General features: G+C 55.1%; 57 protein-coding genes and 1 other RNA gene (2 of these 58 running past the window's edge). 34 read left to right on the plus strand and 24 right to left on the minus strand.

Features of this window, described 5'->3' with window-relative positions; translation table 11 throughout:
- On the minus strand, positions 1–1,462 hold the 5' portion of the coding sequence (locus tag MY052_RS03860) for an ATP-binding protein (protein ID WP_248538233.1). It extends 176 nt beyond the left edge of the window; 1,462 of the gene's 1,638 nt are visible here — the first part of the coding sequence; the start codon lies at positions 1,460–1,462; its stop codon lies beyond the left edge, outside the window.
- A gap of 348 nt (positions 1,463–1,810) precedes the next feature.
- Between MY052_RS03860 and MY052_RS03865 the strand changes: the two genes are divergently transcribed.
- Genes MY052_RS03865 through citG form a run of 8 tightly spaced genes read left to right on the plus strand, consistent with a single transcriptional unit; the run spans position 1,811 to position 9,114 of the window.
- Entirely contained in the window at positions 1,811–3,172 is a 1,362-nt protein-coding gene (locus tag MY052_RS03865; protein WP_035892049.1) for a 2-hydroxycarboxylate transporter family protein, read from the plus strand.
- Positions 3,173–3,185: 13 nt separating this feature from the next.
- Complete coding sequence (locus tag MY052_RS03870; protein ID WP_248538234.1) at positions 3,186–4,049, plus strand: fumarylacetoacetate hydrolase family protein; 864 nt, start codon at positions 3,186–3,188, stop codon at positions 4,047–4,049.
- Positions 4,050–4,062: 13 nt separating this feature from the next.
- On the plus strand, positions 4,063–5,082 hold the full coding sequence (gene citC / locus MY052_RS03875; RefSeq protein ID WP_248538235.1) for a [citrate (pro-3S)-lyase] ligase: 1,020 nt from the start codon (positions 4,063–4,065) through the stop codon (positions 5,080–5,082).
- Positions 5,083–5,098: 16 nt separating this feature from the next.
- Positions 5,099–5,389 (plus strand): citrate lyase acyl carrier protein, encoded by a 291-nt coding sequence (gene citD / locus MY052_RS03880; RefSeq protein ID WP_035892045.1) that lies wholly within the window; start codon positions 5,099–5,101, stop codon positions 5,387–5,389.
- A complete protein-coding gene (gene citE / locus MY052_RS03885; RefSeq protein ID WP_035892044.1) occupies positions 5,389–6,264 on the plus strand; it encodes a citrate (pro-3S)-lyase subunit beta in 876 nt (291 codons plus the stop codon). Before citD ends, citE begins: the two co-directional genes overlap by 1 nt.
- Positions 6,265–6,274: 10 nt before the next feature.
- The gene (gene citF, locus MY052_RS03890) at positions 6,275–7,792 is read left to right on the plus strand and encodes a citrate lyase subunit alpha (protein ID WP_035892043.1); all 1,518 of its coding nucleotides are present in this window, start codon (positions 6,275–6,277) and stop codon (positions 7,790–7,792) included.
- A 4-nt stretch (positions 7,793–7,796) separates the two neighbouring features.
- Positions 7,797–8,336 (plus strand): citrate lyase holo-[acyl-carrier protein] synthase, encoded by a 540-nt coding sequence (citX, locus tag MY052_RS03895; protein WP_035892042.1) that lies wholly within the window; start codon positions 7,797–7,799, stop codon positions 8,334–8,336.
- Complete coding sequence (gene citG / locus MY052_RS03900; RefSeq protein ID WP_123652539.1) at positions 8,314–9,114, plus strand: triphosphoribosyl-dephospho-CoA synthase CitG; 801 nt, start codon at positions 8,314–8,316, stop codon at positions 9,112–9,114. Before citX ends, citG begins: the two co-directional genes overlap by 23 nt.
- 86 nt (positions 9,115–9,200) lie before the next feature.
- Here citG and MY052_RS03905 read toward each other — a convergent pair whose 3' ends face one another.
- From MY052_RS03905 to mutY, 4 genes are all read right to left on the minus strand, one after another.
- Positions 9,201–10,457: a nucleoside permease gene (locus tag MY052_RS03905; RefSeq protein ID WP_123652540.1), complete on the minus strand. Its 1,257-nt coding sequence runs from the start codon at positions 10,455–10,457 to the stop codon at positions 9,201–9,203.
- Positions 10,458–10,697: 240 nt separating this feature from the next.
- Positions 10,698–11,777 carry a membrane-bound lytic murein transglycosylase MltC gene (gene mltC, locus MY052_RS03910; RefSeq protein ID WP_248538236.1) on the minus strand — a complete coding sequence of 360 codons (1,080 nt, stop codon included), beginning with the start codon at positions 11,775–11,777 and terminating at the stop codon, positions 10,698–10,700.
- A 47-nt stretch (positions 11,778–11,824) separates the two neighbouring features.
- The gene (locus MY052_RS03915; protein ID WP_035892037.1) at positions 11,825–12,100 is read right to left on the minus strand and encodes an oxidative damage protection protein; all 276 of its coding nucleotides are present in this window, start codon (positions 12,098–12,100) and stop codon (positions 11,825–11,827) included.
- Between the two features lie 26 nt (positions 12,101–12,126).
- Positions 12,127–13,179 carry an A/G-specific adenine glycosylase gene (mutY, locus tag MY052_RS03920; RefSeq protein ID WP_035892036.1) on the minus strand — a complete coding sequence of 351 codons (1,053 nt, stop codon included), beginning with the start codon at positions 13,177–13,179 and terminating at the stop codon, positions 12,127–12,129.
- A 156-nt stretch (positions 13,180–13,335) separates the two neighbouring features.
- On the opposite strand from mutY, the gene trmB reads away from it, so the two are divergent.
- From trmB to MY052_RS03935, 3 genes are read left to right on the plus strand one after another with little or no spacing between them, the layout of a single operon-like run.
- On the plus strand, positions 13,336–14,055 hold the full coding sequence (gene trmB, locus MY052_RS03925; protein ID WP_248538237.1) for a tRNA (guanosine(46)-N7)-methyltransferase TrmB: 720 nt from the start codon (positions 13,336–13,338) through the stop codon (positions 14,053–14,055).
- A gap of 1 nt (position 14,056) precedes the next feature.
- Positions 14,057–14,383: a YggL family protein gene (locus tag MY052_RS03930; RefSeq protein WP_035892034.1), complete on the plus strand. Its 327-nt coding sequence runs from the start codon at positions 14,057–14,059 to the stop codon at positions 14,381–14,383.
- Between the two features lie 52 nt (positions 14,384–14,435).
- Positions 14,436–15,155, plus strand: a complete 720-nt coding sequence (locus tag MY052_RS03935) for a YggN family protein (protein ID WP_035892033.1) — start codon at positions 14,436–14,438, stop codon at positions 15,153–15,155.
- Positions 15,156–15,296: 141 nt separating this feature from the next.
- Here the strand turns inward: MY052_RS03935 and hemW are convergent, their stop codons facing one another.
- Genes hemW through MY052_RS03960 form a run of 5 tightly spaced genes read right to left on the minus strand, consistent with a single transcriptional unit; the run spans position 15,297 to position 18,604 of the window.
- On the minus strand, positions 15,297–16,433 hold the full coding sequence (gene hemW, locus MY052_RS03940; protein WP_248538238.1) for a radical SAM family heme chaperone HemW: 1,137 nt from the start codon (positions 16,431–16,433) through the stop codon (positions 15,297–15,299).
- Complete coding sequence (locus MY052_RS03945; RefSeq protein ID WP_248538239.1) at positions 16,426–17,019, minus strand: XTP/dITP diphosphatase; 594 nt, start codon at positions 17,017–17,019, stop codon at positions 16,426–16,428. The genes hemW and MY052_RS03945 overlap by 8 nt, the downstream gene beginning before the upstream one ends.
- 8 nt (positions 17,020–17,027) lie before the next feature.
- Positions 17,028–17,318 carry a DUF167 family protein YggU gene (gene yggU / locus MY052_RS03950; RefSeq protein ID WP_035892030.1) on the minus strand — a complete coding sequence of 97 codons (291 nt, stop codon included), beginning with the start codon at positions 17,316–17,318 and terminating at the stop codon, positions 17,028–17,030.
- Positions 17,315–17,881 (minus strand): YggT family protein, encoded by a 567-nt coding sequence (locus tag MY052_RS03955; RefSeq protein ID WP_035892029.1) that lies wholly within the window; start codon positions 17,879–17,881, stop codon positions 17,315–17,317. The genes yggU and MY052_RS03955 overlap by 4 nt, the downstream gene beginning before the upstream one ends.
- A gap of 18 nt (positions 17,882–17,899) precedes the next feature.
- A complete protein-coding gene (locus MY052_RS03960) occupies positions 17,900–18,604 on the minus strand; it encodes a YggS family pyridoxal phosphate-dependent enzyme (protein WP_123652548.1) in 705 nt (234 codons plus the stop codon).
- Between the two features lie 16 nt (positions 18,605–18,620).
- On the opposite strand from MY052_RS03960, the gene MY052_RS03965 reads away from it, so the two are divergent.
- Positions 18,621–19,601, plus strand: coding sequence for a type IV pilus twitching motility protein PilT (locus MY052_RS03965; protein WP_248538240.1), 981 nt, complete (start codon positions 18,621–18,623; stop codon positions 19,599–19,601).
- 523 nt (positions 19,602–20,124) lie between these two features.
- Positions 20,125–20,778 carry a LuxR C-terminal-related transcriptional regulator gene (locus tag MY052_RS03970; protein ID WP_035892026.1) on the plus strand — a complete coding sequence of 218 codons (654 nt, stop codon included), beginning with the start codon at positions 20,125–20,127 and terminating at the stop codon, positions 20,776–20,778.
- Positions 20,779–20,879: 101 nt separating this feature from the next.
- Here the strand turns inward: MY052_RS03970 and ruvX are convergent, their stop codons facing one another.
- The 8 genes from ruvX to metK form a co-directional block, all read right to left on the minus strand.
- Positions 20,880–21,299, minus strand: a complete 420-nt coding sequence (gene ruvX / locus MY052_RS03975) for a Holliday junction resolvase RuvX (protein ID WP_035892025.1) — start codon at positions 21,297–21,299, stop codon at positions 20,880–20,882.
- On the minus strand, positions 21,299–21,862 hold the full coding sequence (locus tag MY052_RS03980; protein ID WP_248538241.1) for a YqgE/AlgH family protein: 564 nt from the start codon (positions 21,860–21,862) through the stop codon (positions 21,299–21,301). The genes ruvX and MY052_RS03980 overlap by 1 nt, the downstream gene beginning before the upstream one ends.
- Positions 21,863–22,007: 145 nt before the next feature.
- Positions 22,008–22,955, minus strand: a complete 948-nt coding sequence (gene gshB / locus MY052_RS03985; protein ID WP_035892023.1) for a glutathione synthase — start codon at positions 22,953–22,955, stop codon at positions 22,008–22,010.
- 12 nt (positions 22,956–22,967) lie between these two features.
- The gene (gene rsmE / locus MY052_RS03990) at positions 22,968–23,699 is read right to left on the minus strand and encodes a 16S rRNA (uracil(1498)-N(3))-methyltransferase (RefSeq protein WP_123652550.1); all 732 of its coding nucleotides are present in this window, start codon (positions 23,697–23,699) and stop codon (positions 22,968–22,970) included.
- 78 nt (positions 23,700–23,777) lie between these two features.
- Positions 23,778–24,485, minus strand: a complete 708-nt coding sequence (gene endA, locus MY052_RS03995) for a deoxyribonuclease I (protein WP_064542663.1) — start codon at positions 24,483–24,485, stop codon at positions 23,778–23,780.
- Between the two features lie 94 nt (positions 24,486–24,579).
- Positions 24,580–25,080: a SprT family zinc-dependent metalloprotease gene (locus MY052_RS04000; RefSeq protein WP_072011338.1), complete on the minus strand. Its 501-nt coding sequence runs from the start codon at positions 25,078–25,080 to the stop codon at positions 24,580–24,582.
- 77 nt (positions 25,081–25,157) lie between these two features.
- Positions 25,158–26,552 carry a sugar porter family MFS transporter gene (locus tag MY052_RS04005; RefSeq protein ID WP_035892019.1) on the minus strand — a complete coding sequence of 465 codons (1,395 nt, stop codon included), beginning with the start codon at positions 26,550–26,552 and terminating at the stop codon, positions 25,158–25,160.
- Positions 26,553–26,941: 389 nt separating this feature from the next.
- Positions 26,942–28,096, minus strand: a complete 1,155-nt coding sequence (metK, locus tag MY052_RS04010) for a methionine adenosyltransferase (protein WP_035892018.1) — start codon at positions 28,094–28,096, stop codon at positions 26,942–26,944.
- A gap of 462 nt (positions 28,097–28,558) precedes the next feature.
- Here metK and MY052_RS24240 point away from each other — a divergent pair, with 462 nt between their 5' ends.
- From MY052_RS24240 to speB, 4 genes are all read left to right on the plus strand, one after another.
- Positions 28,559–28,648, plus strand: coding sequence for a hypothetical protein (locus tag MY052_RS24240; protein ID WP_420828637.1), 90 nt, complete (start codon positions 28,559–28,561; stop codon positions 28,646–28,648).
- A 96-nt stretch (positions 28,649–28,744) separates the two neighbouring features.
- Complete coding sequence (gene yqgB, locus MY052_RS04015) at positions 28,745–28,876, plus strand: acid stress response protein YqgB (protein WP_147281523.1); 132 nt, start codon at positions 28,745–28,747, stop codon at positions 28,874–28,876.
- An 8-nt stretch (positions 28,877–28,884) separates the two neighbouring features.
- The gene (gene speA, locus MY052_RS04020; protein ID WP_072011337.1) at positions 28,885–30,861 is read left to right on the plus strand and encodes a biosynthetic arginine decarboxylase; all 1,977 of its coding nucleotides are present in this window, start codon (positions 28,885–28,887) and stop codon (positions 30,859–30,861) included.
- 216 nt (positions 30,862–31,077) lie between these two features.
- A complete protein-coding gene (speB, locus tag MY052_RS04025) occupies positions 31,078–31,998 on the plus strand; it encodes an agmatinase (RefSeq protein ID WP_123652553.1) in 921 nt (306 codons plus the stop codon).
- A gap of 103 nt (positions 31,999–32,101) precedes the next feature.
- On the opposite strand, the gene MY052_RS04030 is transcribed toward speB, so the two are convergent.
- Both MY052_RS04030 and loiP read right to left on the minus strand, forming a co-directional pair.
- On the minus strand, positions 32,102–33,370 hold the full coding sequence (locus tag MY052_RS04030) for an OprD family porin (RefSeq protein ID WP_248538242.1): 1,269 nt from the start codon (positions 33,368–33,370) through the stop codon (positions 32,102–32,104).
- 388 nt (positions 33,371–33,758) lie between these two features.
- Entirely contained in the window at positions 33,759–34,517 is a 759-nt protein-coding gene (gene loiP / locus MY052_RS04035) for a metalloprotease LoiP (RefSeq protein ID WP_035891997.1), read from the minus strand.
- Between the two features lie 268 nt (positions 34,518–34,785).
- Between loiP and tkt the strand changes: the two genes are divergently transcribed.
- The 7 genes from tkt (at position 34,786) to MY052_RS04070 (ending at position 43,279) form a co-directional block, all read left to right on the plus strand.
- Positions 34,786–36,777: a transketolase gene (tkt, locus tag MY052_RS04040; RefSeq protein WP_115073718.1), complete on the plus strand. Its 1,992-nt coding sequence runs from the start codon at positions 34,786–34,788 to the stop codon at positions 36,775–36,777.
- 295 nt (positions 36,778–37,072) lie between these two features.
- Positions 37,073–38,101 carry an erythrose-4-phosphate dehydrogenase gene (epd, locus tag MY052_RS04045; protein ID WP_035896257.1) on the plus strand — a complete coding sequence of 343 codons (1,029 nt, stop codon included), beginning with the start codon at positions 37,073–37,075 and terminating at the stop codon, positions 38,099–38,101.
- 39 nt (positions 38,102–38,140) lie between these two features.
- The gene (gene pgk, locus MY052_RS04050) at positions 38,141–39,304 is read left to right on the plus strand and encodes a phosphoglycerate kinase (protein WP_035896256.1); all 1,164 of its coding nucleotides are present in this window, start codon (positions 38,141–38,143) and stop codon (positions 39,302–39,304) included.
- A gap of 92 nt (positions 39,305–39,396) precedes the next feature.
- Positions 39,397–40,476 (plus strand): class II fructose-bisphosphate aldolase, encoded by a 1,080-nt coding sequence (fbaA, locus tag MY052_RS04055; protein WP_123650687.1) that lies wholly within the window; start codon positions 39,397–39,399, stop codon positions 40,474–40,476.
- A gap of 188 nt (positions 40,477–40,664) precedes the next feature.
- A complete protein-coding gene (locus MY052_RS04060; protein WP_035896254.1) occupies positions 40,665–41,522 on the plus strand; it encodes a small-conductance mechanosensitive channel MscS in 858 nt (285 codons plus the stop codon).
- 271 nt (positions 41,523–41,793) lie between these two features.
- Positions 41,794–42,429: an arginine exporter ArgO gene (gene argO, locus MY052_RS04065; RefSeq protein WP_035896253.1), complete on the plus strand. Its 636-nt coding sequence runs from the start codon at positions 41,794–41,796 to the stop codon at positions 42,427–42,429.
- 85 nt (positions 42,430–42,514) lie between these two features.
- Positions 42,515–43,279, plus strand: a complete 765-nt coding sequence (locus MY052_RS04070) for an oxidative stress defense protein (protein ID WP_035896252.1) — start codon at positions 42,515–42,517, stop codon at positions 43,277–43,279.
- Between the two features lie 60 nt (positions 43,280–43,339).
- Here MY052_RS04070 and argP read toward each other — a convergent pair whose 3' ends face one another.
- Complete coding sequence (gene argP / locus MY052_RS04075) at positions 43,340–44,233, minus strand: DNA-binding transcriptional regulator ArgP (protein WP_035896251.1); 894 nt, start codon at positions 44,231–44,233, stop codon at positions 43,340–43,342.
- 213 nt (positions 44,234–44,446) lie between these two features.
- Between argP and rpiA the strand changes: the two genes are divergently transcribed.
- The 3 genes from rpiA (at position 44,447) to MY052_RS24245 (ending at position 46,888) form a co-directional block, all read left to right on the plus strand.
- Positions 44,447–45,106, plus strand: coding sequence for a ribose-5-phosphate isomerase RpiA (gene rpiA / locus MY052_RS04080; protein WP_035896250.1), 660 nt, complete (start codon positions 44,447–44,449; stop codon positions 45,104–45,106).
- A 264-nt stretch (positions 45,107–45,370) separates the two neighbouring features.
- Positions 45,371–46,603: a phosphoglycerate dehydrogenase gene (gene serA / locus MY052_RS04085; protein ID WP_035896249.1), complete on the plus strand. Its 1,233-nt coding sequence runs from the start codon at positions 45,371–45,373 to the stop codon at positions 46,601–46,603.
- A 228-nt stretch (positions 46,604–46,831) separates the two neighbouring features.
- Positions 46,832–46,888, plus strand: coding sequence for a type I toxin-antitoxin system Ibs family toxin (locus MY052_RS24245; RefSeq protein WP_227675170.1), 57 nt, complete (start codon positions 46,832–46,834; stop codon positions 46,886–46,888).
- Positions 46,889–46,979: 91 nt separating this feature from the next.
- Here the strand turns inward: MY052_RS24245 and MY052_RS04090 are convergent, their stop codons facing one another.
- From MY052_RS04090 to zapA, 3 genes are all read right to left on the minus strand, one after another.
- Positions 46,980–47,576, minus strand: coding sequence for a 5-formyltetrahydrofolate cyclo-ligase (locus MY052_RS04090; protein WP_248538243.1), 597 nt, complete (start codon positions 47,574–47,576; stop codon positions 46,980–46,982).
- Between the two features lie 19 nt (positions 47,577–47,595).
- A non-coding RNA gene (ssrS, locus tag MY052_RS04095) (6S RNA) lies at positions 47,596–47,779 on the minus strand.
- 41 nt (positions 47,780–47,820) lie between these two features.
- Positions 47,821–48,150 (minus strand): cell division protein ZapA, encoded by a 330-nt coding sequence (gene zapA, locus MY052_RS04100; protein ID WP_035896247.1) that lies wholly within the window; start codon positions 48,148–48,150, stop codon positions 47,821–47,823.
- A gap of 158 nt (positions 48,151–48,308) precedes the next feature.
- Here zapA and MY052_RS04105 point away from each other — a divergent pair, with 158 nt between their 5' ends.
- From MY052_RS04105 to gcvP, 7 genes are all read left to right on the plus strand, one after another.
- Positions 48,309–48,887 (plus strand): YecA/YgfB family protein, encoded by a 579-nt coding sequence (locus MY052_RS04105; protein ID WP_123650682.1) that lies wholly within the window; start codon positions 48,309–48,311, stop codon positions 48,885–48,887.
- Positions 48,888–48,956: 69 nt separating this feature from the next.
- Positions 48,957–50,273, plus strand: coding sequence for a Xaa-Pro aminopeptidase (pepP, locus tag MY052_RS04110; protein ID WP_248538244.1), 1,317 nt, complete (start codon positions 48,957–48,959; stop codon positions 50,271–50,273).
- The gene (gene ubiH, locus MY052_RS04115; protein WP_248538245.1) at positions 50,270–51,448 is read left to right on the plus strand and encodes a 2-octaprenyl-6-methoxyphenyl hydroxylase; all 1,179 of its coding nucleotides are present in this window, start codon (positions 50,270–50,272) and stop codon (positions 51,446–51,448) included. The genes pepP and ubiH overlap by 4 nt, the downstream gene beginning before the upstream one ends.
- Positions 51,449–51,469: 21 nt before the next feature.
- Entirely contained in the window at positions 51,470–52,672 is a 1,203-nt protein-coding gene (ubiI, locus tag MY052_RS04120) for an FAD-dependent 2-octaprenylphenol hydroxylase (RefSeq protein WP_035896243.1), read from the plus strand.
- A 392-nt stretch (positions 52,673–53,064) separates the two neighbouring features.
- A complete protein-coding gene (gcvT, locus tag MY052_RS04125; RefSeq protein ID WP_035896242.1) occupies positions 53,065–54,159 on the plus strand; it encodes a glycine cleavage system aminomethyltransferase GcvT in 1,095 nt (364 codons plus the stop codon).
- 26 nt (positions 54,160–54,185) lie between these two features.
- A complete protein-coding gene (gene gcvH / locus MY052_RS04130; protein ID WP_064542751.1) occupies positions 54,186–54,575 on the plus strand; it encodes a glycine cleavage system protein GcvH in 390 nt (129 codons plus the stop codon).
- A gap of 124 nt (positions 54,576–54,699) precedes the next feature.
- Positions 54,700–57,254, plus strand: partial view of an aminomethyl-transferring glycine dehydrogenase gene (gene gcvP / locus MY052_RS04135; RefSeq protein ID WP_248538246.1) — the 5' portion only. It continues 319 nt past the right edge of the window; only the first 2,555 of its 2,874 coding nucleotides appear in the window; its start codon is at positions 54,700–54,702; the stop codon falls past the right edge of the window.

The following is a 57,254-nucleotide window of genomic DNA, read 5'->3' on the forward strand; positions in this document are numbered from 1 at the left end:
GCGTTTTGGTGGTGATCCCGCGTTCAAATATCCGCTCGCGGATCTCCGGTTTAATGCCGATCCCCTGATCGGCGACCTCGATAATTAACTCTCGATCGTTCAGTTTGATCATCACCTCTACGGGTTCATGCGGAAGCGGGGCGCGCTGCGTGGCTTCGATGGCGTTATCCAGCAGATTACCAATAATGGAAATCACCTCGGACTCCGCCAGCGGGACAAACGGCCTGTCCATCAGGCAACCGGGGTCAAAGCGTAGCGCGACGCCTTTTTCGCGGGCGCGAGCGGCTTTCCCCAGCAGCAGGCCGCACAGCGTCGGTGAGCTAAAGCGTGAGGAGATAAAGTCCAGCAACTCTTGCGCGTGCTCTGACTGGGCCTGGATAAAGCGAATGGCCTCGTCGTAGCGCTCCATATGCAATAGCCCGGAGAGGGTGGTCATCCGGTTGAGCTGCTCATGGCGCATGATGCGCAGGTTATCAACGTAGCGTTTTACCTGGCTTAGCTGGGCGCTGAGAGAGTCAATCTCGTTGCGATCGCGGAAGGTGATTACCCAACCCTGAAGCGAGTTTTCCATCATGATCCTTACCCGGCTGGCGATGACCGTCAGATCGTTAAAATGGCAAATCTCATCGTGGGTGTCCTGCTTTAGCATGGTGTCGCGGTTGAAGAACGGCATCGGGGCGATGACATCGCTAATCAGCTGTCCGCGCAGATGACGCGCCGGAAGGCTGAGGCCAAGCAGCTTTCTGGCCGCCTGGTTAATCACTTCAATGCGCAGGTTATCGTCAATGGCGATAACGCCTTCGTAGATAGACTCCATCATGGCCTTTTGCTGGCGCACCAGCAGCCCTATCTCACGGGGCTCGAGGGAGAAAATCTGCTTTTTAATACTGCGGGTGAAGAACCACGAGAAGATGAACAGCGCCAGCAGCAGCAGGACAGCGGCAATCAGGATATTCACCACCTTGTTGACGGTTATGCTGTCGAGGTAGCTGGTGAGATAGCCGACGGAGACAATCCCTATCACCTTACCCTTATCATCAAAAATAGGCGCTTTGCTGCGCAGCGAAATGCCCAACCCGCCCTGGCGAATAGTGGTGGTGCTTTTACCCCGTAACACTTCTTCGTTATCGCCGCCGACAAGCGTGGTACCCACCCGATCGTTAAATACCGAATGAAATAGGTGCCGGCCTTCATTATCACCAATGACAATAAAACTGGCGTCGCTTCGTGCGGCTAATCGCCGCATAAAATCATGGATTGCAGGAATGTTTTTATCGGCAACCTGTTTCCGTAGACTTGGGATGATGGCAATTTCTTCCGCCTGTATTTTGGCGCGACCACTCATCTCTTGATAGAGCTGTCTACCCATATCGATATAATAATAGCTACCCAGCAGCGCAAACAGCACCGAGAAAAAGGCAACCAGCGAAATAAACAGTTTTATCTGGAATGATACTTTCATTACTCTCACGCAGGGCCGCAACGAATTCCGCCAATATATCATCTTTTTTGACGATGCCAGCGTGTTTGCCGGAAACTTGTGATCCCTTGCACAGCCGCGCCCTGACAGGGAATTTTCTGAAAAGCGGGTTTAATTAAGGTTAAATTAATAAATGTTATTTATTTGTGCAATTTAGAAAAGAAACCATAAAAACCACGCTTATAAATAAGGCATTAATCACATTAAATAAAAGAAACCATTAAAACCATAGGTGCCATTAAAACTTCGGTTTTAATATGCTTTCACTCACATAAAGTAAGCCTTTAAGCCCTTAGGCTACACACACAAAATAACCAAAAGGGCTTCATTATGAGCACAACTGATGATTCATTCTCTGTTACCCACGATCCGATAGAAATTCAGCGTCCGGCGCTTAAAGAACGCTGGTGGCATATTATGGATACCTGGAAAGTTGGCATTATTCCGCTGCCGCTGTTTCTGCTGGCTGGGGTACTCATCGCCATTGATTGCTTAGGTGGCAAGCTGCCGAGCGATATCGTGGTGATGGTGGCGACACTGGCGTTTTTTGGTTTTGCCTGTGGCGAGTTTGGTAAGCGCCTGCCGATTGTTGGCAAGCTGGGCGCGGCGGCGATTTGCGCCACCTTCATTCCTTCGGCGATGGTGTATTACGGCCTGCTGCCGGACGTTGTCGTGGAGTCGACCACCAAATTCTATAAATCGACCAACATTCTCTATCTCTATATCTGCTGCATTATCGTTGGCAGCATCATGAGCATGAACCGTACGGTGCTGATTCAGGGCTTCCTGCGCATCTTCTTCCCGATGCTGTGCGGCGAAATCGTCGGCATGATTGTCGGTATGGGCGTTGGCATGGCGCTGGGCCTCGAGCCGTTCCAGATCTTCTTCTTTATCATTCTGCCGATTATGGCGGGTGGCGTAGGTGAGGGGGCGATTCCGTTATCTATCGGTTACGCCACGCTGCTGCATATGGATCAGGGCGTAGCGCTTGGTCGCGTACTGCCGATGGTCATGCTTGGCGGCCTGACTGCCATCATTATTTCCGGCTGCCTCAACCAACTGGGCAAACGCTATCCACACCTGACCGGCGAAGGCCAGCTGATGCCAAACCGCGCCAACGCGGATACGCAATCTTCGCAGCCAACGGTATCGGGTAAAACCGACGTTACCACCATTGCCTCCGGCGCGCTGCTGGCAGTCCTGCTCTATATGCTGGGGATGCTGGGTCACAAACTGATTGGCCTGCCAGCGCCGGTCGGCATGCTGTTTATGGCGGTGCTGGTGAAGCTGTGCAATGCCGCCTCTCCGCGTCTGCTGGAAGGTTCTCAGGTGGTTTATAAATTCTTCCAGACCTCCGTGACCTATCCCATTCTGTTTGCTGTGGGCGTGGCTATCACCCCGTGGCAGGAGCTGGTTAACGCTTTCACCATCAGCAACCTGCTGGTCATCGTCAGCACCGTTTCGGCGCTGGTCGCCACCGGCTTCTTCGTCGGTAAAAAAATCGGCATGCACCCGATTGATGTCGCCATCGTCTCCTGCTGCCAGAGCGGACAGGGCGGTACCGGTGATGTGGCCATTCTGACCGCCGGTAACCGTATGAGCCTGATGCCGTTCGCACAGATTGCAACCCGTATCGGCGGTGCGATTAACGTTTCCATCTCGCTGCTGGTGCTGGGCAACTTCCTCGTTTAATCAGGACTGAATAATGAAACTCGCAAGCTTTATCTATCAGGGCGTACGCAGCTACGGCATCGTAAAGACCCAAGGGATGATTGATTTAGGCCGCCGTCTCGGCGACCGCTACGCTGACCTGAAGGCGCTGCTGGAGGGCAACGGCCTGGCGGATGCCACGCGCTATCTTAACGATGCCGTGGACGTACCGATGGACGCAGTGACCTTTTTACCAGTGATTGAACACCCGGAAAAGATCCTCTGCGTGGGCATGAACTACGCCGAAAAACGCAAAGAGTTTGACCAGCACAATCCGGCACCGACGCTGTTTGTCCGCTTCCCGGATTCCCAGACGGCGCATAACGCACCGGTGCTGAAGCCGCGTCATTCGCATGAGTTTGACTACGAAGGCGAGCTGGCGGTGATTATCGGTAAGGGCGGTGAAAACATCAGCCGTGAAGAGGCGCTGCGCCACGTGGCAGGCTACAGCTGCTATATGGACGGCTCCGCCCGCGACTGGCAGCACACGTGGTTTACCGCGGGCAAAAACTGGCGTCAGACCGGGGCGTTCGGCCCATGGATGGCTACGGCGGATGAAATTCCCGACCCGCACCAGCTTGCCATCCGCACCTGGCTGAACGGCCGCATGGTGCAGGACGATAACACCAGCAGCATGATCCACAAGGTCGCGGAGCTGATTGAATACATCAGCACCTTCACTCGCCTGAGCCCCGGCGATGTGATCATCACCGGTTCCCCTGGCGGCGTCGGCAAAAAGCGTAACCCGCCTCTGTTTATGCAGGAAGGCGACCGCATTGAGGTGGAAATTGAGCACATCGGCCATCTCAGCAACATCATCATGGAAGCGCCAGCGAACACGCTGACGGCAGCGCACTAAGTAAGGCGGCACGATGCACACGCAACCCACTTTCGATTTCCGGGTTACCCAGGTAGCGGAACATCCGGAACGTTTAGATTCGATTCGTTCGCTGCTGGTCGACAGCGGTCTCGGGATGGACAGCGACATTTCGCTGTTTGTTGAAGTCTGGTCCGGGGAAACGCTGGTGGGCTGTGCGGGTCTGGCGGCGAACGTTATTAAGTGCGTGGCGGTCGATGAACGCCAGCGCGGCGCTAACCTCAGCGCCCGCCTGCTGGCTGAGGTAGAAAACGTGGCGCTGGCCCTTGGCCATTTCCACCTTTTCCTTTGTACGCGCCCGTGCAACAAAGAGCGCTTTGCCCGCAGCGGTTTCTGGCCGATAGCCCAAAGCGGTAACAACGCGGTGCTGATGGAAAACACCCCGCAGGGGATCCAGCGTTACTGCCGAGCGCTTAGCCAGAAACGCAAGCCGGGGGAAAAGGTGGGGGCTATCGTGATGAACGCTAACCCGTTCACCCTCGGTCATCGTCATCTGGTGGAAACGGCGGCGGCGCAGTGCGACTGGCTGCACCTGTTTGTGGTGCGCGAAGACGCGTCGTTCTTCCCGTTCCAGGCGCGTCTGGAAATGGTGCGTGCTGGCGTGGCGCATCTGCCCAACGTGACGGTGCATGAGGGCTCGCAGTACATCATTTCCCGCGCCACTTTCCCGGCCTACTTCCTGAAAGAGTCCGGCAAGGTGCAGCAGGCGTGGAGCGAAATCGACGTGCTGCTGTTCCGCAATAACATCGCCCCGGCGCTGGGCGTTACCCACCGTTTTATCGGCTCGGAACCGTTTTGCGATGTCACCCGCCAGTACAACCAGACGCTGCACGCGCTGCTCGAGGACGACATCACGGTGGTAGAGATCCCGCGCATTAAGGTGACGGGAAACGCCATCTCGGCATCGGAAGTTCGCCGCTTACTGAAAACGCAGCAATTTTCTCGAATCCGGGACATTGTCCCGGCATCCACTTTCGCGCATTTAGAAGCGCATTACAGCGCGGAAGTTGCATAACTATCAGGACTAAATCATGAAAATCGTAAGGGAGGCGCTGGCCGGAACGCAGGAGTCCAGCGACCTGATGGTGAAAATCGCCCCCGCCGACGGCGAGCTGGAGATTGTCATCCACAGTGAAGTGATGAAGCAGTTTGGCGAGCAAATTCGCCAGGTTGTCGAAGAAACCCTGCGCACGATGGGCGTGCAGCAAGGGCTGGTTATCGTCGAAGATAAAGGCGCGCTGGATTGTGTTATCCGCGCCCGTCTGCAAAGCGCGGTGTTACGCGCAACTGACACGCAGCAGATTGCCTGGGAGAAACTGTGATGAGTAAACTTCGCCGCAGTATGTTGTTCCTGCCGGGCGCCAATGCCGCCATGCTCTCCACCGCGTTTATCTATCGCCCCGACTCCATTATGTTCGACCTTGAAGACGCGGTGGCGCTGCGTGAGAAAGACACCGCGCGCCTGCTGGTCTTCCATGCCTTGCAGCATCCGATGTACCAGGACATTGAAACCGTCGTCCGTATTAACCCATTAAGCACGCCGTTTGGCCTGCTGGATCTGGAAGCGGCGGTTCGTGGCGGTGTTGACGTGATTCGTCTGCCGAAAACCGATACCCCGGACGATATCTTCGAGCTGGAAGGCCACCTTGAACGCATTGAACGTGAGTGCGGGCGCGAAGTGGGCTCCACCCGCGTAATGGCGGCCATTGAATCGGCGATTGGCGTGATTAACGCCGTAGCGATTGCCCGCAGTTCTCCGCGGCTTATCGGCATTGCGCTGGCGGCGTTTGACTACGTGATGGATATGCAGACCGAACGCGGCGACGGCACCGAGCTGTTTTACGCCCGCTGCGCCGTGCTGCACGCTGCGCGCGCGGCCCATATTGATGCCTTCGACGTGGTGTGGTCAGACGTTAACGATGAGGCCGGGTTCCTGCGGGAAGTGGAGCTGATTCGCAAGATGGGCTTTAACGGTAAATCGCTGATTAACCCACGACAGATTGACCTCTTACACAACGCCTACGCGCCAACGCAGCAGGAAGTCGACCACGCGCAGCGGGTGATTGAAGCTGCGGAAGAGGGCGAGCGCAACGGGCTGGGCGTCGTGTCGCTCAACGGCAAAATGGTGGATGCGCCGATTATTGACCACGCGCAGCGGGTGCTGGAGCGCGCGGCGGCTTCCGGCGTGCGTCGTTAAGGATAAAACAATGAATCAGACAGAACTTCTTCACGTGAATTTCCCCCATCTGCGGGCGCTTAAACCTTTTGATACCGCTCATAGCGCGACGCCGTGGCTGAACGACATCGACGCAAAACATCACCGCAAACTGTGCGACTCGATTGAGCAAGCCGTGGTGCGCAGCGGTCTTAAAGACGGCATGACCATTTCCTTCCATCACGCGTTCCGTGAGGGCGACCGGGTTATCAATAACGTCGTGGCGAAGCTTGCGCAGATGGGCTTTAAAAACCTGACGCTGGCCTCCAGTTCGCTGATGACCTGCAACGACGCGTTGATTGAACACATCGAAAGCGGCGTGATCACCCGTATCTACACCTCCGGTATGCGCGGCAAGCTGGCGGATGCTATTTCTCATGGATTGATGGACGAACCGGTACAAATCCATTCACACGGTGGCCGCGTGAAGCTGCTACAGGACGGCGAGCTACAGATAGACGTCGCGTTTCTCGGCGTACCGTGCAGCGATGAGTTTGGCAACGCCAACGGTACGCACGGCAAGTCCTGCTGCGGTTCACTGGGCTACGCCATGGTAGACGCTCACTTTGCTCGTAAGGTGGTGCTGCTGACCGAAGAGCTGGTGCCGTTCCCGAATATGCCCGCCAGCCTGGTGCAGGATCAGGTGGACTACATTGTGCAGGTTGAGAGTGTTGGCGACCCGGCGAAAATCAGCGTTGGCGCAGCGCGCGTCACCAGTAACCCGCGTGAGCTGAAAATTGCCCGCGATGCGGCGGAGGTTATTGAACACTCCGGCTACTTCAAGCCTGGCTTCTCCATGCAGACCGGCTCCGGTGCGGCGGCGACCGCCTGCACCCGTTTTATGGAAGAGAAGATGGAGCGCAGCGGCGTAACCGCCCGCTTTGCGCTGGGCGGTATTACCGGCAGCCTGGTGGATCTGCATGAAAAAGGGCTGATTGAAAAGCTGCTCGATACCCAATGTTTTGACGGCCAGGCGGCGGCGTCGCTGGCGCGTAACCCGAACCACGTGGAGATTTCGACTAACGTTTACGCCAACCCCGGTAGTAAGGCAGCCTGCTGTGACCAGCTTGATGTGGTTATTCTCAGTGCGCTGGAGATTGATGTCGACTTCAACGTTAACGTGATTACCGGTTCTGACGGCGTGATGCGCGGCGCGTCAGGCGGCCACTGCGATGTTGCGGCGGCGGCGAACCTGACCATCGTGGTGGCCCCGCTGCTGCGTAGCCGTATTCCGACGGTGGTGAAGCGGGTGACTACGCGCCTGACGCCGGGGGAAAGCATTGATGTACTGGTCACCGACCACGGCATTGCGGTCAATCCGGCACGTTCGGAGATCCGCGAACGGCTGATGGCGGCCGGGTTAAAGGTGGTGGATATCGAAACGCTGTACGACCGTGCGGTTTCACTGACCGGCCTGCCGAAGCCCATTGAATTTACCGATAAAATTGTCGGGGTCATCCGCTATCGCGACGGCAGCGTGATTGACACTGTACGTCAGGTGAAGGAGTAACATCATGACCACCGCGACACCCGTGCAGACGGGTGTCAGCCTGGAGGCGCTGCTGGCGGCGAAAGAGAGCCGCGCGGCGCGTCAGGCTGACTGGCTAACGCATTACCAACAGCCGATTATTTCCCTGACCCTGGTGACGCCGGGGGCGGTTAAAAATAGCCTGCGCTATCGCAATACCATGGGTGTGGCGCTACAAATGTGCGATCAAATGCTGTGGCAAAACGGCTGGCAGGTGCTGGATCGCCAGGTCTTCTGGCTGCCTACCGGGCCGGAAGCTATGTGGTGCGTGGCGCATCAGGCACCGGAAATCAAAGCTCACTGCGCGGCGCTGGAACAGAGCCATCCGCTAGGGCGGCTGTGGGATCTCGACGTTATCTGCCCACAGGCCGGACACGTGGGGCGCTTATCGCTGGGGAGCCATATGCGACGCTGCCTGATTTGCGATGAACCGGCGCATGCCTGCTCTCGCTCGCGTAAGCATCCGCTTGAGCAGGTGGTTGGCTGCGTGGAGAAGATGATTGATGACTGGTTTATTCGCGACTAAATCCAACGCCACGTGCATCGCGGCGCTGGCGGAAGAGGCGCTGTGGCAGGAGCTGGAGCTGACTCCAAAGCCGGGGCTGGTGGATAAATACAACAACGGCGCGCACCGGGATATGGACCACGCGCTGTTTGTTCGCAGTATTGCGGCTATTACCCCGTGGTTCTCTCGGTTTACGGAGCTGGGTGAGAAGCACGCGCATCTTCCTGCGAGCGAGCAACTGCGAATGATTCGCCCGATGGGGATTGCCTGTGAACAGGCGATGTACGCGGCAACCGGCGGCGTGAACACCCATAAAGGCGGTATTTTCGCGCTGGGGCTGCTTTGCTTTGCCGCGGGTAGATTGGGTGAGGTAAACCCGCAGCGGCTGTGCAGTGAAGTGAGTGATATCTGCCGTGGCCTGGTTGAGCGAGAGCTGGCAGCCCGTTCATCGCAGGCGACCGCGGGCGAGCGCCAGTTTCACCAGTTTGGCCTGACAGGGGCGCGGGGGGAAGCAGAGAGCGGATTCGCCACGGTTCGCAAGGCGCTGTCGGGCTGGAATCGTCGCCATCTGCACGCACTGCTGCTGCGTTTAATGGCGGTGAACCCAGACAGTAATCTGGTCTCGCGCGGCGGAATGAACGGTCTGCGCTACGTACAGGATTACGCCCACGATTTACTGGAAAACGGTTGGGATGAAGGCGCGCTGATAGCAATGGATAACGCGCTGATTACGCGGAATTTAAGCCCCGGCGGCAGCGCAGATTTGCTGTCAGTAGGATGGGTGCTATCGAAGATATAGTAGCCCGGCCGAGCGAAGCGACGCCGGGAGGCTCGGAGCCTGAACCCGGCGTCGCTTCGCTCGGCCGGGCTACGTTGGTGGGAAACTTAGTGGGCAACCGTCTGTACACCGGCAGGCGTACGTTCATGTTTGTATTTGAACAGCCCAACAAACGCCACCGCCAGAACCAGAGAGTACCCGGCGAAAATTAACCACACGCTCTGCCAGTCGGTAATGCCGTCCACGGTATACATCTCAACAACCTTCCCGCTCGCCATGCCGCCGAGGATACAGCCGAAGCCGTTGGTCATCATCAGGAACATACCCTGCGCACTGGCGCGAATTTCCGGGCGAACTTCTTTCTCTACGAACACCGAACCGGAGATGTTGAAGAAGTCGAAGGCGCAGCCGTAAACAATCATCGACAGAACCAGCAGCACGGTGCCGAACGGCGTTGGGTCGCCGTAGGCGAACAGACCGAAGCGCAGCATCCACGCGAAGATACTAATCAGCATCACGTTCTTGATGCCGTAACGGCTTAAGAAGAACGGAATGGTAAGGATGAACAGGGTTTCGGAAATCTGCGAAATCGACATCATCACCGACGCGTGCTGTACGATAAAGCTGGTGGCAAACAGCGGGTCTTTATCGAAGCTGTGCAGGAAGGTGTTGCCGAACATGTTGGTGATTTGCAGCTCTGCGCCCAGCATCATGGAGAAGATAAAGAAAATCGCCATGCGCTTATTTTTAAACAGCGCGAATGCATCCAGCCCCAGCATGCTGCTCCAGCTCTGTTTCTGCTGCTGGTTAGAAACCGGAATATGCGGCAGGGTCAGGGTAAACAGCACCAGCACGACCGACAGCGCAGCACCGATGTACAGCTGCATATGGCTCAGTTCGAAGCCGGAGAAGCTCACGGCCCACATCGCCAGAATAAAGCCGATGGTGCCCCAGATACGAATCGGTGGGAAATCGTTAACGATATCCATACCGGCCGTTTTCAGGCGGTAGTAAGAGATGGTGTTAATCAGGCCCAGCGTTGGCATATAGGCCAGCGAGTTGAGCAGAATTACGAAGAACATCGCCCCCGGCGTGGTGACTTCGGCCGCCATAAACAGCGTACCGGCCCCGACCAGGTGGCAGAAGGCGTAAACCCATTTGGCGCTGATCCACTTATCCGCCACGATGCCGAGCAGCGTTGGCATAAAGACGGCAGCGATACCGAGGGAACTATAAACAGCGCCGATAGCTGCGCCGTCGAATTTAAGCGTGACAAACATGTATGAGCCGAGCGTGGTGAGCCAGCTCCCCCAAAGACAGAACTGCAGGAACGACAGTATCTTAAGCTGCAGCTTTAAATTCATGTTACTTTCCTCACAAAATTTGGCGTGGTGTGTTGCTTGGATAACATTCAGAGGCGTTATTTGCGCTGATTCTATCAACGTGGATGGTGAGACATTGTTAAGCGCCGCATAATGTTGCAATTATTTTTACTTTGCAAAACGATTTAGTGACAAAAGTAACATTTTTATGAAGAAGGACGATGGGGATACGCTCTCATCCCGGTGGATTCGGGATGAGAGCGCTGGAGCGTGTGAAAATAATTACTTACGACGATAGCTCTTCTGCGCGGTATTCACCTTGTACAGATAGCGGCGTGATTCAGCAGACGGATGGCGAGTGGTCAGGGTCTGGTAAACGTCGCCTGGTGCCATGCTGTTGATAATATTCGCCGCCTGAACCTTATCGTTGGAGAAGACGCGCAGCACGCTACCCGCGCCGCCGTTATAGGCGGTGATCACCGCATAGCGACGTGACGTTGGGTTACTGATACCGCCCAGATAGACATTGCTCAGCATCGCCAGATAGGCAGTACCGGTGTCGATGTTGCTGGCCGGATCGAACAGGAAGCTACGGCTCGGCGTGCCGGATTTCCCCTGCGAACGGAACACATCTTTCCCGGCGGTATGCTGCACCACCTGCATCAGCCCCATCGCGTCGGAACGGCTGACCGCATACGGGTTGAAGGAAGATTCGGTCTGCATAATCGCCAGAATTAACGACTCGTCGACGCCGTATTTACGGGACGCCTGACGCACCATGCCCAGATATTTATGCGCACGCTTATCAAGGTGGTTTGGCACCAGATTAATGGTCACACTGTAGATAATGTGCAGGCCGCTGGTGCGTTTTTTCATCCGCGTTTGCAGCAGATAGTCGGCAAAGCGCTCGGCGCGCCACTGCCAGCGAATGGCTTCGCCGGTGTTATCGACAACCTGTCCGTAGAGGAACGGCTCTTTGGAAATCTGAATGTCGTCGGCGTCGGAGTACAGGTCGACCGAGCCTGGATCGTCGCCCATTAATAGCGTGGTGATGATGGCCTGACGCAGACGAGCTGCGGGGTCGGTGCCAGCGATGGTTTCAACGGTGATGGTACCGGCGTCGAAGTTGATGTGGCTACGAGTTTGATAGCCGTCGGAATACTTAACGTAGTCCTTCGGCCCTGCAATCAGAACTTCGTTGAAGCCCCAAATGTTTTCAATGTTATGGGCGAACTGCCCCATCAGAATGTCAAAACCGTTGGTGTCTTTTACCCACGCCTCGTTATAGGTATCGCCTTTCTTATTCGAGGAACAGGAGACCAGCAACGGCGCTATCAGTGCCAGAGCGAGTAATTTTTTCATTATTCCGGGAGCGCGTGTTGTGGTTGTCTTAAAGGCCCGTCGGGCCCTTACTGTTTTTCAGGCGGCGTGTAGCCTTCAATGTGCACATCTTTGCCCTCAAACAGGAAATTGATCATTTCCTCTTCCAGAAGCTTACGGTGCTCCAGGTTCATCATGTTCAGTTTCTTTTCATTGATGAGCATGGTCTGCTTCTGCTGCCACTGTTTCCAAGCTTCTTTCGAGATCTCGTTATAGATACGCTTACCCAGGTCGCCCGGATAGAGCTGGAAATCCTGTCCTTCGGCATCGCGCTGCAGGAAAGTACAAAAAATGGTTCTGCTCATAATCAATCCTCTTATGACGCCGCTCGCTAAACGAGTGAATCGGCGCGTAACTGCTGCAACAGGCGCTCAACCGGTGCAGCCAGCCCAACGACGGGCGGCTGCGCTAAGTTATACCAGAGAGCGCTGCCTTCATCCATGCATGACGTGAATGAGGACACAGTAAGCCACATTGGCACAATGTCCAGATGGAAATGGCTGAAAGTGTGGCGGAAAGCGGTAAGCTGGGTCAGCGTGTCGGCAGGGATGTGCCGTGCCTCCAGCCAGTCTCGCAGCGCCTCTTCGGTTTCAAACTGCGGGAAACAGTATAGACCGCCCCACAGCCCGCTGGGCGGACGCTGCTGCAGAAAGACGTCGCGGTCGTTTTGCATCATCAGGAAATAGCCGGTACGTTCCGGGATGGTCTGCTTAGGTTTTTTGCCCGGATACTGCGCCCAACTGCTATTCGCTGTGGCGACGCAGCCGTTCTCCAGCGGGCAGAGTGAACACTTCGGCTTAGAGCGGGTGCAGACCATCGCGCCGAGATCCATCATCGCCTGATTAAAGCGCGACACGCCAATCGCGGGCGTCACTTGTTCGCTGATATCCCACAGCTTTTTCTCAACGTCTTTTTTACCCGGCCAGCCGCCCACGGCGTAGCAGCGTGCCAGCACGCGCTTCACGTTGCCGTCGAGAATCGGGAAATGTTTGCCGAGTGACAGCGACAAAATCGCCCCGGCGGTGGAGCGTCCAACGCCCGGCAGCGCGGCCACTTCATCGAAGGTTTCCGGGAAGCGCCCCTGATGAAGCGTAGCGACCTGCTGCGCGGCTTTATGCAGATTACGTGCGCGGGCGTAGTAGCCGAGCCCGGTCCACAGGTGCAGCACATCGTCGAGCGGCGCGTTGGCGAGATCGGTTACGGTTGGAAAACGTGCCATAAACCGTTCAAAGTAAGGAATGACGGTGGTAACCTGCGTTTGTTGCAGCATTACCTCAGACAGCCATACTTTGTAAGGCGTCTTTTCAATTTGCCAGGGCAGGGTTTTACGCCCGTATTTGTCGTACCAGTCCAGCACCTGGGCTGAAAATTGAGACGCTTGCATGGTCAAAGCTGAGCTTCCAGTATCGTACTATTAGGGGGCCAGATTGCAGCACAGCGGTACTATGCTGTAAACAGGAACTTTCCGGTGCTTGCATCCGGCAACTAACTTTGGATAATGCCCGTTTCCCGAACACTCTCACAAGCAGACTTAATTTTTATGAAGAACGACGTCATTTCACCGGATTTTGATGAAAACGGCCGCCCACTGCGCCGCATTCGTAGTTTTGTTCGTCGCCAGGGGCGACTGACAAAAGGGCAGGAACACGCGCTGGAAAACTATTGGCCGGTGATGGGCGTTGAATTCAGCGAAGAGCCTGTCGACTTCGCCGCCCTGTTTGGCCGCGAAGCGCCAGTCACGCTGGAGATTGGTTTTGGGATGGGCGCTTCGCTGGTGGCAATGGCCAAAGCGCGTCCGGAGCAGAACTTCCTCGGTATTGAAGTGCACTCACCGGGCGTGGGCGCATGCCTGGCATCCGCGCATGAAGATGGCGTCGATAACCTGCGCGTAATGTGCCACGATGCGGTCGAAGTGCTGCACAAGATGATCCCGGACAACTCCCTGAACATGGTGCAGCTCTTTTTCCCTGACCCATGGCACAAAGCGCGTCATAATAAACGCCGTATCGTTCAGGTACCTTTTGCCGAGCTGGTAAAAAGCAAACTGAAGCTGGGCGGCGTGTTCCACATGGCAACCGACTGGGAAGCCTATGCGGAACACATGCTGGAAGTGATGTCCTCCATTGACGGATATCAGAACCTGTCTGAAAGTAAAGACTATGTACCGCGCCCGGAATCACGCCCGGTAACCAAATTTGAACAGCGTGGCCATCGTCTTGGCCACGGCGTATGGGACTTAATGTTCGAGAGGGTGAAATAAAATGGCAAAGAATCGTAGCCGTCGTTTGCGTAAAAAAATGCACATCGATGAGTTTCAGGAAATTGGCTTCTCCGTTGCATGGCGTTTCCCGGAAGGCACCAGCGCAGAGCAGATCGATCAGGAAGTCGACCGGTTTATCGATGAAGTGATCGAGCCGAACAAACTGGCCTTTGACGGCAGCGGCTATCTGGCTTGGGAAGGTCTGATTTGCACCCAGGAAATCGGTAAATGCACCGAAGAACACCAGGCTCTGGTCCGCAAATGGCTGGAAGACCGTAAGTACGAAGAGGTCCGCACCAGCGAACTTTTCGACGTTTGGTGGGACTAATAAAGCATACGGGGCCAGCATTCGCTGGCCCGATTTGTTTTGAGGGAAAGTGATGATGCGCAAAACGCTGCTGACGGCAGTTTTAACCTTCACGGCGATGTCCGCCCATGCTGACTACCAGTGCAGCGTAACCCCCCGCGATGACGTCGTTCTTAGCCCGAAAACCGTGCAGGTGAAAGGCGAAAACGGCAACCTGGTGATTACCCCAACCGGCGATGTGACCTACAACGGTAAGGTCTACACGCTGAGTGCCGCCCAGCGCGAGCAGGCGAAAGACTACCAGAGTGAACTGCGTAGCGCGCTGCCGTGGATTGACGACGGGGCTCGCAGCCGGGTTGAAAAAGGCCGCGTGGCGCTGGATAAAATCATCGCCAAAGAAGTGGGCGAGAGCAGCAATATGCGTGGTCGTCTGACCAAGCTTGATGCTCAGCTCAAAGAACAGATGAACCGTATTATTGAACACCGCACCGACGGTCTGACCTTCCACTACAAAGCTATCGACGAAGTTCGCGCCGATGGCCAGCAGCTGGTGAACCAGGCGATGGGCGGTATTCTCCAGGACAGTATCAACGAAATGGGCGCCAAGGCCGTGCTGAAAGGCGGCGGTAACCCGCTTCAGGGCGTGCTGGGGAGCTTAGGTGGTCTGCAAACGGCCATTCAGAACGAATGGAAAAACCAGGAAGCTGATTTCCAGGCTTTCGGTAAAGACGTTTGTGGGCGCGTGGTGTCGCTGGAAGAGAGCCGCAAGGCGCTGGTGGGTACGCTTAAGTAACTTGACCGGACCCGCATGGTAGGCCGGATAAGGCAACGCTGCCATCCGGCAATCAGCATCGAACTGCCTGATGGCGCTGCGCTTATCAGGCCTACCGTTACACCGTAGCCCGGCCAAGCGAAGCGCCGCCGGGATTACCAACTACTCGCTTAAAAACAGCTCCAGCAGCGAGTTCAAAAACAGCTTACCGTGCTCGGTAATCTGCCAGTACTCCTCGCACTCGGTCAGGTAACTCTGCGCCAGCGCTTCATCAAGCTGCGGGCGGATTACGCTTTCATCGAGTCCGGTGTAGGCGCTGAACTCCGCGCGTGGGGCTGGCTCCAGCAGGCGAAAACGGTTCATAAAGAACTCGAACGGTTTATCCGCGTTTTCGACGTCATGCTGACGTTCCAGGTAACGCCCTTCCATATAGCCGCGCGGGTGACGAGTCTTCGCCGTACGCAGAATGCGCCCGTCCGGGAAGGTTACCTTACCGTGTGCGCCGCAGCCGATACCGAGATAGTCACCAAAGCGCCAGTAGTTGAGATTGTGCTGGCACTGATAGCCTGGTTTAGCGTAGGCCGAGGTTTCATACTGCTGATAGCCTGCGGCGGTCAGAAGCTGATGGCCCTGCTCGAAGATATCCCACAGCGAGTCGTCGTCCGGCAATACCGGTGGGCGAGAGCCGAACAGCGTATTTGGCTCAATGGTCAGCTGATACCAGGAGAGGTGCGGCGGCGAAAGCTCAATGGCCTGACGCAGGTCGCTCAGCGCCTCTTCCAGCGATTGATCCGGCAGCCCATGCATCAGGTCGAGGTTGAAGCTGCGTAGCCCCAGCCCGCTTGCCAGACGCGCGGCGCGCTTAGCCTCTTCCGGCCCGTGAATACGCCCCAGCCGCTGCAGCTTGCTGTCGCTGAAGCTCTGCACGCCGATGGAGATGCGGTTCACCCCCGCGCGCTGATACTCCACAAAGCGGTCTGCTTCGACGGTACCAGGGTTGGCTTCCATGGTGATTTCCGCGTCGCTCGCCAGATTCAGGCGCGAACGCACGCCGTCGAGCAAGGTCTGCATCGCCGGGCCTGAAAGCAGGCTCGGCGTACCGCCACCGATAAAGATGGTCTTCACTTCACGTCCCTGTGCCCAGGCGGCATCGGCGTCTAAATCGCTCAGCAGATGCTGGACGTAGTCGTCGTGCGGCACTTCACCCTTGAGCGCGTGCGAGTTGAAATCGCAGTACGGGCATTTCTGCACGCACCACGGGATATGAATGTAGAGACTCAGCGGAGGCAGATTAACCATTACGCATGGCTTCCAGTAACAGCTTCAGCGCCTGACCGCGGTGAGAGATAGCAATCTTCTCTTCGCGCGTGAGTTCGGCAGCGGTTTTCCCTTCCGACGGCACGAAGAAGATGGGATCGTAGCCAAAGCCGCCGGTGCCTACCGCTGCGCGAGTAATCACGCCTGGCCAGCTACCGTGGCACACCAGTGGGGTTGGGTCTTCCGCGTGGCGCATATACACCAGCACGCAATGAAACTGCGCCTGACGCTGGTCGTCCGGTACGTCTTTCAGCGTCTCCAGCAGTTTTTCCAGGTTTTGCTGGTCGCTGGCATCCATGCCGGAATAGCGGGCGGAATAGATACCCGGCGCGCCGCCAAGCACGTCAACGGCGAGGCCGGAGTCATCGGCAATTGCCGGCAGGCCCGTCACCTGTGCGGCATGGCGCGCTTTGAGGATTGCATTCTCAATAAAGGTCAGCCCGGTCTCCTCGGCGGATTCTACGCCAAGCTCGGTCTGGGCAACGATATCAAGACCAAAATCAGCGAGCAGCGAGGCAAGCTCGCGCACTTTACCGGCGTTACCGGTAGCGAGGACAACTTTTTGCATGGGATATCCTAATTTGTCAGGGCAGCGATGCCCGAAGGAATGTTTTGCGGATGAATAATTTTAACCTGTTTATGCCGCCCCAGTTCACCTTTCTCAATGATGACCTGGCTTTTGGCGACCTTAAACTGTTTGGCGAGAAACTTCACCAGATGGGCATTGGCCTGCCCATCAACGGGTGGGGCGGTGATGGCGACTTTTAATTCGTCGCCATGCTCCCCGACAATCGCGTCACGGCTGGCCTTTGGCTGAATATACAGCCGCAGTACCAGCCCGTCATCACAAGGAGTGATGGCACTCATAGCGCCATCCACAGCCCTGGCAGCAGCATATTGCCGGTCGCCTGCAGCACTTCAGCGATGCCCATATTGGCAGCGTACAGCAGCAGCACCAGTATCATTGGGGAGAAATCGATGCCTCCCATGGACGGCAGCAGTCGGCGGATAGGGCGCAGTAGCGGGTCGGCCAACTGCATCAGCACGAACTCCACCGGGCTACGGCCCTGGCTGACCCAGCTCATGATGGCCATCAGCAGCAGAACCCAGAAGATGAGCAGGCCGATGGTTTTCAGCAGAATCAGCACCGCCGAGATCCAGATGATCGGCTGGAAGGTGATGACCATAAACAGCACGATGGCCTTGATAACGCACAGGATAAACGCCAGCAGCAGCGAAGCGCTGTCCAGCGGCCCCATAGGTGGAATGATGCGGCGCAGTGGGCCAACGATAGGCTGAGTTATCTTCACCACGAACTGCGAGAACGGGTTGTAAAAATCACAGCGCGCCCACTGCATCCAGACGCGCAGCAGTAGCACCATTGTGTACAGTTCAATAACTGTCGAGAGCAGGAAGGTCAACGTCTTCATGGCGTTCCTTGAGGTTCCTTATTTTTTTGTGTAATCACGCGCACCGAAAATGGCGGTGCCGATGCGTACCATTGTACTACCCGCCGCGATGGCGGCTTCCATATCGTCAGACATACCCAGAGATAATGTGTCGACGGTTGGGTAGTCTGCTTTCAGTCGCGCGAACGCGGCTGCCATCTGTTGAGCGACGGCAAGTTGCCGCTCGTACTCTGTTTCCGGAGCCGGAATGGCCATCAGGCCGCGCAGGCGGACGTTTGGCAGTGCGGCAATGTCGGCGGCCAGGGCATCCAGGGCATCCAACGGAATACCGGATTTGCTCTGCTCATCGCTGATGTTGATTTGAATCAGCACGTTAAGCGGTGGCATCTCTGGCGGACGTTGCTCGCTAAGACGTGTTGCTATCTTGAGGCGATCGACGGTGTGGCACCAGTCGAAATGCTCGGCAACCAGACGACTTTTGTTGGACTGCAACGGGCCGATAAAGTGCCATTGCAGTGAGGTAACGCCTTTTTCACGGAAGTGGAGGATCTTTTCCACCCCTTCCTGAACATAGTTTTCGCCAAATGCACGCTGCCCGGAGGCGACGGCTTCTTCGACCGCGCTCGCAGGTTTGGTTTTGCTCACTGCAAGCAGCGTAACTTCTTCTGAATCCCGACCGCAACGTGCTGCGGCCGCTGAGATTTTCTCCCTGACCTGTGCCAGGTTATGCGCAATATCGTTCATATGTGCTGGTGGGTCTATGGATATACAAGAAATGGTGTCGCTTAGTGTAAAGCATAACGTATCGGATCTACACCTATGTAGCAGCGGGATGGCACGCTGGCGCCAGGCCGGTCAGCTGTTAATTGCGCCATTTCCGTCGCCTGAGCCGCAAATACTGCTGGATGCATGGTTAAGTGAAACACAGCGGCGCGAGTGGCAGCAGCGCCAACAGCTTGATTTTGCGCTCTCCCTTGCCGGTTGCCCGGGCCTGAGGGCCAGCGCTTTTGCCCATAGCGGCGGGGTTTCATTGGTACTGCGGCTGTTATCAACACATTGTCCGAGTCTTGATGAACTGCACACGCCGGTAGCACTCGCGGAGTTACTGCGAGAAGAGAGCGGGCTGATTCTGGTGACGGGGTCCACCGGTAGCGGCAAATCAACCACGCTCGCCGCGATGGTTGATCACCTCAATCATCAGCTTGCCGGGCATATTTTAACGCTTGAAGACCCCGTCGAATTTCTGCATGAAAGCGGAAGCTGTTTGATACATCAGCGGGAAGTCGGCCTGCACACCTCCTCATTTTCCGAGGCGCTACGGGCAGCGCTACGTCAGGACCCCGATGTGATTCTACTGGGTGAGCTACGTGACAGCGACACCATCCGGCTTGCGCTAACGGCTGCGGAAACCGGGCATCTGGTGCTGGCAACGCTGCACACGCGAGGGGCTGCTCAGGCTATCGAACGGTTGATTGACGTGTTTCCCGCGCAGGAAAAAGATCCGGTGCGTAATCAACTGGCGAGCAGTTTATGCGCGGTGCTATCCCAAAAGCTGCAGTCGGATAAACACGGAGGGCGCGTCGCGCTGTTTGAAATGCTGATTAACACGCCGGCCGTCGGCAACCTGATTCGTGAAGGTAAGACGCATCAGCTTGCTGGCGTGATGCAAACCGGGTTACAGAGTGGGATGCAGACTTTTAGCCAGAGCTATCAACAAAGAGTAAAAGCCTGGATGCTATAACTTTGCGAAGGGAGTATAATTTTCACCCCGACTTCTGGTAGATAAATCTACTCTTATTCTGAAACATTTTCGCCTACCACAATATATACATTAATAATGTGATGCGTTTCTTATTTTTTGAAAGATACCACTTCATTAATTATGCGTAAAAATTGGTTTGTAAATATAATTATTTATACTGTTGCATGAATGTGTTTTTTTGTAATTTGCGAGTGATGGTTAACAAAACATTTTTCTAACGTCATACTATTTTTATTCTAATATGATGGTTTTATCTAATCCTTTAGGATGAGTTATTTGTAATGACCTAATTACATTATGTTGCGTAGGCTTACAAAAAAAGGTTGATATTCTTTTGACACTTCTTGGTTCTTCGTTCTATTCTATTTGGGTAATTAGGACTAATCTTATGAAATATTATTTCACTTCTTGATGTGTCCTTATTATTAATGGTATTAGGTTTACCTTTGCTTTGACTTATAAAACACCATGATGGTGGATATTGACTATGGAGAGTTTCAAAATGTTTGAAGTAACAGAGAGTGTATCTAATTCCCGCAAGATTATCCTAATCACCCATCCGTCAGTACAAGCAAACGCATTTGCCAACTACCTTGCTGAATTACTGTCCGTTTCTGTAGATGTCCACAACATCAACAAACCCCTGATGCAGCGCCTGAACAAAGGCACTGTGGTGCTGTTCGATATCGCGGTATCTAACAAGAAATTGAACGGTATCTGGCGTGATATTATTCGTACCCAGTTCGATTCTCCACGTCTGCTTATTATTAATAGCGCGCAGAAGTATGAATTATACGAAATGGCTCAATGGCCAGCATTGTACGGCGTTTTCCGTCACGACGACGAAGAATCGCGCTTAATTGAGGGCGTCAAAGCGGTCTTAAACGGCGAGCAGACGGCTGAATTGAGCGTGATGCACCCGGCGATGTATGCAGTTGAACATACAGAAGAAACTCATGACAGTGTTCCTCTGACCGAGCGTGAATGCGAAATTCTGAATGAATTACGTCATGGTGCGACCAATATGGATATTGCTCGCGCATTGTTCATCAGTGAAAATACCGTACGTACCCATCTGTATAATGTATTCCGCAAGCTCAGCGTGAAAAACAGAACCCAGGCGGTAAGCTGGGCGAACGAAAACCTGCGTCACTAATTCAGACATGACCGAAGGTTGTGAATACGCAGTTTGCGTATATCAACTTAGCGATGTCTAAAGGTCTGTTCCCGGGAATTCATTTCCCGGGGGCTGCCACGCTAGAAACCTTGGTCGAAATAACTTTCCAGAATCACCACCGCAGACGCTGAGTCGACGCTACCTTTATCCAGCGCGCGAAATCCCCCGTGTTCAAACAGCCCGGCACGTGCCTCAACGGTGCTTAATCTTTCGTCATGCAGCGTAATTGCGACGCCAAAGCGGCCGTGGATCTTGTTGGCAAAATTACGCGCGCGCGCGGTCAGCGGCTGCTCGGTACCGTCCATATTGAGCGGTAAACCGACGATCACCGTTTCCGGCTGCCATTCTTTGAGCAAACGAGCAATCAGGTTCCAGTCCGGCGTGCCGTCCTGCGCCTTCAGCGCTGCCAGCGGGCGTGCTGTGCCGGTAATGCGTTGCCCAATGGCTACGCCGATGCTGCGCGTGCCGAAATCAAAAGCCAGCAGTGTTCCACTACTCATTATGCGTGCCCCGCAGCGCCAGACATGGTCAGAATATTGATACCAATCAGCTTAGCCGCTTCTTTCCAGCGTTCGCCAATTGGCGTTTTAAACAGAATATTGAGATCCGCAGGCGCAGTCAGCCAGGCGTTATCGAGGATCTCTTGCTCCAGCTGTCCCTTCTCCCACGAGGCATAGCCCAGCGCCACCAATACGTCATTTGGCTGACGCTCAGTGCCCAGCGTCTCCAGCACGTCGCGTGAGGTGGTGACGATGGTATTGTCGGAGATGCGGATGCTTGAGTAGAACGATGCAGGCGGTGTGTGTAGAATAAAGCCACGATCTTCCGCCAGCGGGCCACCCAACATGACGGGTTTATCCAGCCGAATGGCAGGATCGCGCGGTTCAGCGGTGATCTTCAGCTTCTCGAGGATGCCATCGATCTGTAAATTTTCCAGAGGTTTATTAATGATGATACCCATCGCGCCATCGTCGTTGTATTCGCAGATGTAAACCACGGAACGGCGGAAGATAGGATCCTGAAGGGACGGCATAGCAATAAGGAAGTGATGCTGTAAATTCATTATCAGAGGTTCTTGTCCTGTTTCAATACGCAGCTATGCCCAGTATGCGGGGAAAGTACACGGCTGTCACCAGGCTTGCCCGTTTGTGGTGGGGCGAAAAACCTGATTGGCGGCGGGTTCCCTCCCGCCGTTTAAAGGCAATAGCTTATTTTTGCAGGCGTTTTTCAATCGCGTCCATCAGCATACCGGTGATAGAAATCGGATATTCTGCCTCGATTTCGCGCACGCAGGTTGGGCTGGTGACGTTAATTTCCGTCAGACGATCGCCGATGATGTCGAGGCCAACGAAGATAAGCCCTTTGGCTTTCAGCGTCGGGCCAACTTTGCGGGCAATGGCCCAGTCACTTTCGCTCAGCGGACGCGGCTCACCACGACCACCGGCAGCCAGGTTGCCGCGAGTTTCGCCGCCCTGCGGAATACGCGCCAGGCAGTAAGGCACCGGCTCGCCGTCGATGACCAGCACGCGCTTATCGCCGTCTTTGATGGCGGGCAGATAGTTCTGCGCCATGCAGTAGCGGCTGCCCAGTTCGGTCAGGGTCTCGGCGATAACGCCAATGTTCGGATCGCCTTCTTTCACGCGGAAAATAGAGGCGCCGCCCATGCCGTCCAGCGGCTTCATGATGATGTCGCCGTGCTTTTCCCAGAACGCTTTCAGCTGGGCTTTGTTGCGGGTCACCAGCGTTTCCGGCGTTAAGTCGGAGAACCAGGCGGTAAACAGCTTCTCGTTACAGTCGCGCAGGCTCTGTGGCTTGTTGACGATCAGCGTTCCTTTCTCTTCCGCGCGCTCCAGAATGTAGGTGGCGTAGATAAATTCGGTGTCGAACGGCGGATCTTTACGCATCAGGATAACGTCGAGGTCGGCGAGCTTAATATCCTGCTCGCTGCCGAACTCGTACCATTTATCGTAGTTCTGCTCAACGCTCAGAAGACGCGTACGGGCGTGGGATTCGCCGTTGATCAGATAAAGATCGTTCATCTCCATATAGTGGAGTTCATAGCCGCGACGCTGTGCTTCCAGCAGCATAGCGAAGCTGGTGTCTTTCTTGATGTTGATGCTTGCGATGGGATCCATCACGATGCCGAGCTTGATCATTATTGTTCTCCTTTAACCCAAATCACCAAAACGCACCTGCAGTGCGGTGATGGCGGTGAGTGCGGTAGTCTCTGTGCGCAAAACGCGAGGCCCCAACAGAATATCAGTAAACTGGTAGCGTGCGGTCATGGCAATTTCATCCGCCGACAGGCCGCCTTCTGGGCCAATCAGCAGGCGAACGCGTTCCACTGGTAGCGGCAGCGTGTTGATGCTGGCGCTGGCGCGCGGGTGCAGATTGAGCTTCAGCGCATCATCCTGCTCGGCGCACCACGCCTCGACGTCCATCGCCGGGCGAATTTCGGGAACCTGGTTGCGACCGCACTGCTCGCAGGCGGCAATCGCGATTTTTTGCCACTGCTGAATCTTCTTATTCAGACGCTCGGCATCCAGTTTAACGCCGCAGCGCTCGGAAAAAAGTGGCGTAATGAGGCTTACACCCAGTTCAATCGATTTCTGGATAGTAAATTCCATTTTATCGCCGCGCGACATCACCTGGCCTAAGTGAATATGGATAGGGGATTCGCGGTCATCGAGGGCGCTGCTCTGTATTTCAACCGTCACGTTCTTTTTACCGGCATCGGTGATAACGGCCTCAAAGACGTGATTGCTGCCGTCAAACAGCTGAATGGCCTGGCCTTTACCCATGCGCAAAACGCGCCCGACGTGATTCGCCGCATCTTCGCATAGGGCAACCTGCGTGCCGACGGTGAGTGATTCTGGGTGATAGATGCGAGGGATGCGCATAGTCTGAATTCCATCTGTGGCTACGCCCTCTCCGCCAGGAAGAGGGCAGGGCAAAATAACAATTGCCGCTAGTGTAGGTTAGCTCTTTTGCGCCTGGCAAGCCTGCAGCACATATGGATTATGGTTGCCCTGAATTTTGGCGATGCGCTGGTCGCGTTCGCACTCCCATTGGCTGACGGGATACATTTTGTCCCAGGCGTTGAACAGCTGGGTTTGCTGGCGGGAGAGCGTCAGCTGATAGCGGTCGCGCATATAGAAGTAGATACGGGCGATGGCGCCGCGTGAACGCTCCGGTGGCTCGGCAACTTTCTCTTTAAAGTCGACCTTCATCGCGCACTGGCCGTACTGGCCTTCGCCGCCGTTCCACTGCCCGTACATAAAGTTGCCGCGGTCACCATTCACCTCGCCGACGGCGGGCTGCAGGTTATGCATATCGCTCTCCATCTTGCGGTATTCTGGGTCTTTGGCACAGTTCTTCCTACCGCCATCCTGCCAGCACTGGCGCTGATGGCCGAACTGCCACGCAGGCACGACGTGCTCCCACTCGACGCGGCTGGCGCGGTTTTCATTTTTACGCACTTTATAGCCACAGGATTCCAGATCGATAACGCCTTTCTTACCCTGCCAGTTAATTTTACAGCCGCAGTAGAAATCGCCGGGAACGTCGCTATTCACTTTTACGCCCGCGCTTTTCGCCTGGGAAAAACTGTTAATACCCTCGGCTAGCGCCTGTCCAGAGAGTGCTGCCGCGACAAACGCCACGGCAAAAGACAAATTACGGTACATCACGAACTCCATCTCAAAACGAGCCCGCAACGTAACGAATGTGGTTGTCAGATGCAATCAGTCAGGTCAGAAAACTTCCAGATATTTCCGTTGGTTACATTTCGGCAACTAATGGTTCGCCGCAGTGGACGCAGCGATAGGTGGCTTCACCGCGCACCACGCGATTATGGCGGCGAACGGTGAGCTGATGCTGCTGGCAGCGGCAGCGATAGGGGAAAGTATTTTTGCGCACGGACTCCAGCTCGAACTGATGGGTACGACGCGCCGGTACGCCGAGCACGCTCTCCATCATCCACTTCCACTCTTTGCCGTGCGGCGCGACACGGCCAAAGTGCTTCCAGACCAGCAGGTGAGCCAGCTCGTGCGGTACCACTTCATCAATAAACGCCTGCTGATTTTCCTGTAGCAACACGGGATTGAGGCGAATTTCATACTGCTGAAGCCAGGCGGTGCCCGCAGAGGTGCCGCGCTGCTGATAGACAAGCTTCGGTTCTGGGTAGTTACGCCCCAGCGCCTGATTGGCCTGAGCGAGTTTTTCCCGCAGGCTGCGCATGACGTTTTGCTGGACGGCGATAGGAATTCGAGGGGTTTTCATAACGGCTGAGGATAGAGCGTGAAGCAAGGTGGTGCAAGAGGAAGCTTCCTCCCTGGCGGGAGGAAGCGGGATGAAGGTTAGTCGCGTGCGCCAATTTCGCGCAGCGGACGGCCCTGCATCAGGTTACGTTCAATGTGTTCCAGAGAGACGTTTTTGGTTTCTGGAATCAGCCACAGGGTCAGGAAGATGAACAGCACGTTCAGGCCGCCGTATACCCAGAAGGTGTTGGCGCTGCCGAGCGAGTTCAGCATGGTCAGGAAGGTGGCCCCGACAATCATGTTCGCAATCCAGTTAGTGGCGGTAGAGCAGGTGATACCGAAGTCGCGGCCTTTCAGCGGCTGAATTTCAGAGCACAGTACCCAAATCAGCGGACCGGCGCTCATGGCGAAGCCAACGATAAACATCAGCAGCATCAGCACGGCGAAGTACTGGGCAACGGCGGAGTGAATACCGATGTGCATCATCGAGCCCAGCACGCCCATACCAACGGCCATCACGATAAAGCCAAGGATAAGGGTTGGTTTACGGCCCCAGCGGTCAACCAGACCAATGGCGATGAAGGTGGCCAGTACGTTGGTCAGGCCAACGATAACGGTACCCCACATCTGTTCAGTGGTGTTGGTGTAGCCTGCCAGTTCGAAGATTTTTGGTGCGTAGTACATGATGACGTTCATACCGGTGAACTGTTGCATCACCTGCAGCAGTACGCCGAGGAACACTGCGCGACGGAAGTTGCTGTTCTCTTTGAACAGCGCCCAGCCGCTCTGTTTCACCTTCAGGCTTTCACGGATTTCATCCAGTTCACGTTTGGCTTCGGCGCTGGTATCACGCAGACGCATCAGCACGCGCTCGGCATCGTTAAAGCGACGTTTTGCCGCGAACCACCGCGGGCTGTCCGGCAGGAAGAATACGCCTATCAGCAGCAGTACCGCAGGGATGATGATAACGCCGAGCATCCAGCGCCATGCGCCGCTATAGCTGAACGCGGTGTCGGACAGGTACGCGCCGAGAATACCGATGGTGATCATCAGTTGGTACATGGAAATCATACTGCCGCGGATTTTCTCCGGCGCGATTTCAGACAAGTACAGCGGTGCGGTGTAGGAGGCCACACCGACAGCCAGACCGAGCAGTACGCGGGAAAGCAGCAGTACTTCAACGTTCGGCGCGGCGGCGGAGAACAGGGAACCGGCAACGAACAGGATCGCGCCGATCATCAGGCTTTTCTTACGGCCCAGCTTGAAGGAGAGCCAGCCGCTGCCGACTGCCCCTACCGCTGCGCCAAACATCATGGAACTGACCACCCACTCCTGCGTATGCGGGCTGAGTTGGAAATCGGTAGTAATAAAGGGCAATGCACCGGCAATAACGCCGATATCAAGGCCAAACAGCAGTCCGGCCAGCGCCGCTAAGAAGCAGACAAAGAAGGTCATTGTCTTGTTCGAGCGACCCTGTTTTTTATTGTTAGGCATGATGCTCTCCAATTGAGTCATTGATTCTATCGATGCTTAGGGTAGGAGAGTATGTAGTAAAAAAATGTGATTACAATCACGACTGTGTAATCGTTTACACTGCGGCTTAGGTTATGTTTTGGTTAAATTGTAATAAAATCATTAAGTTGATTGTGTTTCAGGTAAAATGAAAAACTCAATAATGAGACTTTACTGAAACATGACGCATTAATATGAAAAGGTGTTTCATGGCTTATGATAAAGGCTTGTGTGGCGCGGCGTCATTAATGTAATCGCTTTCACAAAATTGTGTGCAACTGTAAATTGTTACGTAAAAGGAATGACTCCAGGCCTACAACTGGCATAAAAAAAGCCAGCACAAGGCTGGCTTTTATCAAAACGGGTAAACCTTATTTCAGGCCAGCCGCTTCGCGCAGTTGAGCTGCTTTGTCGGTTTTTTCCCATGGGAAGGTTTCGCGACCAAAGTGACCGTAAGCCGCCGTTTCTTTGTAGATCGGGTGCAGCAGGTCCAGCATCTGAATCAGGCCGTATGGACGCAGGTCGAAGAACTCGCGAACCAGCAAAATCAGCTGCTCAGCAGGCACTTTCTCGGTACCGAAGGTTTCCACCATGATGGAAGTTGGTTCCGCCACGCCGATAGCGTAGGAAACCTGAATTTCACAGCGGTCAGCCAGGCCAGCGGCAACGATGTTTTTCGCCACATAGCGCGCTGCGTAAGCTGCAGAACGGTCAACTTTAGAAGGATCTTTACCGGAGAATGCACCGCCACCGTGACGAGCCATGCCGCCGTAGGTATCCACGATGATTTTACGACCGGTCAGGCCACAGTCACCCATTGGGCCGCCGATAACGAAACGACCGGTTGGGTTGATAAAGAATTTGGTCGACGCGTTCAGCCATTCAGTAGGCAGAACTGGCTTGATGATCTCTTCCATCACTGCTTCTTGCAGGGATTTCTGATCGATGCTTTCAGCGTGCTGGGTAGACAGAACCACCGCATCAATACCGACAACTTTACCGTCGTCGTACTGGAAGGTGACCTGGCTTTTCGCATCTGGACGCAGCCATGGCAGGGTGCCGTTTTTACGCACTTCAGCCTGACGCTGCACCAGACGGTGTGCGTAGGTGATTGGCGCTGGCATCAGCACATCGGTTTCGTTGGTCGCATAACCAAACATCAGACCCTGGTCGCCCGCACCCTGTTCCAGCGGATCGGCACGGTCAACGCCCTGGTTGATGTCCGGAGACTGCTTACCGATAGCGCTCAGTACGGCACAAGAATTGGCATCAAAGCCCATATCAGAATGCACATAGCCAATCTCGCGAACGGTTTTACGGGTGATCTCTTCGATATCGACCCATGCGCTAGTGGTGATTTCACCACCGACCAGCACCATACCGGTTTTGACGTAGGTTTCACACGCTACGCGCGCTTTTGGATCCTGCTCGAGGATGGCGTCCAGCACGGCGTCGGAAATTTGGTCAGCGATTTTGTCAGGATGCCCTTCAGATACAGACTCGGACGTGAAAAGGTGTTTTGCCATATTTAATATCACCCAATGAGAATTTGGTTAGCTCAAACTGTTGTCTTGAATAATCACGATGGAAGATTATACCACGGACTTGATGGTTGCCGTCACTGGCAGTCTGAGTGTTAATCGGTATAGATGGATTAACATCTGGACGGCTATTTTAGGTCACATCTTCACCTCATTGCCAGTTTTTTTTGAGATAGCTCGCATTCTGTTGCAGTGGCTAACGGAAATTTTTCCTGACACCGCTGGCAATGCGCGCATTTATATTTTGCATTTTAGGTGGGTTATCGGTATAAAACGCCGCGCGCGGCTCATACAAAAAAGCACACGTCATTTTTCGTGTTGCCACTTCCAGCCGGGCTAAGACTTTTGCTTTGGCTTGAGGTTCGTCTTTCGAGGCGGCCGTGGAGGTGATACGAGATAATGAACCGTTGTATTCTGCTGATTCTACCGTGCCGTCCTGGCGCGACTATGTTCCCCGCAACCCCCCATTCTGCTTTGCATACCAGCCGATGTTATACCCATTTCGGCGCTTCTCAGGACTCCAGAGCCGGTAGGTAACTGAAGACTGAACAAGGGCGCTCTTGTCAAAACAAGAGTTTTCTCGTGGTTTCTCTGAACCGTCATAATGTGTTCAGGTGCTTGTTTTATAATGATATGAATAAGAAACCGGTCGCACAGTCGGAGCGTCAGCATGTTCTGCTGCCTATTCGGGCTGTATATGGGTTGTTATCGCAACGTCACGCTGCGATAGTAGTTAACTGTTTTACACTTGTTATAAATAATTGAGGTTCGCTATGTCTGACGACATTTCATTCGATTCGCATTCGTCAGCAGGCGAACGCGGTGTACTACGTTCCATGCAGGAGGTTGCGATGAGCTCCCAGGAAGCCAGCAAAATGCTACGCACATACAACATTGCCTGGTGGGGCAATAACTACTACGACGTCAACGAGCTTGGCCACATCAGCGTCTGCCCGGACCCGGATGTACCAGAAGCGCGCGTTGACCTCGCCGAGTTGGTAAAAGCCCGTGAAGCGCAGGGGCAGCGTCTGCCTGCACTGTTCTGCTTCCCGCAGATCCTGCAGCATCGTCTGCGTTCGATTAACGCGGCGTTCAAACGCGCGCGTGAATCTTACGGCTACAACGGCGACTACTTTCTGGTTTACCCCATCAAAGTAAACCAGCATCGTCGCGTCATTGAATCGTTGATCCACTCCGGCGAACCGCTGGGTCTGGAAGCCGGTTCTAAAGCTGAATTGATGGCAGTGCTGGCGCACGCGGGCATGACCCGCAGCGTGATCGTCTGTAACGGCTATAAAGACCGCGAATACATTCGCCTGGCGCTGGTCGGCGAGAAGATGGGCCACAAGGTCTATCTGGTCATCGAAAAGATGTCCGAAATCGCCATCGTGCTGGAAGAAGCTGAACGTCTGAACGTGGTACCGCGCCTTGGCGTGCGTGCGCGTCTGGCCTCTCAGGGTTCCGGTAAATGGCAGTCTTCCGGCGGCGAAAAATCCAAGTTCGGCCTGGCGGCAAACCAGGTGCTGCAACTGGTGGAAATTCTGCGCGAGCGTGGTCGTCTGGACAGCATCCAGTTGCTGCACTTCCATCTCGGTTCGCAGATGGCGAACATTCGCGATATCGCCACCGGCGTGCGTGAATCCGCCCGTTTCTACGTTGAGCTGCACAAGCTTGGCGTGAACATTCAGTGCTTCGACGTGGGCGGCGGCCTGGGCGTGGACTACGAAGGTACCCGCTCGCAGTCCGACTGCTCTGTGAACTACGGCCTGAACGAATATGCCAACAACATCATCTGGGCGATTGGCGATGCGTGCGAAGAGCACGGCCTGCCGCACCCGACGGTGATTACCGAATCTGGTCGTGCGGTCACCGCGCACCACACGGTGCTGGTGTCTAACATCATCGGCGTTGAGCGTAGCGAACACACCGAAGCGACGCCGCCGGCAGCCGATGCGCCGCGCGCGCTGCAAAGCATGTGGGAAACCTGGCAGGAGATGCACGAGCCGGGCAACCGCCGCTCGCTGCGCGAATGGCTGCACGACAGCCAGATGGACCTGCACGATATTCACGTCGGCTACTCTTCAGGCACCTTTAGCCTGCATGAGCGCGCGTGGGCCGAGCAGCTTTATCTGAACATGTGCCATGAAGTGCAGAAACAGCTTGACCCGAGCAACCGCGCGCACCGTCCGATTATCGACGAACTCCAGGAACGTATGGCGGATAAGATTTACGTCAACTTCTCTCTGTTCCAGTCGATGCCGGATGCGTGGGGTATCGATCAGCTGTTCCCGGTGATGCCGCTGGAAGGGCTGAATCAGGCGCCGGAGCGCCGCGCGGTGCTGCTGGATATCACCTGTGACTCCGACGGTGCTATCGACCATTACGTTGACGGCGACGGGATTGCGACCACCATGCCAATGCCGGAATATGACCCAGAGAACCCGCCAATGCTGGGCTTCTTTATGGTGGGGGCGTATCAGGAGATCCTCGGCAACATGCACAACCTGTTCGGCGACACCGAAGCGGTTGACGTGTTTGTCTTCCCTGACGGCAGCGTGGAAGTTGAGCTGTCTGACGAAGGCGATACCGTGGCGGACATGCTGCAGTATGTACAGCTCGATCCAAACACCCTGCTGACGCAGTTCCGTGACCAGGTGAAAAACACCGATCTCGACGCTGAGCTGCAGCAGCAGTTCCTGGAAGAGTTTGAAGCCGGTTTGTACGGCTATACTTATCTGGAAGACGAGTAACGGTAATTGCCCGGTGGCGCTGCGCTTGCCGGGCCTACATCTGTAGGCCGGATAAGGCGAAGCCGCCATCCGGCATTGACGATGTCAGCTTGAATCCGTACAAAATAACGGCGATAATTTGCCACAAATATGCAGTTACCAAATCAATCCCTTCCTCGTCGGGCCTAACGACGCGGAGGGGATTTTTTTTACAGTAATTTTAAAAGAGGTCAGCACATGAGCACCTTAGGTCATCAATACGATAACTCCCTGGTTTCCAACGCGTTTGGTTTTCTTCGTCTGCCGATGAACTTCATGCCGTACGACAGCGACGCGGATTGGGTCATTACTGGCGTACCGTTTGATATGGCGACCTCAGGTCGTGCCGGTGGCCGTCACGGCCCGGCGGCCATTCGTCAGGTTTCCACTAACCTGGCCTGGGAGCACAACCGCTTCCCGTGGAACTTCGACATGCGCGAGCGCCTGAACGTGGTTGACTGCGGTGATCTGGTTTACGCTTTCGGCGACGCCCGTGAGATGAGTGAAAAACTGCAGGCGCACGCGGAAAAACTGCTGGCGGCTGGTAAGCGTATGCTCTCCTTCGGCGGCGACCACTTCGTCACGCTGCCGCTGCTGCGCGCGCACGCTAAGCACTTTGGCAAAATGGCGCTGGTGCACTTCGATGCCCACACCGACACCTACGCTAACGGCTGTGAATTTGACCACGGCACCATGTTCTTCACCGCGCCGAACGAAGGTCTGATCGACCCGAACCACTCCGTGCAGATTGGTATTCGTACCGAGTTCGACAAAGACAATGGCTTCACCGTGCTGGACGCTGGTCAGGTGAACGATCGCACCGTGGACGACATCATCGCGCAGGTTAAGCAGATCGTTGGCGATATGCCGGTCTACCTGACCTTTGACATCGACTGCCTGGATCCTGCGTTTGCACCGGGTACCGGTACGCCGGTGATCGGCGGTCTGACGTCCGATCGCGCCATTAAACTGGTTCGCGGCCTGAAGGATCTGAACATCGTTGGGATGGACGTGGTGGAAGTGGCTCCGGCCTATGACCAGTCCGAGATCACCGCACTGGCGGCGGCGACTCTGGCGCTGGAAATGCTCTACATCCAGGCAGCGAAGAAGGGCGAGTAAGACATTCGCGGTAGTTCCCCGGCGTCGGCCTAAACGCCTCGGCCGGGCTACGATTAACATGTAGCCCGGCCGAGCGCAGCGACGCCGGGAGTACACTCAACGATTAAAACGCGTTAAACGGGTACTCGACGTAAACGCGAACTTCATTCCCGCTGACGTTGTAGTCGCTGGCGTTGCTGGAAACACGCAGCACCGAATAGCGAACTTTAAACTTCAGATCTTTCGCCGGGCCGTCCTGGACCTGGTACTGCACCTGGTTAAACCACTCGTGCTCTTTACCGTTGTTGGTTTCTGCCGTTTTGATGTTATCGCCGCGAACGTACGCAGTGGTCCAGCTTAAGCCCGGTAAGCCCAGGCCGCCAAAGTCCAGCGCATAAGACGCCTGCCATGAGCGTTCGTCTTCACCGTTAAAATCAGACCAGTAAGAGTTCGCCAGCCAGATGGTGTTGCCGCCGTCGCCGACGCCGCCCTGATTCTGGTAGCTGCCGTAGTGATAGCCGGTGCTGCCGCTGCTCTGCTGGTAGGCAATTTTGAAGGTGTGGATATCCCAGATATAGCTGGTAGCCAGGCTCCAGATGCTGTTGCTGCGGCCGGTATCCAGCGAGTCGGCGTATTCCTGATCCAGGCGAGAGTTATAGCCGTTGAAGTCGAAGACCAGCTTCTGATTGGTCGCCAGCGGCTGCGCGTAGTTCAGGCCGAGGTACTGCTTGTTCAGCACGTCTTCAACGTTAGAGGCGTACAGCGCGCCGCTCAGTTGGTCGTTAAACTGATAGCTCGCGCCGCCGAAGGTGATGCTCTTCAGGCCGCTGTTGTGGCTGTCGTCACTTTTACGCTGCTCGTCGGTGAAGTAACCGGCGTTCACTTCCAGACCGTCAATCTCTTTGGAGGTCAGCATGGTCCCGGTGAAGGTTTCATACAGCAGACGCGAATCGTCGGCGTAGAGAATCGGTAACGCTGGGCGCTGGGTACCGTAGCTCAGCACGGTATTGGAGAAGCGCATTTTGGCGGTCGCGCCGAATTTGGCTAAATCAGATTTTGCCCGGCCGTCGTTATCCTGGGCGAAAAAGTCGATGCCGCCCGCACCGCTGTTCCCACGGCCGCCGTCCAGGCGCACGCCGTACTGGGCAATACCGTCTACGCCGAAGCCGATAGGGCCCTGAGTGAAGCCGGATTCAAAGGTCGCGATAAAGCCCTGGCCCCATTCGCTCTTATCATGTAGCCCATCGCGATAATCACGTTTGATATACGCGTTACGCAAGAAGAGATCCAGATGGCTGTCATCAATAAAACCCTGGCTGTCGGATTGTTGGCTCGCGAAAGCCGGCGCAGAGGCAATAATACTTAAAGCAATTAACGTTAATTTCTTTTTCACGGAGGGAACTTCTCTGTTTATCTGACGGTCGAATTGTGTTGTTACAATTCGGATATTCGCCTGAATAAGTGTCAAAAGCAATCATTGTATGAATGGATGTGTCGCTGGGATGTATCATGCAGGGCGCGCCATAACTGGCTTTACTAAACCCCTCTGGACTATTTAAAAATAAGGTAAAAGAACTTCCTGAAAGGTAAATAATATAATTTTGATTTGATATTCAGGATAAGTGTTTGAGTGCGGCGGGGTCGGTTTATATATTTGACCGATGTGACATCTACGTATATTTAACGGTTCGTGCGCTTAAATTATCAATTCATGCCGTTTAGCCATTATTAATATTTTTTGCTTATCAAAGCAAGAGGGGCAATATTGCCCCTCTGAATAATTATTTAATGCCGTCCGCCTGTAAGCGATCGCGAATGTGCTGGGCACGCGCCTGAGAAGCCGGGTGATCGTCAAACATTGAGCTTTGACGACCATCTTCGAGTTTAGATAACTTCTCGAAGCTGGTGGCAAGCCCGGTCGGATTGATCCCTCGCTTGCGCAGCAGATCATAAGAGTAGTCATCGGCTTCCGATTCCTGACGCTGGGAGAACTGCGAGTTCACCAGTTTTTCGCCAAGATCGCCAAGCTGTGACTGCGACAAGCTGCCCACGATGCCGCCAGCGGATGCCGCCGCTGCGCGCAGGGCGTTGGTGCCAATCGCCACCTGCATCCCTTTCTTCACGTGGCCGAGCGCAACGTGGCCCATTTCGTGGCCAACTACGGCTTCGACTTCATTATCATTCATCAGATCCATCAGGCCGCTATACACGCGGATACAGCCGTTGGCCATGGCGAAAGCGTTGACGTCTTTCGCCACGTAGACTTTGTAGTTCACCGGCTGACCGTTAATGTTATCGCCAAGCGCCGCCGCTATCTTATTGAGTCGCTGTACATAAGCGCTGTCTGCCGGTGCGATGGTAGCCTTACTGTCCATGTCCTTACAGGCCTGGTCGCTTAGCGCCTGAACCTGTTGATCGCTCAAGGAAAATGCCTGCAAAGCGCCGGTACTTGAGCTCAATAAACCATTTGAATCCATATTCTGACAGCCGCTTAGCAGTAAAGTCGCGCCAAACGCCAGAATCGCCGCCCGTTTCTTCATGAGATTGCTTCCAAAGTCGTTTATCTGAAAATGCTCCGGAACTGCACCACCAGAGTTAGGCGTAAGTATAAAGAATATCGCGGCTTTCGAGCGAGTGGATTACATCTTGTTAACCTCTGTTCCAGAGATTTCTGAAGTGGCAAAAGGATGCTCCATGTACATGCTTTGTCGCATAGGTTACATTGTTGACACTTTTTTCTGGCATAGCCCGTAACGTGCGCCTCTCGTGACGTTAGGGTTGCCTTCAACAGTCCGAACTGGAGTCAAAATGTCCTCACGTAAAGAGCTTGCTAATGCTATTCGTGCGCTGAGCATGGACGCAGTACAGAAAGCCAATTCCGGTCACCCGGGTGCCCCTATGGGTATGGCTGACATTGCCGAAGTCCTGTGGCGTGATTTTCTGAACCATAACCCGCAGAACCCGTCCTGGGCTGACCGTGACCGCTTTGTGCTGTCTAACGGTCACGGCTCCATGCTGATTTACAGCCTGCTGCACCTCACCGGCTACGACCTGCCGATGGAAGAACTGAAGAACTTCCGTCAGCTGCACTCCAAAACCCCGGGTCACCCGGAAGTGGGTTACACCGCAGGTGTTGAAACCACCACTGGCCCACTGGGTCAGGGCATCGCGAACGCTGTCGGTATGGCTATCGCCGAAAAAACGCTGGCGGCGCAGTTCAACCGTCCTGGTCACGACATCGTTGACCACTTCACCTATGCGTTCATGGGCGATGGCTGCATGATGGAAGGCATTTCTCACGAAGTGTGCTCCCTGGCCGGTACCCTGAAACTGGGCAAACTGATTGCGTTCTACGATGACAACGGCATCTCCATCGACGGCCACGTTGAAGGCTGGTTCACCGATGACACCGCTAAGCGTTTCGAAGCCTACCACTGGCACGTGATCCGCGGCATCGATGGCCACGACCCAGAAGCGATTAAACGCGCAGTAGAAGAAGCGCGTAAAGTCACCGACAAGCCATCCCTGCTGATGTGCAAAACCGTTATCGGTTTCGGTTCACCAAACAAAGCGGGTACTCACGACTCCCACGGCGCACCGCTGGGCGAAGCCGAAGTGGCGCTGACCCGCGAAAAACTGGGCTGGAAATACGGTCCGTTTGAAATCCCGGCTGACATCTATGCGCAGTGGGATGCGAAAGCCGCAGGCCAGGCGAAAGAAGCCGCCTGGAACGACAAGTTTGCCGCTTACGCGAAAGCCTTCCCACAGGAAGCAGCAGAGTTCACCCGTCGTATGAAAGGTGACATGCCGTCTGATTTCGACGCGAAAGCGAACGAATTCATCGCGAAGCTGCAGGCTAACCCGGCGAAAATCGCCAGCCGTAAAGCGTCCCAGAATGCCATCGAAGCCTTTGGCCCTCTGCTGCCGGAATTCCTCGGCGGCTCCGCTGACCTGGCACCGTCTAACCTGACCATCTGGTCCGGCTCTAAAGCGATTAACGAAGACACCGCGGGTAACTACATCCATTACGGCGTGCGTGAATTCGGTATGACCGCGATTGCCAACGGTATCTCGCTGCACGGTGGTTTCCTGCCGTACACCTCTACCTTCCTGATGTTCGTGGAATATGCCCGTAACGCGGTACGTATGGCCGCGCTGATGAAGAAACGTCAGGTAATGGTCTACACCCACGACTCCATCGGTCTGGGCGAAGATGGCCCGACTCACCAGCCGGTAGAGCAGATTGCGTCCCTGCGCGTCACCCCGAACATGAGCACCTGGCGTCCATGTGACCAGGTTGAATCCGCGATTGCGTGGAAATACGGCGTAGAGCGTCACGACGGCCCGACCGCGCTGATCCTCTCCCGTCAGAACCTGGCGCAGCAGGAACGTACCGAAGCGCAGCTGGCGAACGTGGCCCGCGGTGGTTACGTGCTGAAAGACAGCGACGGTCAGCCGCAAATCATCCTGATTGCGACCGGTTCCGAAGTTGAGCTGGCGGTAGCCGCGTACGAAAAACTGACCGCTGAAGGCGTGAAGGCGCGCGTGGTGTCCATGCCGTCCACCGACGCCTTCGACAAACAGGACGCGGCTTACCGCGAATCCGTACTGCCGAAAGCGGTCTCTGCACGCGTGGCAATCGAAGCGGGCATCGCAGACTACTGGTTCAAATACGTGGGCCTGAACGGTGCTATCGTTGGCATGACCACCTTCGGTGAGTCTGCGCCAGCGGATCTGCTGTTCAAAGAGTTCGGCTTCACCGTAGAGAACGTTCTCGCGAAAGCGAAATCCCTGCTGTAATCTGCGTTTTCTCTGAAATGAAAGGGTCGCCTCGGCGGCCCTTTTTATTATTCTCAGGAATTTCTTTGCATATTATTCCAATCAAAATGTGATGTATGTCAGATATTAGGCGTCTCTGTCTGGACAATCATTCCTTTTATTCCTTGTTTCGCTTATTCTAGCTGAAGCGTTTCAGTCGATAAATTGTTCGACATTTAACCAATCAGTCACTGTTTGTGGCGGGTGAGGTTTCCCAAAGCGTTTGGCTGCATTACTCTGTTGCCACTTTGCATCGGGACAACCTTGCAGGAGACCTATGACCGTACGCGTAGCGATTAATGGCTTCGGTCGCATTGGACGTAACGTGGTTCGTGCTTTGTATGAATCCGGACGCCGTGCGGAAATCACCGTGGTGGCAATCAACGAACTGGCAGATGCTGCGGGCATCGCGCACTTGTTGAAATATGACACCAGCCACGGGCGCTTTGCCTGGGATGTTCGCCAGGAGCGTGAACAGCTTTTCGTCGGCGATGACGCCATCCGTCTTCTGCATGAGCGCGCTATTGAAGCGCTCCCCTGGAAAGAGCTATCGGTTGATGTCGTGCTAGACTGTACCGGCGTATACGGCAGTCGCCATGATGGCGAAGCCCATATTGCCGCTGGCGCGAAGAAGGTGCTCTTTTCACATCCTGGCAGCAACGATCTCGATGCCACCGTCGTGTTTGGCGTTAACGAACATGAGCTGTGCGCCGAACACCGCATCGTGTCCAACGCCTCCTGTACCACGAACTGCATAATCCCCGTCATCAAATTGTTGGATGATGCCTATGGCATTGAATCGGGCACGGTCACAACCATCCACTCCGCGATGCATGACCAGCAGGTGATTGACGCCTACCATCCCGATTTACGCCGTACGCGCGCGGCAAGTCAGTCGATTATTCCGGTGGATACCAAGCTTGCTGCGGGCATTGCCCGTATTTTCCCGCAGTTTGGCGACCGTTTCGAAGCGATTGCGGTGCGAGTACCGACCATTAACGTGACGGCAATTGACCTGAGCGTGACGGTGAAAAAGCCAGTAAAAGCAAATGAAGTCAACCAGTTGCTGCAAAAAGCAGCACAGGGTGCATTTCATGGTATAGTTGACTATACGGAATTACCGTTGGTCTCAACTGATTTTAACCACGATCCGCATAGCGCCATCGTCGATGGCACGCAGACGCGGGTGAGTGGAGCGCATCTGATCAAAACGCTGGTCTGGTGTGATAACGAATGGGGCTTTGCTAACCGAATGCTCGACACCACGTTAGCAATGGCCGCTATTGGTTTCAGGCTCGACGCTTGAGCGTCGACAAAACTTTAAGTATCAACGAGAGGATTCACCATGTCTGTAATTAAGATGACCGATCTGGATCTGGCTGGTAAACGCGTTTTCATCCGTGCGGACCTGAACGTACCAGTTAAAGAAGGGAAAGTAACCAGCGACGCACGTATCCGTGCTTCACTGCCAACTATCGAGCTGGCGCTGAAACAGGGTGCGAAAGTGATGGTGACTTCTCACCTGGGTCGTCCGACCGAAGGCGAGTACAACGAAGAATTCTCTCTGCTGCCGGTTGTTAATTACCTGAAAGACAAACTGTCTGCTCCGGTTCGTCTGGTTAAAGATTACCTGGACGGCGTTGAAGTTGCTGCCGGTGAGCTGGTTGTTCTGGAAAACGTTCGCTTCAACAAAGGCGAGAAGAAAGACGACGAAGCGCTGTCCAAAAAATACGCTGCACTGTGCGACGTATTCGTGATGGATGCATTCGGTACTGCACACCGTGCACAGGCTTCCACCCACGGTATCGGCAAGTTTGCTGACGTGGCGTGCGCAGGCCCACTGCTGGCAGCAGAACTGGACGCGCTGGGTAAAGCACTGAAAGAACCAGCTCGCCCAATGGTGGCTATCGTTGGTGGTTCTAAAGTTTCTACCAAACTGACCGTTCTGGATTCCCTGTCTAAAATTGCTGACCAGCTGATCGTTGGTGGTGGTATCGCGAACACCTTCGTTGCCGCTCAAGGCCACAACGTTGGTAAATCCCTGTACGAAGCGGACCTGGTTGACGAAGCTAAGCGTCTGCTGACGACCTGCGATATCCCAGTTCCAACTGACGTTCGCGTAGCGACCGAGTTCTCCGAAACCGCGACCGCTACCCTGAAATCTGTAAACGACATCAAAGATGAAGAGCAGATTCTGGACCTGGGCGACGTTTCTGCTGAGAAACTGGCAGGCATCCTGAAAAACGCAAAAACCATCCTGTGGAACGGCCCAGTTGGCGTGTTCGAATTCCCGAACTTCCGCAAAGGTACTGAAATTGTTGCTAACGCAATCGCAGACAGCGACGCGTTCTCCATCGCAGGCGGCGGCGACACCCTGGCAGCTATCGACCTGTTCGGTATCGCTGACAAAATCTCCTACATCTCCACTGGCGGTGGCGCATTCCTCGAATTCGTGGAAGGCAAAGTACTGCCAGCAGTAGCAATGCTCGAAGAGCGCGCTAAGAAGTAAGCCATTCAAGGGCAGGGAAACCTGCCCAATTTTCAGCGCGCTTTATAGAGCTCGCACCTTTTCTAACGGCCGAAGATACAGGACTACGTGACATGTCTAAAATTTTTGATTTCGTAAAACCAGGTGTTATCACCGGTGATGACGTACAGAAAGTTTTCCAGGTAGCAAAAGAAAACAATTTCGCTCTGCCAGCAGTTAACTGCGTTGGTACTGACTCTATCAACGCCGTACTGGAAACCGCTGCAAAAGTTAAAGCACCGGTTATCGTTCAGTTCTCCAACGGTGGCGCTGCGTTTATCGCAGGTAAAGGCGTGAAAACTGACGTTCCTCAGGGCGCTGCAATCCTGGGTGCTATCTCTGGTGCGCATCACGTACACCAGATGGCTGAACACTATGGTGTTCCAGTTATCCTGCACACTGACCACTGCGCTAAGAAACTGCTGCCATGGATCGACGGTCTGCTGGACGCGGGTGAAAAACACTTCGCGGCTACCGGTAAACCACTGTTCTCTTCCCACATGATCGACCTGTCCGAAGAGTCCCTGCACGAAAACATCGAAATCTGCTCCAAATACCTGGCGCGTATGTCCAAAATGGGCATGACTCTGGAAATCGAACTGGGTTGCACCGGCGGTGAAGAAGACGGCGTGGACAACAGCCACATGGACGCTTCTGCACTGTACACTCAGCCAGAAGACGTTGATTACGCGTTCACTGAACTGAGCAAAATCAGCCCACGTTTCACCATCGCAGCTTCCTTCGGTAACGTACACGGCGTGTACAAACCAGGTAACGTGGTTCTGACCCCAACCATCCTGCGTGATTCTCAGGAATACGTTTCTAAGAAACACAACCTGCCGCACAACAGCCTGAACTTCGTCTTCCACGGTGGTTCCGGTTCTTCTGCTCAGGAAATCAAAGACTCCGTAAGCTACGGCGTAGTGAAAATGAACATCGATACTGACACCCAATGGGCAACCTGGGACGGTATCCTGCAGTACTACAAAACCAACGAAGCTTACCTGCAGGGCCAGCTGGGCAACCCGAAAGGCGAAGACCAGCCGAACAAGAAATACTACGATCCACGCGTATGGCTGCGTGCAGCTCAGGCGTCCATGATCGCACGTCTGGAACAGGCTTTCTCTGAACTGAACGCGAAAGACGTTCTGTAAGATAAACCTGATTTTTGACCAAAAGCCCGCTGCCTAGCGGGCTTTTTTATTGCCTTTTCAATATGATGTGCCGGATAAAACTGTGATCTATTTGGCAAAATACTGATTTTTTGTTTACCCTTTATACCTGCCTGTACTTTTGCAGGCCGTTTTTAGTTTCCCATCCGGGTATCCATAAGGAATATTGAATGGAAGATTTAAACGTTGTCGATAGCATAAACGACGCTGGCTCCTGGCTGGTGCGCAACCAGGAGCTCCTGCTGAGCTACGCCGTCAATATCGTGGCGGCGATTGCCATCCTCATCGTCGGGATGATCGTGGCGAGAATTGTATCGGGCACCGTCAACCGTCTGATGCTGGCGCGTAAAATTGATGCCACCGTAGCGGACTTCCTCTCCGCGCTGGTGCGCTATGCGATTATCGCCTTTACGCTGATTGCCGCGCTGGGCCGCGTTGGTGTGCAGACTGCCTCGGTGATTGCCGTACTGGGTGCCGCCGGTTTAGCTGTGGGTCTGGCGCTGCAAGGCTCGCTCTCCAACCTGGCCGCTGGCGTACTGCTGGTGATGTTCCGTCCGTTCCGTGCGGGTGAATACGTTGACCTGGGCGGCGTTGCCGGTACCGTGTTGAGCGTGCAGATTTTCTCAACCACCATGCGTACCGTTGACGGCAAAATTATCGTTATTCCGAACGGTAAAATTATCGCCGGTAATATTATCAACTTCTCCCGTGAACCTGCGCGCCGTAATGAGTTTATTATTGGCGTCTCTTACGATGCGGATATTGATCAGGTTAAGCAGATCCTGACCCGTATTCTTGAAGCGGATAATCGTATTCTCAAGGACCGCGATATTACCGTGCGTTTAAATGAACTGGCGCCGTCGTCAGTGAATTTTGTCGTGCGTGCCTGGAGCCTGAGCGGCGACCTGCAAAACGTCTACTGGGACGTGCTGGAGCAAATTAAGCGCGAGTTCGATGCCAACGGCATCAGCTTCCCTTATCCACAGTTAGACGTGAATATGAAGCCGGGCAGTTCTGCCCAGCAGTAATCGCTTCTAAGCAGTAATAAGGCCGGGCTGATGCCCGGTTTTTTTATGGGCGACCAAACATGGTAGGCCTGATAAGCGTAGCGCCATCAGGCACTGACTGAGCGCATTAGTGCCGGATGGCGACGTAAACGTCTTATCCGGCCTACATCGGTGCGCGTATCTTCAATTTATAATTAGCTAAACTTATTACTGATTAAAAATATCAATTTCCGCTAATGATTCTATCGCGTTATAGTCAGCGCCATTCCTGAACTACTTAAAGAAAACTATCGTGATATCTTATTACTTTCAAGGTCTTATGCTTGGGGCGGCCATGATTCTTCCGCTGGGGCCGCAAAATGCGTTCGTGATGAACCAGGGGATTCGTCGCCAATACCATTTGATGATTGCGCTGCTGTGCGCCATTAGCGATCTGGTGCTTATCTGCGCCGGGATATTTGGCGGCAGCGCCTTGTTGAATGCCTCGCCGTGGCTGCTGGCGTTGGTCACCTGGGGCGGCGTCGTGTTCCTGCTGTGGTATGGCTTTGGCGCGTTAAAAACCGCGATGGGTAGCAATATTGAACTGGCGAATGCGGAAGTGATGAAGCAGGGGCGCTGGAAAATTATTGCGACCATGCTGGCGGTGACCTGGCTTAACCCACACGTATATCTGGACACCTTTGTGGTGCTGGGCAGTCTCGGCGGTCAGCTGGCGGATGAGCCAAAACGCTGGTTTGCGCTGGGTACCGTCAGCGCTTCCTTCCTGTGGTTCTTTGCGCTGGCGTTGCTGGCAGCCTGGCTCGCTCCTCGTTTACGAACCGCTAAAGCGCAGCGTATTATTAACCTGATTGTTGGCGTAGTGATGTGGTTTATTGCATTTCAGCTGGCAAAAGAGGGCGTTGGACACCTGCATGCATTGTTGAACTAGGTCTCATCTGATGGACTTTCCCCTGGCAACGGCTAAGCTTGCAGGCAAGACCCCGTTGTCGGGTGATAACCAAGGAGATACAACAGTGAAGTTTAAAGTGATGGCTCTGGCTGCAGTAGTTGGGTTTAGCGCAATGGCGGTGCAGGCAAATGAATTGCCGGACAGCCCGCATATCGTGACATCGGGTACGGCGAGCGTGGATGCGGTTCCGGATATCGCGACGCTTGCCATTGAAGTCAACATTGCTGCCAAGGATGCCGCAAGCGCGAAAAAACAGGCCGACCAGCGTGTTGCGCAATATCTCTCCTTCCTCGAGCAGAACGGCGTAGCGAAAAAAGATATCAGCTCCGCGAACCTGCGTACTCAGCCGGATTACGACTATCAGAACGGGAAAAGCGTGCTGAAAGGCTATCGCGCGGTACGTACCGTTGAGGTGACGCTGCGTCAGTTGGATAAGCTGAATTCGCTGCTGGATGGCGCGCTGAAAGCCGGGTTGAATGAAATCCGTTCCGTGTCGCTGGGCGTGGCGCAGCCGGATGCTTATAAAGATAAGGCGCGTAAAGCGGCGATTGAAGATGCGATTCATCAGGCGCAGTCGCTAGCGGCGGGCTTCCACAGTAAGCTGGGGCCGGTGTATAGCGTGCGTTATCATGTGTCTAACTATCAGCCGAGCCCAATGGTGCGGATGATGAAGGCCGATGCGGCGCCGGTTTCAGCACAGGAAACTTACGAGCAGGCGACTATCCAGTTTGACGATCAGGTGGATGTGGTGTTCCAGCTTCAGCCTGAGCAGGCTGCTGCTCCAGCGGCTCCTGCTGCAACTCAAGCTCCTGCACCTGCGGCGAAATAAGCGGTTAATTAGGGCGGCGGCGATTGGCCGCCCCTTGCACACTTTCTGTGTTAGTGCGGGTTAATCCTGACGCAACACCTTATGTCCATAAGCCAGCAACGCATCCGTCACCTTCCGCATCATCCGGCTCTCTGGCGCAAAACGGTGCCAGTACAGCATCCGGCGCTGGAACAGACCCGGCGTCAAATCAATCAGCTCACCGCTCGCCAACTCTTTCTCAATTTGCAGATGCGGGATCATACAGCAGGTCGTCCCCTGACGCGCCAGCTGCACAAACGCTTCCGACGAGTTAACGATATGGCAAGGTACGCTGCCCGGCGGCAGATCGAAGTTCTGCTGCAAAAAGGCCTGGTGCATATCGTCCAGATGATCGAAGGCTACCGCTGGCGCTTTCAGCAGCGCAGAGCGAGTCACTCCGTTAGGGAAATAGCGCTCAGCGAACGCTTTGGAACCGACAAACAGATAGTCGAGCGCCCCAAGCTGATCGACCAAACAGCTCGGCAGCGCCTGTGGCTGAATACTCACCGCGCCAACCACTTCGCCGCGACGCAGGCGTTCCTGGGTGCGGGTTTCATCTTCTACCTGTAAATTTAAACGGATAGGCGAGTTGGCCAGCACATCGGCCAGCGCTGGCAGTAGCCAGGTGGCCAGACTGTCGGCGTTGACCGCCAGCGACAGCAGCAGCGGCGTCGAACCGGTTTGCTCGTCACCCAGCCACTCCTCTTCCAGCAGTTCAACCTGACGCAGCAGCGCCAGCAGCTTCTGACCCTGTTCCGTTGGGCGCGGCGGCACGGTACGTACCAGCAGCGGCTGGCCGAACATGTTTTCCAGCTGTTTTATTCGTTGGGAAACGGCGGACTGAGTAATACACAGTTTCTGCGCGGCGCGTTCAAATCCACGTTCTCTGATAACGGCATCCAGCGCCTGTAGTGTTCTGTAGTCCGGACGTTTCATTGCTCTGAGATACTCCCCTGTAGGTGTTATCTGCACTATGACATAATTTTACCGGAGATACAGACGAAAATGGTTTGCAGTTTACTGTGACAAAGGTCACGAGTTGAACGCCTGCTCCATCGCACTCAGCCTGAGGTTTCCCGGCGGCTCGAATTATTCCAGCGTTATGTTCTATAATGCGCGGCAGTTGATGACACCACAGGCGAAACGATCATGACGCAGGATGAACTGAAAAAAGCAGTAGGCTGGGCGGCACTTCAATACGTACAGCCGGGTACGATTGTGGGTGTAGGCACGGGCTCTACCGCAGCGCACTTTATTGACGCGCTGGGCACGATGAAAGGACAAATCGAAGGGGCGGTCTCAAGCTCTGATGCCTCTACCGAGAAGCTGAAAAGCCTCGGCATCACCGTTTTCGACCTGAACGAAGTCGACCGTTTAGGCATCTACGTGGACGGCGCGGATGAAATTAACGGCCACATGCAGATGATCAAAGGCGGCGGCGCGGCGTTGACCCGCGAAAAAATCATCGCCTCCGTAGCGGATAAATTTATCTGTATCGCCGATTCATCCAAGCAGGTTGATATCCTGGGCAACTTCCCGCTGCCGGTGGAAGTTATCCCAATGGCTCGTAGCGCCGTGGCGCGTGAGCTGGTGAGGCTGGGTGGTCGTCCGGAATACCGTCAGGGCGTAGTGACCGATAACGGCAACGTTATCCTCGACGTTCATGGCCTGGAAATTCTCGACGCCATCGCGCTGGAAAACGCCATTAATGGCATCCCAGGCGTAGTGACCGTAGGGCTTTTCGCTAATCGTGGCGCAGATGTGGCGCTGATTGGTACCGCCGACGGCGTGAAAACCATAGTGAAATGATCTGACGGGGGGAAATCGCAATTTCCCCCATTTTTTTTATGTGGGCTAAATTTGGTGACTTGTGTCACATTTCAATCTCACACCTTATTAACATCCCATCTTTATCTTCTCACTTAGCATTTTATGCTGGCATTTCTCGCTACATGACGCTTCCTCATATCCCCGACGCAAACGTTCATATTGCCGCAATATTTTTTTTTGATATGTTGCTTAGATGAACTTTCGTTCATCACAGCATCAGTAAAACAAAGACAGGACGGGGAAATGGCTAAGGTATCACTGGAAAAAGAGAAAATTAAATTTCTGCTGGTTGAAGGCGTGCACCAGAAGGCGGTGGATAGTCTGCGTGCAGCAGGTTACACCAATATCGAGTTTCACAAGGGTGCGCTGGACACTGAACAGCTGAAAGAGTCGATCCGTGATGCGCATTTCATCGGCCTGCGATCCCGTACTCACCTGACGGAAGACGTTTTTGCTGCCGCTGAGAAACTGGTGGCGGTCGGGTGTTTCTGCATTGGTACTAACCAGGTTGACCTGGTCGCGGCGGCTAAACGCGGCGTGCCGGTATTTAACGCCCCGTTCTCTAATACCCGTTCCGTGGCGGAGCTGGTGATCGGTGAGCTGCTATTGCTGCTACGTGGTATTCCGGAAGCGAACGCCAAAGCACACCGCGGCGTATGGAACAAACTGGCGGCGGGCTCTTATGAAGCGCGCGGCAAAAAGCTGGGTATTATTGGTTATGGCCACATCGGTACTCAGTTAGGCATTCTGGCGGAATCGCTGGGGATGCATGTCTTCTTCTACGATATCGAAAGCAAGCTGCCGCTGGGTAATGCCACGCAGGTTCAGCATCTTTCTGACCTGCTGAATATGAGCGACGTGGTCAGCCTGCACGTGCCGGAAAACGCCTCCACCAAAAATATGATGGGTGCGGAAGAGCTGGCGCTGATGAAACCGGGCGCGCTGCTGATTAACGCCTCACGCGGTACGGTTGTTGAAATTCCTGCGCTGTGCGATGCGCTGGCGCGTAAACATCTGGCGGGCGCGGCTATTGACGTCTTCCCAACCGAGCCTGCGACCAACAGCGAGCCGTTCACCTCGCCGCTGTGCGAGTTCGACAACGTTATCCTGACTCCGCACATTGGCGGCTCAACTCAGGAAGCGCAGGAGAACATCGGTCTGGAAGTGGCGGGTAAACTGATTAAGTACTCCGACAACGGTTCTACGCTCTCTGCGGTTAACTTCCCGGAAGTGTCGCTGCCACTGCACGGCGGCCGTCGTCTGCTGCACATCCACGAAAACCGTCCTGGCGTACTGACTGCGCTCAACCAAATCTTTGCCGAGCAGGGCGTCAACATTGCCGCGCAGTACCTGCAAACCACACCACAGATGGGCTACGTGGTTATCGATATTGAAGCGGAAGAGGATGTAGCGGAGAAAGCGCTGCTGAGCATGAAGGCGATTCCGGGCACCGTTCGCGCGCGTCTGCTGTACTAATCTTTATTCTTTCTATCCAGACGGGCAGGCCATTGGTCTGCCCGTTTTGTTTTTATGTTTCCGTTCTGCAACTCATACATGGCATTTACGAGCCTCGCCGCAAACGGTGATTAAAGATTCTGCTGCGCATTGTGTGTAGTAAAAAGGATTTTACGATAGGGGTTCAGCATAGGGCTGAAACGGAAAAGCCCCTACCGAAGCAGGGGCTCTAAAGGGAAAGGGATAATGATGAGACTCGTCATCATACTGCTGATTTTGTTAATCATCGCTTGGCCAGCATATTAACAAGATTTACGCAGGAGGGAGGTTCGCCTCCCTCACCCTTTACCGAGGAATTTAGGTCAAAAAAGAATCGATGTCAATCGGCAGAAAATGCCTACCACTGCCACACTTTCGACGGCGTGACTACGGCGGGGAGGGGGATATCCCACTCTTCAACCGGCAAGGCGTCAACTAACTGACAATCGTGCGCATAGCCGACAGGCTGAATGCCGTACTGCTGCCAGTTCTGCAACGTGCGGTCGTAAAAACCACCGCCCATGCCCAGCCTCTGACCTTGTTCATCAAAGGCAACCAGCGGTGTTATCAGCACGTCGAGTTTAGCTAGCGGCAGTACGTCACGGACATCCAGCTTTGGTTCGCGGATTTTGAGGCGGTTCATGACCAGTTCGCTGTGCGGGTGATAATGCAGAAACAGCAGGTTGCCTGGACTGAACGGATGAAGTACCGGCAGGTAAACGCGCTTACCGGCTCGCCAGAGCTGTTCAATCAAAGGTTGGGTATCGAGTTCGCCGTCAAAGGATAAAAACAGCGCGACGGTTTTTGCCATCACCACGGGAGGCCAGGCCATCATGCGGTCTGCGGCTTGTTCACCGTAAAGCGTTTGCTGTTGTGGCGTGAGCGCACGACGACGTTGCCGGATTAACTGGCGAATGTGCTGTCGGGAGTTTTGTTGCTCAGATGGATGCGTCATAAGACCGGTAGGTAGAAGGGGAATCTCCGAGATGCCGCCGCAGGCTGTAACCCTTGAACCCTTGGTTCAAGGTGAATGCGTCGTCACAGTTTTAAGGCTTCTCGGACGGACCGAGCATGCTCACCAACCATGGAGCGCCACATTCTTGTGGTATGAAATATCGGCTCAGGGGACTGGCCCGCTTGCGAACATCTCAGAGAAATTTTGTCTTCACAGTCACTCTACCATAGTAAACTGCAAAGTGTTATTCAAACTTTGGGGCTGTCTTATCGGATATGCGACCCTGGTCAAGCAACGCCTGTTCAATGGTCTGTTGTAGCATCCGAATACGCTGTTCCATGCTGGAAGCATAGTCGCGCGTCTTTGCCCTTTCCTGAGTTAACTCATAGCTGATGTTCAACGCGGCGATGAAAACCAGCTGCTCAGTATTTGTGACTCTAGTGCGTTCTTTCAGATCTTGCAACCGCTGATTCAGATCGTCCGCTGCCTGATTCAAAGCATCTCTTTGTTCAGGCGGGCAATTCACTCGCAGTGAACGGCCAAAAATTTGGATATCGACGGGTTGTGCAGACATGCCACCTTCCTGCTGATTGACTGCGCGTCCTTCACTCTCAGGATGTGAAGGGGCGACACTATAGCTACCCTGGTATGAAGATACAAGCCCTTTTCTGGTATCTCCAGGGTCCAAAGTGGTAGCATACCATGAATTCCACCCAACAATGACGAATGCGCATGTCTATACAGAACGAAATGCCGGTTTACACCGTGATGAACCAACTGTTGAACCAACAAGGGGTAGGCCTGACGCCTGCAGAAATGCACGGTCTGCTGAGTGGTTTGCTCTGCGGCGGAAACAAGGACAGCTCCTGGCAGCCGCTGGTTCACGACCTGACCAACGAAGGTCTGGCCTTTGGTCACGAGCTTGCCGAGTCGCTGCGTTCCATGCATGCGGCAACCAGCGATGCGCTGGAAGACGACGGCTTCCTTTTTCAGCTTTATCTGCCTGAAGGCGACGATGTCAGCGTGTTCGACCGCGCCGATGCGCTCTCTGGCTGGGTAAACCATTTCCTGCTTGGCCTGGGAATGGTACAGCCAAAGCTGGATAAAGTGAGAGATGAAACCGGCGAAGCCATTGACGATCTTCGAAATATTGCGCAACTTGGCTATGAAGAAGATGAAGATCAGGAAGAGCTGGAAATGTCGCTGGAAGAAATTATCGAATACGTTCGCGTAGCGGCGCTGCTGTGCCACGATACTTTCACCCACCCACAGCCGACCGCGCCTGAAGTGCAAAAGCCAACATTACACTAATCACAACGCCCGCTCTGCTTGCTGCGCAAGGCCGGCGAACGGAGCGCTAAGGGATTGAAAGGAGATGTCATGACACAGCAAGCGTTTCTCCGCCGCCGCCAGGCATTACTGGCGCAAATGAAGCCAGGCAGTGCGGCGCTGATTTTTGCCGCACCAGAGGTGACTCGCAGCGCGGATTCTGAGTATCCCTATCGCCAGAACAGCGATTTCTGGTACTTCACCGGCTTTAACGAGCCTGAAGCCTTGTTGGTGCTGATTAAAAGCGATGACACTCACAACCACAGCGTGCTGTTCAACCGCGTTCGCGACCTGACGGCTGAGATCTGGTTTGGCCGTCGACTGGGCCAGGACGCCGCGCCGGAAAAACTGGGCGTTGACCGCGCGCTGGCGTTCAGCGAAATCAATCAGCAGCTGTTCCAGTTGCTGAACGGCCTGGACGTGATTTACCACGCGCTGGGCGAATACGCTTTTGCTGATGACATCGTCTTCACCGCGCTGGATAAACTGCGTAAAGGTTCGCGTCAGAATCTGACCGCGCCGGATGCGATGATCGACTGGCGTCCGATGGTGCATGAAATGCGCCTGTTCAAAGACAGCGAAGAGATTGAAATCCTGCGTCGCGCCGGTGAAATTTCCGCGCTGGCCCATACCCGCGCGATGGAAAAATGTCAGCCGGGGATGTTTGAATACCAGTTGGAAGGGGAAATCCTCCACGAATTCTCCCGCCACGGCGCGCGCTACCCGTCCTATAACACCATCGTGGGCAGCGGCGAAAACGGCTGCATTCTGCACTACACCGAAAACGAATCCGAGCTGCGCGACGGCGATCTGGTGCTGATTGATGCAGGCTGTGAATACAAAGGCTACGCGGGCGATATCACCCGTACGTTCCCGGTGAACGGCAAATTTACCCCAGCACAGCGCGCTATCTACGATATCGTGCTCGCTTCGCTATACAAATCCCTTGAGCTCTATCGCCCGGGCACCTCCATTCAGGAAGTGACCGGTGAAGTGGTGCGCATTATGGTGACGGGCCTGCACGGTCTGGGGATCCTCAAAGGGGAAATTGACCAGTTGATTACCGACAACGCCCACCGCCCGTACTTTATGCATGGCCTGAGCCACTGGCTGGGGCTGGATGTGCATGACGTAGGCGTCTACGGCGCAGACCGCTCGCGCGTGTTGGAGCCGGGAATGGTGCTGACCATTGAACCGGGCCTGTACATCGCGCCAGACGCGGACGTGCCGGCGGAATATCGCGGTATCGGCATTCGTATTGAAGACGATATTCTCATTACCGAAGACGGTAACGAGAATCTCACCGCGAGCGTGGTGAAGGATGCGGATGCCATTGAAGCGTTGATGGCAGCGGCACGTCAGCTATGAGCGTGATTATTGTCGGCGGCGGCATGACCGGCGCCACATTGGCGCTGGCTATTTCGCAGTTAACGGCGGGTCGCCTGCCGGTGCACCTGATTGAAGCGGCGGATATTCACGCCGCTGAACACCCGGGCTTTGACGGCCGGGCGATTGCGCTAGCGGCTGGTACCTGCCAGCAACTGGCGAAGGTCAATCTTTGGCAGGCCATTGCCGACTGTGCAACGCCGATTACCAGCGTTCACGTCAGTGACCGCGGCCATGCCGGTTTTGTCACCCTTAATGCTCAAGATTATCGGTTATCTGCACTCGGCAATGTTGTTGAGCTGCACGACGTGGGACAGCGGCTGTTCGGCCTGCTGCGCCATGCGCGCGGCGTCACGCTGCATTGTCCTTCGCGGGTGTCGCTGGTTGAACGCCAGGCTGATGGTGTAAGCGTTACGCTGGACAGCGGTGAAACGCTGCAAGGCAAGCTGCTGGTTGCTGCCGATGGCTCGCGCTCCACGCTTGGCGAGCAGTGCGGTATTACCTGGCAGCAGGAACCATACAATCAGGTGGCGGTGATTGCTAATGTCTCCACCGCCGTGCCGCATCAGGGGCGGGCGTTTGAACGTTTCACCGAGCATGGCCCTATTGCCATGCTGCCGATGTCGCAAAATCGCTGTTCGCTGGTGTGGTGCCACCCGCTGGCGCGCCATGACGACGTGCTGAGTTGGTCTGATACGCAGTTTTGCCAGGCGCTACAGAAAGCGTTCGGCTGGCGTTTAGGGCGAATCACCCACGCTGGCGCACGCAGCGTCTATCCACTGTCGCTAACCACCGCCACCCGGACGGTATCGCACCGTCTGGCGCTGGTAGGCAACGCGGCGCAGACGCTGCACCCGATTGCCGGGCAAGGTTTTAACCTCGGCATGCGCGACGTGATGACGCTGGCGGAACATCTGGCGGGTGCGCACGAGGCCAATCAGGATATCGGCGACTATTCGCTGCTGTGCCATTACCAGCGTCAGCGCGCGGAAGACAAAGCGGCCACGATTGGCGTCACCGACGGGCTGGTGCATATTTTCGCCAACCGCTGGGCGCCGCTGGTGGCCGGGCGCAACGTCGGCCTGATGTCGATGGAATTATTTACCCCTGCACGCGATGTGCTGGCGCAGCGGACGCTGGGCTGGGTCGCCCGCTAATCAGCAGTTTAAGGAGTTAATGTGCAAAGTGTTGATGTTGCCATCGTAGGCGGTGGAATGGTTGGGCTGGCGGTGGCCTGCGGTTTACAGGGCAGCGGCCTGCGGGTTGCCGTGCTGGAGCAGTCGCTGCCGCAGGCGCTTGCCGCCGATGCGCCGCCTGCGCTGCGCGTCTCTGCTATTAATGCGGGCAGTGAAAAGCTGCTCACCAGGCTGGACGTCTGGTCGGCCATTGTGGCCCAGCGCGCCAGCTGCTATCACGGTATGGAAGTGTGGGATAAAGACAGCTTCGGCCGCATCGCGTTTGATGACCGCAGCATGGGCTACAGCCATCTCGGCCATATCGTTGAAAATGCGGTGATTCACCATGCGCTGTGGCAGAAAGCCGAGCGCAGTAGTGACGTTACCCTGATGGCCCCTGCAGAACTTCAACAGGTAGTTTGGGGTGAGAACGAAGCATTCCTGACGCTAAAAGACGGTAACATGCTGACCGCGCGTCTGGTGGTCGGCGCGGACGGCGCGAACTCCTGGCTGCGCAGCAAAGCGGATATTCCGCTGACCTTCTGGGACTATCGTCACCACGCGCTGGTGGCGACCGTTCGCACCGAAGAGCCGCACGAAGCCGTTGCGCGCCAGAGCTTCCACGGCGACGGTATTCTGGCCTTCCTGCCGCTCTCCGATCCGCATCTCTGTTCGATAGTCTGGTCGCTGTCGCCGCAGGAAGCAGAACGGATGCAGCAGGCCGATGACGCTGAATTTAACCAGAAGCTGAATATCGCCTTTGATAATCGCCTGGGGCTGTGCAAGGTAGAGAGCGAGCGTCAGGTGTACCCGTTGACCGGGCGCTATGCGCGTCAGTTTGCTGCCCACCGCCTGGCGCTGGTCGGCGATGCGGCGCACACCATCCATCCTTTGGCCGGGCAGGGCGTGAACCTGGGCTTTATGGACGCCGCCGAGCTGATAGAAGAGCTGCGCCGTCTGCATACACAGGGCAAAGATATCGGGCAGCACTTCTATCTGCGTCGCTACGAGCGCAGCCGTAAGCACAGCGCCGCGCTGATGCTGGCGGGAATGCAGGGTTTCCGCGAGCTGTTTGCCGGTGAAAACCCGGCGAAAAAACTGCTGCGCGACCTCGGCCTTGCGCTGGCCGATACGCTACCCGGCGTCAAGCCGCAGCTGATTCGTCAGGCGATGGGCCTCAACGACCTGCCTGAGTGGCTTCGTTAAGTCGCTCACACTTTTACTCCCGGTGGTTCTACCGGGAGTCTCCTTCCTCATTTGAAAAATTCTAATTTCACGCCATTTTTCGCATTAGTTTTATTAATCCATGCGTTTTCATGTTACGGAAAAGTCGCCCTGTTTTACGCATAAAATATTATCTTATGCTGAATTGTTACCCGTTGTTGTTAATTAAATGTGGTGTATTTCGCTTTTTTGCAGTCGATTCCTCTGTATGATTTTTCGCGACTTTTGGTCATAAGCTAATGTGATGTCCCCTTTCTCAGGATGGTTTACCACGATGTTCGGTGGTAAGTTCAGGGAAAAGAGAACGTTTGCGTCGGTGCCCAAATGGGCGTCGGCGTTTGGTTTTGTGGTGCGATATATTCAACGAGGACATGATGGCTCAACAAACGCCTTTGTATGACCAGCACGTGTTATGTGGCGCGCGTATGGTGGATTTTCACGGCTGGATGATGCCGCTGCACTATGGCTCACAAATTGATGAGCACCACGCGGTGCGTACCGATGCCGGGATGTTCGATGTGTCGCACATGACCATCGTCGATCTGCACGGACCACGGACCCGAGAGTTCCTACGCTATCTGCTGGCAAACGATGTTGCCAAGCTCACCAAGCCCGGCAAGGCGCTCTACAGCGGTATGCTGAATGCATCGGGCGGCGTGATTGATGACCTTATCGTCTACTACCTCACCGAAGATTATTTCCGCCTCGTCGTAAACTCCGCCACTCGCGAAAAAGACCTCTCCTGGATTACCCAACACGCTGAACCTTATGCCATCGACATCACCGTCCGTGATGACCTGTCGCTGATTGCCGTACAGGGTCCAAACGCGCAGGCGAAAGCGGGCACGCTGTTCACCGATGAGCAGCGTCACGCCGTGGAAGGCATGAAGCCGTTCTTTGGCGTGCAGGCGGGTGACTTCTTTATTGCGACCACCGGCTATACCGGTGAAGCGGGTTATGAAATTGCCCTGCCAAAAGAGCAGGCCGCTGATTTCTGGCAGAAACTGGTACAGGCAGGCGTGAAGCCTTGCGGCCTGGGCGCGCGTGACACGCTGCGTCTGGAAGCCGGGATGAACCTCTATGGCCAGGAAATGGATGAAAGCGTTTCTCCGCTGGCGGCCAACATGGGCTGGACCATCGCCTGGGAACCCGCAGACCGCAACTTTATTGGTCGCGACGTGTTGGAACTGGAACGCGAAAAAGGCACCGAACAATTGGTCGGCCTGGTGATGACCGAAAAAGGCGTGCTGCGCGGTGAACTGCCGGTGCGCTTTACCGATGCTCACGGCAACGCGTGCGAAGGTGTGATCACCAGCGGGACTTTCTCGCCAACCTTAGGTCATAGTATTGCGCTGGCTCGCGTCCCGGCAGGGATTGGCGAGACGGCGATCGTGCAGATCCGCAACCGCGAAATGCCGGTCAAAGTAACGAAACCTATTTTTGTGCGTAACGGCAAGGCCGTCGCGTAAGCCCTTTTTATTCTGGAGATTTTTTGATGAGCAACGTACCAGCAGAACTGAAATACAGTAAAGAACACGAATGGCTGCGCAAAGAAGCTGACGGTAGCTACACCGTTGGCATCACCGAGCACGCACAGGAATTACTGGGCGACATGGTCTTCGTTGACCTGCCGGAAGTCGGCGCGACCGTTAGCGCGGGCGATGACTGCGCCGTGGCGGAATCCGTTAAAGCGGCATCCGACATCTATGCACCAATCAGCGGTGAGATCGTTGCCGTGAACGAAGAGCTGGGCGACTCGCCGGAGCTGGTGAACAGCGAACCGTACGCGGGCGGCTGGATCTTTAAGATCAAAGCCAGCGACGAAGCGGAAGTGGCCGCGCTGCTGGATGCGACCGCGTACGAAGCCCTGTTAGAAGACGAATAAGGATTTGCTCCCTCTCCCTGAGGGAGAGGGCCGGGGTGAGGGTGCTCTGGCATCGTCACCCCAAACTTCTTCCTCCGTGAAGAGGCAATCTTAAAATCACCGCACGTTTCAGGAACCATCGCTCATGACACAGACTTTAAGCCAGCTTGAAAACCGTGGCGCGTTTATTGAACGTCACATCGGGCCGGATGCCCAGCAGCAGCAAGAGATGCTCAAAACAGTTGGCGCGGATTCATTAAACGCACTGATTGCGCAGATCGTGCCGAAAGATATCCAGCTTGCTACGCCGCCGCAGGTAGGAGAGGCCACCACAGAATTCGCCGCGCTGGCGGAGCTGAAGGCCATTGCCGGTCGCAACAAGCGCTTTAAGTCATACATTGGCATGGGCTACACCCCGGTACAGTTACCGCCGGTTATCCAGCGCAACATGCTGGAAAACCCGGGCTGGTACACCGCGTACACCCCGTATCAGCCAGAAGTCTCTCAGGGACGTCTGGAAGCGCTGCTCAACTTCCAGCAGGTCACGCTGGATCTGACCGGTCTCGATATGGCTTCCGCTTCTCTGCTGGACGAAGCCACCGCTGCCGCTGAAGCGATGGCAATGGCGAAGCGCGTGAGCAAACTGAAGAACGCCAACCGTTTCTTCGTCGCCGCCGACGTGCATCCGCAGACTCTGGACGTGGTACGTACCCGTGCGGAAACCTTCGGCTTTGACGTGATTGTTGACGACGCTGACAAAGCGCTGGAGCATCAGGACGTCTTCGGCGTACTGCTCCAGCAGGTTGGGACAACCGGTGAAGTTCACGACTACAGTAAGCTGATTGCTGAGCTGAAATCCCGCAAAGTGGTGGTGAGCGTTGCCGGTGATTTCATGGCGCTGGTGCTGTTAACCGCGCCGGGCAAACAGGGCGCGGACATTGTCTTCGGTTCTGCCCAGCGCTTTGGCGTACCGATGGGCTACGGCGGCCCGCACGCGGCATTCTTTGCCGCTAAAGATGAATTCAAACGCGCCATGCCTGGCCGTATTATCGGCGTATCAAAAGATGCCGCTGGCAATACCGCGCTGCGCATGGCGATGCAGACCCGCGAGCAGCATATTCGCCGCGAGAAAGCGAACTCCAACATCTGTACCTCGCAGGTACTGCTGGCTAATATCGCCAGCCTGTACGCGGTGTTCCATGGCCCGGTTGGCCTGAAGCGTATTGCGAACCGCATTCACCGCCTGACCGACATTCTGGCGGCCGGCCTGCTGCAGAAAGGGCAGAAGCTGCGCCATGCGCACTACTTCGACACCCTGTGCGTGGAAGTGGCGGATAAAGCCGCCGTGCTGGCGCGCGCTCAGGCTGCGGAAATCAACCTGCGCAGCGATATCCTCAACGCCGTAGGCGTCACCCTGAACGAAACGACCACTCGTGAAGACGTGCTGGCGCTGTTTAGCGTGATTCTGGGTGATAACCACGGTCTGGACATCGACGCGCTGGATAAAGACGTGGCGCTCGACAGCCGCTCTATTCCACAGGCGATGCTGCGCGACGACGCGATCCTGAGCCATCCGGTGTTTAACCGCTACCACAGCGAAACCGAGATGATGCGCTACATGCACTCGCTTGAGCGTAAAGATCTGGCGCTGAATCAGGCGATGATCCCACTCGGTTCCTGCACCATGAAGCTTAACGCCGCGGCGGAAATGATCCCTATCACCTGGCCGGAATTTGCTGAACTGCACCCGTTCTGCCCGGTTGATCAGGCGGAAGGCTACCATCAGATGATCGGCCAGCTCTCCGAGTGGCTGGTGAAATTGACCGGTTACGACGCGCTCTGCATGCAGCCGAACTCCGGCGCGCAGGGTGAATATGCGGGTCTGCTGGCGATTCGTCACTACCACGAAAGCCGCAACGACGGTCATCGTGATATCTGTCTGATCCCAAGCTCAGCGCACGGTACCAACCCGGCTTCCGCACAGATGGCGGGGATGCAGGTGGTTGTCGTGGCTTGCGATAAGAACGGTAACATCGATCTGGCGGATCTGCGCGCGAAAGCGGAGCAGCATGCGGACAATCTTTCCTGCATCATGGTGACCTACCCGTCCACCCACGGCGTGTACGAAGAGACCATTCGTGAAGTATGCGAAATCGTCCACCAGTTCGGCGGCCAGGTTTATCTCGACGGCGCGAACATGAACGCTCAGGTTGGCATTACCTCTCCGGGCTTTATTGGCGCGGACGTCTCGCACCTCAACCTGCACAAAACTTTCTGCATTCCGCACGGCGGCGGCGGCCCAGGTATGGGTCCTATCGGCGTGAAATCACACCTGGCACCGTTTGTTCCGGGCCACAGCGTGGTGCACATTGAAGGCATGCTGACCCGTCAGGGCGCCGTTTGTGCAGCACCGTTCGGCAGCGCCTCCATTCTGCCAATCAGCTGGATGTACATCCGCATGATGGGCGCAGAAGGCCTGAAGCAGGCAAGTCAGGTGGCAATCCTCAACGCGAACTATATTGCGACTCGCTTGAAAGATGCCTATCCGGTTCTCTACACCGGTCGTGACGGTCATGTGGCGCACGAATGTATTCTGGATATTCGTCCGCTGAAAGAAGAGACCGGCATCAGCGAGCTGGATATTGCTAAGCGCCTGATTGACTACGGTTTCCACGCGCCGACCATGTCCTTCCCGGTCGC

The organism is Kluyvera ascorbata (genome assembly GCF_023195735.1).
Lineage (GTDB): Bacteria > Pseudomonadota > Gammaproteobacteria > Enterobacterales > Enterobacteriaceae > Kluyvera > Kluyvera ascorbata.

Bases quoted from the DNA above. Each gene is read 5' to 3' on its own strand.
- MY052_RS03865 (WP_035892049.1), top strand. From the start codon at position 1,811: ATGAGCACAACTGATGATTCATTCTCTGTTACCCACGATCCGATAGAA.
- MY052_RS03870 (WP_248538234.1), top strand. From the start codon at position 3,186: ATGAAACTCGCAAGCTTTATCTATCAGGGCGTACGCAGCTACGGCATC.
- citC (WP_248538235.1), top strand. From the start codon at position 4,063: ATGCACACGCAACCCACTTTCGATTTCCGGGTTACCCAGGTAGCGGAA.
- citD (WP_035892045.1), top strand. From the start codon at position 5,099: ATGAAAATCGTAAGGGAGGCGCTGGCCGGAACGCAGGAGTCCAGCGAC.
- citE (WP_035892044.1), top strand. From the start codon at position 5,389: ATGAGTAAACTTCGCCGCAGTATGTTGTTCCTGCCGGGCGCCAATGCC.
- citF (WP_035892043.1), top strand. From the start codon at position 6,275: ATGAATCAGACAGAACTTCTTCACGTGAATTTCCCCCATCTGCGGGCG.
- citX (WP_035892042.1), top strand. From the start codon at position 7,797: ATGACCACCGCGACACCCGTGCAGACGGGTGTCAGCCTGGAGGCGCTG.
- citG (WP_123652539.1), top strand. From the start codon at position 8,314: ATGACTGGTTTATTCGCGACTAAATCCAACGCCACGTGCATCGCGGCG.
- MY052_RS03905 (WP_123652540.1), bottom strand. From the start codon at position 10,457: ATGAATTTAAAGCTGCAGCTTAAGATACTGTCGTTCCTGCAGTTCTGT.
- mltC (WP_248538236.1), bottom strand. From the start codon at position 11,777: ATGAAAAAATTACTCGCTCTGGCACTGATAGCGCCGTTGCTGGTCTCC.
- MY052_RS03915 (WP_035892037.1), bottom strand. From the start codon at position 12,100: ATGAGCAGAACCATTTTTTGTACTTTCCTGCAGCGCGATGCCGAAGGA.
- mutY (WP_035892036.1), bottom strand. From the start codon at position 13,179: ATGCAAGCGTCTCAATTTTCAGCCCAGGTGCTGGACTGGTACGACAAA.
- trmB (WP_248538237.1), top strand. From the start codon at position 13,336: ATGAAGAACGACGTCATTTCACCGGATTTTGATGAAAACGGCCGCCCA.
- MY052_RS03930 (WP_035892034.1), top strand. From the start codon at position 14,057: ATGGCAAAGAATCGTAGCCGTCGTTTGCGTAAAAAAATGCACATCGAT.
- MY052_RS03935 (WP_035892033.1), top strand. From the start codon at position 14,436: ATGATGCGCAAAACGCTGCTGACGGCAGTTTTAACCTTCACGGCGATG.
- hemW (WP_248538238.1), bottom strand. From the start codon at position 16,433: ATGGTTAATCTGCCTCCGCTGAGTCTCTACATTCATATCCCGTGGTGC.
- MY052_RS03945 (WP_248538239.1), bottom strand. From the start codon at position 17,019: ATGCAAAAAGTTGTCCTCGCTACCGGTAACGCCGGTAAAGTGCGCGAG.
- yggU (WP_035892030.1), bottom strand. From the start codon at position 17,318: ATGAGTGCCATCACTCCTTGTGATGACGGGCTGGTACTGCGGCTGTAT.
- MY052_RS03955 (WP_035892029.1), bottom strand. From the start codon at position 17,881: ATGAAGACGTTGACCTTCCTGCTCTCGACAGTTATTGAACTGTACACA.
- MY052_RS03960 (WP_123652548.1), bottom strand. From the start codon at position 18,604: ATGAACGATATTGCGCATAACCTGGCACAGGTCAGGGAGAAAATCTCA.
- MY052_RS03965 (WP_248538240.1), top strand. From the start codon at position 18,621: ATGGATATACAAGAAATGGTGTCGCTTAGTGTAAAGCATAACGTATCG.
- MY052_RS03970 (WP_035892026.1), top strand. From the start codon at position 20,125: ATGTTTGAAGTAACAGAGAGTGTATCTAATTCCCGCAAGATTATCCTA.
- ruvX (WP_035892025.1), bottom strand. From the start codon at position 21,299: ATGAGTAGTGGAACACTGCTGGCTTTTGATTTCGGCACGCGCAGCATC.
- MY052_RS03980 (WP_248538241.1), bottom strand. From the start codon at position 21,862: ATGAATTTACAGCATCACTTCCTTATTGCTATGCCGTCCCTTCAGGAT.
- gshB (WP_035892023.1), bottom strand. From the start codon at position 22,955: ATGATCAAGCTCGGCATCGTGATGGATCCCATCGCAAGCATCAACATC.
- rsmE (WP_123652550.1), bottom strand. From the start codon at position 23,699: ATGCGCATCCCTCGCATCTATCACCCAGAATCACTCACCGTCGGCACG.
- endA (WP_064542663.1), bottom strand. From the start codon at position 24,485: ATGTACCGTAATTTGTCTTTTGCCGTGGCGTTTGTCGCGGCAGCACTC.
- MY052_RS04000 (WP_072011338.1), bottom strand. From the start codon at position 25,080: ATGAAAACCCCTCGAATTCCTATCGCCGTCCAGCAAAACGTCATGCGC.
- MY052_RS04005 (WP_035892019.1), bottom strand. From the start codon at position 26,552: ATGCCTAACAATAAAAAACAGGGTCGCTCGAACAAGACAATGACCTTC.
- metK (WP_035892018.1), bottom strand. From the start codon at position 28,096: ATGGCAAAACACCTTTTCACGTCCGAGTCTGTATCTGAAGGGCATCCT.
- MY052_RS24240 (WP_420828637.1), top strand. From the start codon at position 28,559: ATGTTCCCCGCAACCCCCCATTCTGCTTTGCATACCAGCCGATGTTAT.
- yqgB (WP_147281523.1), top strand. From the start codon at position 28,745: ATGAATAAGAAACCGGTCGCACAGTCGGAGCGTCAGCATGTTCTGCTG.
- speA (WP_072011337.1), top strand. From the start codon at position 28,885: ATGTCTGACGACATTTCATTCGATTCGCATTCGTCAGCAGGCGAACGC.
- speB (WP_123652553.1), top strand. From the start codon at position 31,078: ATGAGCACCTTAGGTCATCAATACGATAACTCCCTGGTTTCCAACGCG.
- loiP (WP_035891997.1), bottom strand. From the start codon at position 34,517: ATGAAGAAACGGGCGGCGATTCTGGCGTTTGGCGCGACTTTACTGCTA.
- tkt (WP_115073718.1), top strand. From the start codon at position 34,786: ATGTCCTCACGTAAAGAGCTTGCTAATGCTATTCGTGCGCTGAGCATG.
- epd (WP_035896257.1), top strand. From the start codon at position 37,073: ATGACCGTACGCGTAGCGATTAATGGCTTCGGTCGCATTGGACGTAAC.
- pgk (WP_035896256.1), top strand. From the start codon at position 38,141: ATGTCTGTAATTAAGATGACCGATCTGGATCTGGCTGGTAAACGCGTT.
- fbaA (WP_123650687.1), top strand. From the start codon at position 39,397: ATGTCTAAAATTTTTGATTTCGTAAAACCAGGTGTTATCACCGGTGAT.
- MY052_RS04060 (WP_035896254.1), top strand. From the start codon at position 40,665: ATGGAAGATTTAAACGTTGTCGATAGCATAAACGACGCTGGCTCCTGG.
- argP (WP_035896251.1), bottom strand. From the start codon at position 44,233: ATGAAACGTCCGGACTACAGAACACTACAGGCGCTGGATGCCGTTATC.
- rpiA (WP_035896250.1), top strand. From the start codon at position 44,447: ATGACGCAGGATGAACTGAAAAAAGCAGTAGGCTGGGCGGCACTTCAA.
- serA (WP_035896249.1), top strand. From the start codon at position 45,371: ATGGCTAAGGTATCACTGGAAAAAGAGAAAATTAAATTTCTGCTGGTT.
- MY052_RS04090 (WP_248538243.1), bottom strand. From the start codon at position 47,576: ATGACGCATCCATCTGAGCAACAAAACTCCCGACAGCACATTCGCCAG.
- zapA (WP_035896247.1), bottom strand. From the start codon at position 48,150: ATGTCTGCACAACCCGTCGATATCCAAATTTTTGGCCGTTCACTGCGA.
- MY052_RS04105 (WP_123650682.1), top strand. From the start codon at position 48,309: ATGTCTATACAGAACGAAATGCCGGTTTACACCGTGATGAACCAACTG.
- pepP (WP_248538244.1), top strand. From the start codon at position 48,957: ATGACACAGCAAGCGTTTCTCCGCCGCCGCCAGGCATTACTGGCGCAA.
- ubiH (WP_248538245.1), top strand. From the start codon at position 50,270: ATGAGCGTGATTATTGTCGGCGGCGGCATGACCGGCGCCACATTGGCG.
- gcvT (WP_035896242.1), top strand. From the start codon at position 53,065: ATGGCTCAACAAACGCCTTTGTATGACCAGCACGTGTTATGTGGCGCG.
- gcvH (WP_064542751.1), top strand. From the start codon at position 54,186: ATGAGCAACGTACCAGCAGAACTGAAATACAGTAAAGAACACGAATGG.